The sequence below is a fragment of the Geothrix alkalitolerans genome, assembly GCF_022808885.1.
Lineage (GTDB): Bacteria > Acidobacteriota > Holophagae > Holophagales > Holophagaceae > Geothrix > Geothrix alkalitolerans.
Map to the genome: position 1 here is coordinate 112,688 of NZ_JAKZLE010000008.1, position 56,075 is coordinate 168,762.

The following is a 56,075-nucleotide window of genomic DNA, read 5'->3' on the forward strand; positions in this document are numbered from 1 at the left end:
GATCGCCACGCTCGCCGGCGCCAAGGCTTCCGCCATCCAGGACGCCCACCGTGACATGGACCGCCTCTTCATCGAGCTCCAGGAGCATGTGATGCAGGCCCGGCTCGTGCCGGTCGGCACCCTCTTCCAGGGGTACACGCGGGCGGTCAGGGACCTGGCTCTGCACACGGGCAAGGAGATCGACCTCGCCATCGAGGGAAGCGATGTGGAAGTGGACAACGCCGTGGTCGAGCAGCTGCGGGAGCCCCTCATCCACCTCCTCAGGAACGCCATCGACCACGGCATCGAGAACGGGGTGGAACGGCGCGCCGCGGGCAAGTCCCCCTGCGGGCACGTGAACCTGAGGGCCCGGCACGAGTCGGCCTTCGTGATCATCGAAGTCGCCGACGACGGCGGCGGGATGGCACGGGAGAAGCTGCTGGCGCAGGCCCGGAAGTGGGGCGGCGTGGAAGACGTCGACCGGCTCAGCGACGCCGACCTCCAGGCCCTGATCTTCGAGCCTGGGTTCTCCACGGCCACCCGGGTGACGGACCTCTCCGGCCGGGGCATCGGCATGGACATCGTGCGGCGCGCCGTGGAGCGGCTGCGGGGCACCATCTCCGTGAAGAGCCTTCCGGGCCAGGGCACCACGTTCACGCTCCGGTTCCCGCTGACGCTCGCCATCATCGAGGGGTTCGGGGTCACCGCCGGGGATGAGTCCTACGTCATCCCGCTGGATGCGGTGGTCGAATGCGTCGACCTCCCCGCCGATCAGCGCAGCGAGGTGGAAGGTTCCGGCGTGCTCAGCCTGAGGGGGGAACCGCTGCCCTACCTGAGCCTTCAGGAGCTCTTCCGCTTCGGGACGGGCGGCGAGGGCCGCCGGAAGATCGTCGTGGTCCACCATGGCGAGGGCCGCGCGGGGATCGCCGTGGACGACCTCCAGGGCGAGTGCCAGGCGGTGATCAAGCCGCTGGGCAACCTGTTCAAGCAGACCATCGGCATCTCGGGCTCCACCATCCTGGGCAGCGGCCGGGTCGCCATGATCCTGGACGTTCCGGCCCTCCTGCGCGAGGCCGTGGCCCGCACCGCGGCCCGCGGGGAGGCTTCCTGGCCCTTTGGCCAGGCCTGATCCGGTGAAAGGTTTCCCAATTGCCTGTTCGTTCTATATGAAAGGAGTCCCACGATGTTTTCGGTCCAGAACCTAAAGATCAAGACCCAGATGTTCCTGGGAGGCGGTGTCGTTTCGGTCATGCTGCTGATGCTGGCCTGGGTGGGCAACAGCTCCGTCGACCAGATTAGTCGGGGCGCCAACACCACCTTCACCTACGACTACGCCCTCGCCGAATTGTTCATGGACATGGGTAGGAACGCGGTCCTGATGCGGCGCTGGGAGAAGGACGTTTTCCTCAATTTCGACGACAAGGCCAGGCGGGATGAATATGCCCGCAAGTGGAAGGAAACGCAGGCCGCGCTCGTCGAAACCGTCGACAGGGCGGAGAAGGTCTCGACGGCCAGCGAGGACCGGGATGCCATCCGCTCCATCCGGCTGGACATCACCAGCTACGGATCCGAGTTCGAGAAACTCATCCCCCAGATCGACATGGGCCTCTTCAAGACCTCCCAGGAATTGAACAAGGCCGCGGACCCCTACAGGGAGGCCAGCCGGCGCCTTGAGGCGGCTTCCGAGAAGGCGGTGATCCGGCACGAGAAGGAGATGCACGAGAACATCCGCCAGATGCAGGACACATCGCTGAGGATGACGCGGCTGATGCTCGGGATCACGCTGGTCTCCCTCATCGCCGCCATGGCGATCGTCTGGCGCATCTCCATGCGCCTCTCCAGGGGGGTGTCCATCGTGGCCGACGCCATTGGAAAGATGGCTGATGGCGACCTGCGCAACAGCGTGGAGGTGTCGGGTGCCGAGGAGCTGAAGGAGATGGGAGCGGCCTACAACCGCATGGTGGAGAACCTGTCCCAGACCATCGGGGAGGTGAGGACGGGCGCCAACGCGCTGGCCTCGGCGGCCCAGCAGGTGTCCTCCACCTCGCAGGGGCTCTCCCAGGGGACCAGCGAGCAGGCCTCTTCCGTGGAGGAGACCACCGCCAGCCTGGAGGAGCTGAGCAGCTCCATCGAGCAGAACGCCGACAACAGCCGCCAGACCGAGCAGATGGCCATGCAGAGCGCCCGGGACGCCGACGAGAGCGGCCAGAGCGTGGAAAAGACCGTCGAGGCCATGAAGATGATCGCCGAGCGCATCTCGATCATTGAGGAGATCGCCTACCAGACCAACCTGTTGGCTCTGAACGCGGCCATCGAGGCGGCGCGGGCCGGCGAGCATGGCCGGGGCTTCGCCGTGGTGGCCACCGAGGTCCGCAAGCTGGCCGAGCGGAGCCAGGGCGCGGCCAAGGAGATCAACGAAGTGGCCGGCGGCAGTGTGGGGGTGGCCATCAAGTCGGGCGAGCAGCTCAAGGAGCTCGTCCCCGCCATCCGCAAGACCGCCGAGCTGGTCCAGGAGGTCGCGGCCACATCGCGCGAGCAGGCCAGCGGCGTGAAGCAGATGAACAAGGCCATGACCCAGGTGGACCAGGTCACCCAGCGGAACGCCTCGGCGGCGGAGGAGCTCTCCTCCACGGCGGAGGAGCTCGCCTCCCAGGCGGAGGCCCTCCAGCAGCTGGTGGCCTTCTTCAAGGTGACGGGGGACGAGGCGGTTGCACGGCATGCCCCCGCCGCCCCCTTCATGCGTCCGGAACCCGCCCCGCTGGCGGGCAGGGCCATGAAGCCCGCGGTCGGCCTCGACCAAGACCAGCACTTCAAGCGGTTCTGAGGGGGGCGGCGATGGACACGAGCGTTCTGGCCGACCTGGCCAACCACGACCAAAGCCAGTACCTGTCGTTCTTCATCGCGGACGAGGAGTTCGCGGTGAGGATCCTGAAGGCCCGGGAGATTCTGGAGTACGGGACGGTCACCAAGGTGCCCGGGGCCCCTCCGACGGTGCGCGGGGTGATCAACCTGCGCGGCGCGGTGGTGCCCGTGGTGGACCTGGCGCTGAAGTTCGGGCTTCCTGAGCGGGAAGTCACGAAGCGGACCTGTGTCGTGATCGTCGAGGTGGGCGCGGGCGAGGACAAGACGACCATGGGGGTGATCGTGGATTCGATCAGCCAGGTGGTCGACCTTCCGGAGGAGCAGATCGAGCCTGCGCCGGACTTCGGGACCAAGGTCAAGCTGGAGTACCTGCTCGGGATGGGGCGCTCCGGCAAGAAGTTCGTGATGGTCCTGGACATCGACAAGGCCCTCTCCCCGTCCGAGCTCTCCTCGGTCGCCGCCATCGCCGGGCAGGCCGCGGAGGCGCCGCAGGGCGCGGAACCCGGGTCGGGCGACTGAAAGGCCACCCTCAACTATGGACCGACCGCGGCGTCCCGCCTCCCCCGCGTCTGAGGCCGTGGGGGACTACGCGATCCGGAAGGAGGAGTTCCGGGCCTTCCAGGACCTGATCCACCGGGAATCCGGGATCTTCCTCGCGGACCACAAGCTGGCCCTCCTGGGGGGCCGCCTCCACGCGCGGCTTCGCGCCCTGGGCCTGACGAGCTACGGGGAGTACTTCCAGGCCGTCCAGAAGGACGAGGCCGAGCGCATCGAGATGCTCGACCGGATCTCGACCAACGAGACCCACTTCTTCCGGGAGCCCCACCAGTTCGAGTTCCTGAAGACCCAGGTGCTGCCCAGGTGGGTGGAGGATGCGCGGGCCGGAAGGCGGTCCAAGTCCATCCGGGTCTGGAGCGCCGCCTGCTCGACGGGAGAGGAGCCCTACTCCATCGCGATGCTCCTGCTGGACCAGCTTCCGTCGGCGGAGGGCTGGTCCATCGAGATCCTGGGCACCGACATCTCCACCCGGGTGCTGCAGAAGGCCAAGGATGCGCTGTGGCGCATCGAGAAGGCCGAGGAGATCCCCACGCCCTACCTCAAGGCCTTCATGCTCGAAGGGACGGGCCCCGAAAAAGGCAAGATGAAGGCCGGGCCCGAGATCCGGTCGCTGGTGTCCTTCTCCCGGATGAACCTGAACAGCCGGCCCTACCCCGTGCCTGGCGGGTTCGACATCATCTTCTGCCGGAATGTCCTGATCTACTTCAATACGGCCACCAAGGCGGGGGTGGTGGAGGAGCTGCTGGCGCATCTGGCGCCGAGCGGCCTGCTGCTCCTGGGTCACGCTGAAAGCCTCCACGGCCTCACCGAACAGGCGCGCAGCGTGGGACCCACCATCTACGCGCCGCTCCAGTCCACCTACTTCAGCGGGCAGAAGCTGCCACGGCTGCGCTGACCGTGATTTCAAGGGCCGGGTCCGGCCGCCGATAAGATCCCTGACGTACGTTTTCTCTTGTCTCGCGGCATCGGGCCACGTACTTCTTTAGCCAGGCCAGGACCACGCAGGCAGGTGGAGCGCGATGCCAGAACTCCAGCGGAATCCCGGACAGCCCCCGATCCAGGTCCTGGTCGTGGACGATTCGGCCGTGGTCCGGCAGGCGCTTACGGCCGTCCTGGGCCAGGAGCGGGACATGCGGGTGGTGACCGCGCAGGATCCCATCTTCGCCCTCCAGAAGATGCAGACGCTGAGACCGGACGTCATCGTCCTGGACCTCGAGATGCCCCGCATGGACGGCATCACCTTCCTGCGCCGGCTGATGAAGGACGACCCCCTGCCCGTGGTGATCTGCTCGAGCCTCGCCGCGCGGGGAGCGGAAGCGGCCATGCTGGCCCTCGAGGAAGGGGCCCTCTCGGTCATCACCAAGCCCCAGCTCGGGGTCCGGGATTTCCTGCACGAATCGGCCATGCAGATCATCGACACGGTGCGCGCCGCGGCCTACTCCCGCCTGCGCCGGAGGCGGGCCGCGCCCCTTCACCGGCCCCCCATCGAAACCGGCGCGCCGGTGCTGGGGACCACGACGGACCAAGTGGTGGTGGTGGGGGCGTCCACGGGGGGGACGGAGGCGCTCCGGGAGCTGCTGTCGGCCATGCCAGTGGATTGCGCGGGCATCGTGGTCGTCCAGCACATGCCAGAGCTGTTCACCGCGGCCTTCGCCAAGCGGCTCAACGAGGTCTGCCGGATCGAGGTGAAGGAGGCCGAGGACGGGGACGGGATCCTCGTGGGACGCGCCCTGATCGCGCCCGGGAACCGCCACACGGAGGTGGCGCGGTCCGGCGGCCGCTACGTGGTCCGCGTGAGCGACGGGCCCCTGGTCTCCCGCCACCGCCCAAGCGTGGACGTCCTGTTCCACTCCGCCGCCCGCGCCGCCGGGTCCAACGGGGTGGGCGTGATCATGACGGGGATGGGGGATGACGGCGCCAATGGCATGCTGGAGATGAGGCGGGCCGGCGCCTACAACCTGGCCCAGGACGAAGCCTCCTGCGTGGTGTACGGCATGCCCAAGGAGGCGGTGGAGCGGGGCGGAGTGGATGCCGTGGTGCCGCTCCAGGCGCTGCCGAAGGCCATCCTGGACGCCGTGCGGCGGGGGCGGCGGGCCTGATACGCCCGTTCGGTCGCTATTCAGCTTTGATGCGCACCGAGAAGGAATACATCTTCGAGTTGGAGTACCGCGTGACCACGCGGAAGTTCCGCAGCAGGTACCAGCACCGGGCCTTCACGTTGCCGTCCGGGGTGGAGGACCAGAGGTTGGATTCGTCGTCCGGATTCAGGAAGTCGCCGTACGGGTTCCGGTGGCCCACGAAGGGGATCTGGAGGATGGCCTGGCCGTTCGCCAGGCGGCTGTTGTCGCTCAGCCCCGGGATGGCTTCGAAGATCGTGCCCCACTCGTCGTCCGAGGGGATGCGGGATCCGAACAGCTTCATGGCGGCGTGCCAGGTGAACAGGATGTTCCCGTTGAACTCGTAGATGCCCTCCCGGTGGTCCGGAGCGGCGGCTTCGTTGTGGCGCCGGAGCCTGATGCCCCCCACCTCGACGGAATCCGGGTGGACGGTGATGGCATGGACCTTGGCCAGCTCTTCCGGGGTGCTGGCGTAGCGCTCCTCCAGCTCCTGGAGGAACTGGACCACGGGGTCGTCCGCCGGGGCGGTGTGGCGCGCGGGAGAGGGCGCCGAGGCGGGCCTGTCCGGCTGGAGGCGGACGGTCCCCAGCAGGAGGTCCGCCTCCTGCTGGAAAGTGGACAGGGGCACCTGGATGCCCGCCTCGATCAGCTTGGCGGCTCGGGCGATGCGTTCGGTCAGCACGCCGTGGATCAGGAGCGCCTCCTCGTGGAGGCGAAGGATCTCCGGGGTGTCCAGGGGGGGTGGAGGGCTGGGGGCCGGGTGGAACAGGAGTTGGGCGCCTGCGGGGGTCAGCTCCCTCCCCCCGGATGGCTCGACGCTGGGGTGCGTGTCTTCGTGGAGAAGCTCTGGCGGGAAGGCCCTGGGGGGTGGCTGGATGACGGGGGGGATCCGGCCGGAAGTCACCGGAGAGGCGGAGCCCTCGGCCGGCGAACGCAGGGCCTCATCCCGCAGCCTCAGGCCCTCCAGGAGCACCATGGCCGTGCTCTCCCGGATGGAGTGCATGGGCGCCTCGATGCCCTCCTGCATGTCGAAGTTGCCGCCCTTCCAGGCGATGAGGTCGTAGACCGCCTGGGCCCCGGTGACCTGGTCCCGGACCGCGTGGACCACCTGGCCGTCCTTGAGCCAGACGCGGCCCGTCTGCCGGCCCAGCCGCACGGTCAGGCAGCCTGTGTTCCGGGTGGCGGAGTACAGCTGGACGAGGTCCACGAACCCCAGGCTCAGGGAGCCGGTGAAGCCGCCCTGGTTGGACTGGATGGCGAGGTCGACCTCTTCGATGAGGGCCTTGGGGGCGAACGGCTTCTCGACGAAGCCGAAGGCGCCCCGCTGGTCGATCTCCTTGCGCATCTGGGGGCTGCCGAAGGCCGTGATGAAGATGATGGAGAGGTCCGGCTGGATCTTCTGGGCCTGGATCATCAGGTCGATGCCGTTCACCACGGGCATCTGGAAATCGGTGATCAGGACGTCGACCTTCTCCCGATGGAGGAGGGACAGGGCCTCCATCGGGTTGGAGCAGATCTTGAAATCCACGGTCGGGCGCTCGCGCGCGAAGTGCTGAGACACCGACCAGAGGAGATCCTCTTCGTCATCCACCATCAGGACACTGGCCATGGCCGAATGGGATGCAACGGGGACGCCAAGTGTTCGCATGTTGTTAATCGGATATATCATTTGGCTTGATGGTTGGTGGGGTCGGGTCTGGGACGGCGATCCGGATCATTTATTAACCAGGTGATCAGTCTTTGACCGGGTAGGCCCCGGCCTTCCGGAGCCAGGATCGGAGGGTCACCCGGGTCACGCCCAGGGTCCTCGCGGTCTGGCTGAGGTTGCGTCCGGAGGCCTCCCAGGCGTCCACCATCCGGCTCCGCATCGTGTCCTCCAGGCGCTCCTGGGGCGCGGGCGGGAGGGGGCCGGTGGAGGAACCGGCGATCTCGGGGGGCAGGTCCGCCAGCTGGATCTCAGCCCTGGGCGTGAGGATGGTGGCGCGCTCGAGAACGTTGCGCAGCTCGCGGATGTTCCCGGGCCACCGGTAGCGGGTCAGGGCCGCCATGGCCTCGGCGGAGCAGCCCGAAGGGGCGGTGCCCATGCTCTCCCGGAACTTCGCCAGGAAGCAGTCCGCCAGGAGCGGAATGTCCTCCAGCCGCTCCCGCAGCGGCGGCAGGTGCACGGCCAGGACCTTCAGGCGGAAGTAGAGGTCCTCCCGGAACCGGCCGGCCTCGACGAAGGCGGAGAGCTCCCGGTGGGTCGCGGCCACGATGCGGACGTCCACCTGGATCTCCCGCTCGCCGCCCACCCGGCGGAAGGGGTGCCCTTCCAGCACCCGCAGCAGCTTGGGCTGGAGGTCGAGGGGAAGCTCCCCGATCTCATCCAGGAAGAGCGTGCCCCGGGAGGCCAGCTCGAACAGGCCCCGGCGGGCCGACTTGGCGCCCGTGAAGGCGCCGGCCTCGTGCCCGAACAGCTCCGATTCCACCAGCTCCTTGGGGAGGCAGGCCGCGTTGACCACCACGAAGGGGCCGTCCTTCCGGGGACTGGCGCGGTGGACGAAGCGGGCGGCCAGCTCCTTGCCGGTGCCCGTTTCTCCCGTGATGAGCACGGGGGCATGCACGGCCCCGGCCGCCTGGGTGAGGGCCCGCATGGCCCGCTGGAAGGCCGGGGCCGTGCCCACGATCCCCTCGCCCGCCATGGACTGGCGCCGCATGGCCTCGAGGCTCCGGCGGAGGGTGCTCTGCTCGAGGGCGGCCGAGAGGCTCGAGAAGAGCGTCTCGGCTCCCACCGGCTTGGTGAGGTAGTCCGCGGCGCCGAGGCGGAGGGCACGGATGGCGGAAGCCGCCTCGTCGCGGGCGGTGAGGACGAGGACGGGCGTGGTGGGATCCTGGGCCAGGAGTCCCTTGAGCAGGTCGTGACCGTCCTCGTCGGGCAGGCCGAGGTCCATCACCACCAGGTCGTGGAGGGCCCGGGCGGCCAGGCTCCGCGCCTGGGCGGCCGTGGCGGCGCGCTCGACTTCGTACCCCTGGCGGCTCAGCAGCCCGCTGAGGGCGAAGGCCAGGTCATCGTCATCTTCCGTCAGCAGCACCCTGGGCACGAGGGGCCTCCCGTGGGAGCGAGAGCAGGAGGCAGGTCTCCTGCTGGGGGATGGAGGTGGCCACCAGGCTGCCCTGGTTCTCCAGGGCCAGGCGATGGGCGATGGCCAGCCCGATCCCGGTCCCCTTGGGCTTGGTGGAGAAGAAGGGCGAGAAGATCTTGGTCAGCAGCTGGGGCGGGATGCCGGGGCCGTCGTCGCAGATGCGGATGTGGGTCATGGTCTGGCCCCGGAGGGTTCCCGCGGAGGCCGCCTCGATCCGGATGCGGGTGGGATCCTTCACGGCATCCAGGGCGTTCTCCAGGAGCGCCACGAGGATGCTCACGGTCTGCACCTCGTCCGCGTAGACCGTGAGGCCGCCGGGCGGAACGGAGAGGGTGGGGCTGGTGCCGAAGGGGCGCAGGCGGCCCTCGAGGCTCTCCATGGAGCGGAGCACCATGGACTTCACGTCGAGGACCTTGGGGGTGGGCACGGATGGGCGGCTGAAGTCGAGGAAGACCTTCATGAGCGATTCGATGCGCAGGGCCAGCTTCTGGAGGCGCTCCACGCACTCCAGTTGGGGGCCGGGCTGGAGGTCCTGGTTCAGGAGCTCGCAGAGGGTCCGGATGGAGGCGAGGGGGTTCCGGACTTCGTGGGCGAAGGAGGCCGCCAGCTGCCCCAGGTCCGAGTAGCGTTGGCGCTGGCGCTCGTTCTCCTGGAGGTTCCAGAACTCCGCCTTCTGCCGGATGGCGGCTGAGAGCCCTTCAAAGAGGACATCGGGCGTGACGGGCTTGGTGAGGTAGTCCGTGGCGCCGTACCGGAGGCCCCGGATGGCGGAAGCCGCGTCGTCGCGGGTGGTCATGACGAGGATGGGCAGGCTGGGGTGCTGGTAGGACAGCCCGCGCAGCAGCTCGAACCCGTCCTCGTCCGGGAGGCCCAGGTCCATGATCAGCGCATCGTAGGCCGTCCTCGAGAGGCAGTCCCTGGTCTCCGAGGCGTTGGCGGCCCATTGGACCGAACAGCCGCGGGTCCTCAGGATCTCCTCGGCCATCATCGCCGTGACCGGATCGTCTTCGGTGAGCAGAATCGAGTACATGGGATCCAGGAGAGGGCGCGGCGGGCCGGAGGCGCGCGTGGCCTGGCGCGGGTTTCACCAGGGTACCGCAAAGGCAGGGCAGGACCCCGGGTTTCCGGGCCGGGGAAAACAGGGGATCATGACCTTCGGCCACCGCCATGCGACCGCCCCCCCTCCCTCCCGATGAAGCCTTCCGTCTGGAGGTGGTGCGGAGCCTCGGCCTTCTGGACACGCCGGCGGAAGCGCGCTTCGACCGCATCGCCCGGGCGGCGGCCCGGTTCTTCCGGATGCCCGTCGCCTTCGTGGGTCTGGTGGACGCCACCCGCCTGTGGCTCAAAGCCAGGCAGGGGTTCGACCAGACCGAGGCGCCGCGGGATCTGTCCTTCTGCGGCCACGCCATCCTGGCCTGGGAGCCCTTCGTCGTGGAGGATGCCCGCCTGGATGAACGGTTCGCCGACAACCCCCTGGTCGTCGGCCCTCCCTTCATCCGGTTCTACGCGGGCATGCCCCTGCGAGGCCCCGGGAACGCCCTGGTGGGAACCCTCTGCGTGATCGATCGGCTTCCCCGCACCTTCTCGCGCTCGGATCGGGAGTACCTGCTGGATCTGGCTGCCTGGGCGGAGCTGGAGCTGATCCATCCCCCCGAGGGGGCCGGGAATGCCGTGGCACCCGCGGGAACGGCCGTCCATGCCCCGCAGGCGCTGGACCGGGACGCCCACCTGAAGCTCATGCTCCAGGCCCTGCCGGACTTCCTGTTCCGCCAGGATCGCCAGGGGACGTACCTGGAGGTCGTGGCGCGCTCCACGGGCGACCTGGTCAAGCCTCCCGAGCAGCTCCTGGGGCACACCATTTCAGAGGTCCTGCCTCCGGAGGAGGCCATGGCCTTCCTTCAGGGCATCGGCGAGGTGCTCGACACCGGGGAGACGCGCACCATCGAGTACCACCTCACCATCGATGGGCGCGGGGAGGATTTCGAGGCGCGCATCGTGCCCTGCGAACCCGGCCAGGTCCTCAGCATCGTCCGCAACATCTCGGCCCGGCGCGATCACGAGCGCATGCAGGAACGGTTCCTGCGCACGGTCATCCACGAGCTGCGGACGCCCCTCTCCAGCATCAGGAGCAGCCTAGAGCTGATGCTCGAACAGGAACGCGTCGACGGCTTGTCCGGGAAGGCCCGGGATTTCGCAGCCATGGCCCACACCAACACCGTGCGCCTCGCCCGCATCGTGGACGAGATCCTCGGGCAGGCGAAGCGAGGCTACCTGTCCGTCTCGCTGCGGCGCTGCGACCTCCGGGACCTCGCCCGCCAGGCCGTGGAGATGGTCCAGGCCTACAGCGATTCCTTCGGCGTGCGCCTGCCCTTGCAGCTCTGCCCGCAGGAGGCCGACGTCCGCGCAGACCCCGACCGGGTGATCCAGATCCTGGTGAACCTGCTGTCAAACGCAGTGAAGTACAGCCCTCCGGGGGAATCCGTGGTCACGCGCGTCGTGTCTTCCGTGACCGGCTGGGCGGTGGAGGTGGAGGACCACGGCCCCGGCATCCCGGCGGCCTTCCAGCCCAGGGTCTTCCAGGAGTTCTCCCAGGCCGGCGGTCCCCACCAGCAGCCTGGAAGCGGGCTCGGCCTCTCCATCTCCCGATCCTTCGCCCAGTCCATGGGGGGCGCCATGGCCTTCGAGTCCGAGCCGGGGCGCACCATCTTCCGCCTGGAGCTTCCGGTGTCGCTCCGCCCCTCCGCCCTGGACGACGGTGGGCCGGACCGGCCCACTGCCATCCTGCATGTGGAGGACGACGATGTGGTGAGCGAGCTACTGGCCAGCGCCCTGGAAGGCGTGGCGAGCGTCGATCATGTCAGCACGCTGGAGGCGGCCCGGCGGCGGATCCCGGAGGGCCGCTGGGGCCTGGCGGTCCTGGACGGCATGCTGCCCGACGGGGCCGGCGTCGACCTGCTGCCCTTCTTGCGCGAAGCCTATGGCGCCGACTTTCCGGTGGTCCTCTACACCGGGGACAGCCAGTCCGTGGAATCGGACGGGGAGTTCGTCCATGTGCTCATGAAGGGGCGTTGCGGGCCCGACGAGATCCGTCGGGTCGTCCAGGGAGCCCTGGAAAGGCGCCAGCGGCGCTGAGGGAGCCGGCCCGCCCCGGATCCCCGGATCACTGCGGCGCGTGGGCCCTGAGGTGGTCGCGGAAGGCCTGGATGGAAGCGGCGCCGACCTCCTGGAATCCTGTCAGGGCTGACCGGCATGCCGTCGGATCGCCGCCTTTCGCGGCTGTTTCGATGGCCGCGGCGCGGGACCGGAGCGTCGCCAGTCCGATGCTCCCCGAGGAACCCTTCAGGCGGTGGGCGGAGGCGCGCACCCGCCCAAAATCAGCGGCCTCGAGGGCCTCCCGCAGGTGGCGGCCCTCCTCGGCGAAGCGGAGCTCGAACAGATCGACCATCTGGAGGAGGCGCGCCTCGGGGATCCCGTGCTGGAGGCAGGTGTCCAGGTAGGCGCAGTCCAGGAGGGGGGACCGGGGACGAGCCCCTTCCGCCTCCTGACCTGAAGGGCGCTGTCGATCGGACATGCCCGCCTCCCCAGGAAATAGTCTAGGCCGTTCAAGCCATTTCCCGGCGGCACGATCAGCTGACCCAGGAATCTTCTATATTCCATGAACCGGCTCGAGATCTGCGCGCCCGGTGCGGTGTCCGACCCCGGGGGTCGACGGATGTCGCAGCCGGCAAAAAATGTCGCGACTGCTTCCCCCACCCTGCGGGTTCCGCCCAGGCTAGACTGGCCGATCTCCTTCCACCGCCGACCCGCTCCTCCGCGCCTTCGCGCCGGGCCCCCGGCGACGGCGGGAGGCGCTGGAGGCATCCATGTCCATCACGCGATCCCTGGGCTCATCGGCCCTCACACCGGCCCTCACGCTGGCCCTCACGCTGGCTCCGGCCGCGGGGCTCATGGCCCAGGGCACGGGCCTGCCGAGCGAGATGCCGGCCGAATTCAAGGAGGCCTCGGGGAGCTGGGACCACACGCGCCGGGAGGTGATGATCCCCATGCGGGACGGGGTGAAGCTGAAGACCATCATCCTGATCCCCAAGGGCGCCAAGGACGCGCCCATCCTCCTGACCCGCACGCCCTACAGCGCCGCCGTGCAGACCAGCCACGCCGCCAGCGCCCACCTGGGGCCGGTGCTCCAGGGCTACGACAACGTGACGGACCTCATCGTGGAAGGCGGCTACATCCGCGTGATCCAGGACATCCGCGGCAAGTACGGCTCCGAGGGCGACTACGTGATGAACCGGCCCCTGCGCGGGCCCCTGAATCCCACGGCGGTGGACCACAGCACGGACACCTGGGACACCGTCGACTGGCTGGTGAAGCACCTGCCGGAGAGCAATGGCCGCGTGGGCATCCTGGGCATCTCCTACGACGGCTTCCTGCCTCTGATGGCGCTGGTGGATCCGCACCCGGCCCTGAAGGCGGTCGTGCCCATGAATCCCATGGTGGACGGCTGGCAGGGGGACGACTGGTTCCACCACGGCGCCTTCCGCGCCCAGAACCTCAGCTACATCTACGAGCAGCAGGCCACCCGCGGGAACGACCTGAAGTGGTGGACCGACGTCTTCGACGACTACGACCTGTTCCTGCGGGCGGGCTCCACGGGGGCCCTGGCCGCCAGCCGGGGCATGGAGCAGCTGGGCTTCTGGCGCAAGATCACCGAGCATCCGGCCTACGACGCCTTCTGGCAGCAGCAGGCCATGGACAAGGTGCTGGCGAGCCGGCCCCTCCGGGTGCCCACGCTCCTGGTGCACAGCCTCTACGACGCCGAGGACATCTACGGCGCGCTGGCGGTGTGGAAGGCGATGAAGCCCAAGGACACCACGGGCGACCGCCTCTTCCTCGCCATGGGCCCCTGGAGCCACGGCGGCGAGATCGGGGAGGGCAGCAGCCTGGGCCCCCTGAAGTTCGGCCAGGACACGGCCCTGCAATTCCGGCGCGAGGTCCTGAAGCCCTTCCTCGACGAGCACCTCAAGGGCGCCGCGAAGGCGGACCTGCCGCCCGTGAGCGCCTTCGAGACGGGCACCAACACGTGGCGGAAGCTCCCGGCCTGGCCCGTGGCCGGCGAGGGCAGCGCGGTGCGCGGAACGCCCTTCTACCTCGAGGCGGGGCTGAAGGTGTCCAGGTCTGCCCCGAAGGCCGGCGGCGCCTCGTACGAAGCCTATGTGTCCGACCCGGCCAAGCCCGTGCCCTTCCGGGCCCGCCCCATCCAGCCCGTGGGCTACGACGCGGCCCACACCTGGCCCCAGTGGCTCACGGACGACCAGCGCGAGGCCTCCGGGCGCCCCGATGTGCTGGCCTTCGTCTCTGAGCCGCTGAAGGAGCCCCTCCGCATCGCCGGCGAGCCCGTGGCGAACCTGGTGGCTTCCACCACCGGCACCGACGCGGACTGGGTGGTGAAGGTCATCGACGTCTACCCGGACGAGGTGGCGGCCCAGCCGCCGATGGGGGGCTACCAGCTCATGGTGTCGGCGGACATCTTCCGGGGGCGCTACCGCGAGGGCTGGGACAGCCCGAAGGCCCTGAAGCCCGACGAGCCGCTGACCTACCGCTTCGCCCTGCCGGCGGCGAACCACGTGTTCCTGCCGGGTCACCGCGTCATGGTGCAGGTGCAGTCCACCTGGTTCCCGCTCTACGAGCGGAACCCCCAGACCTTCGTGCCCAACATCTTCTTCGCCCGACCCGAAGACTATCGCCCCGCCACCCAGCGCATCTGGCACATGCCCGGGAAGGCCAGCTTCGTGGAGCTGCCGGTGGCGAAGTAGGAGGGATTTTTTGCCCTGCCCGGGAGTAGGATGGGCGCTGGATCCCCTCCTGAACCGGGCCCTTGGACGGAGACGCCCCGTGTCGTTTCGATCGCTGCTGAGTCGACTGCTGCCCCGGAAGCCCGCGCCCACTGCCGGCACCTGGGAGCGGCCGAGGGCCCTGGACCGGGGCCGGGTGGGTCGGCCGCAGATCGCCATGGACGACCAGGGCAACGCCCTGGCGGCCTGGCACCACCGGAGCGCGGACCACGAAGGCGTCTACATCTGCCGCTACCACGCGGACCAGCGGAGCTGGGACGTGGTGCCCCGGCGCCTCGACAGTGCCCGCACCCAGGCCCAGGCGCCGGAGATCGCCATGAACTGCCGCAGCGAACTGGCGGTGGTCTGGCACGAGCAGGAGGGGGACCAGGTCCGGGTCTGCGCCCGCCACATGCTGGGGAGCCAGGAGACCTGGGTGCCCTACCCCATGACCCTCCAGGCGGCCCCCGGCGAAGTGCATAGCCTGCACACAGCCATGGACCTCCAGGGGAACATCCACGTCGTCTGGTGCCATGGGACCCCCGGGGCCTACCGTGTCTACACCAGCGGGTACCGGGCCGATGACGGGGGATGGGACCCGCAGCCCATCCCGCTGGGAGATCCCTCCTCGGAGCCCCTCTTCCCCCAGCTGGCGGTCAATGACGCGGGCCAGGGCCTGGTGGCCTGGGATGCCGGCGGGAACCGCATCGTGGCCTGCCACTACGATCCCGGAGGCCGCTGCTGGAGCGACCGTCCGACGCGGGTGGCCGAGGGCCGCTCCATCTACCTCCGGATGGCCGTGGACGCGCGGGGAAACGCCATCGTGCTGTGGGTGGAGGAGGGGGATGCCGGCATCCGCACCCTGCAGGCCAGCCACCTGGACGCCCGCCGGATCGAGTGGACGCGGGCCCCGCGCCTCAGCTCGGGCCGCGCCATCCTCTGGCCCCAGGTGGGCATGGATGCCCGGGGCGGCGCCCACCTGGTGTGGCGGCAGGAGGCGGCGGGCCTGATGAAGCTCTACGCCAAGCGCTTTGCCGAGGGGCGCTGGGACGAGCAGCGCACCCTGCTGGTGGAGGATGCCGGCCACAGCCAGGCCCACGCCCTGGCCGTCAATCCCGAGGGTCACGCCGTGGTCCTCTGGCTCCAGCGCCAGGCCGCCCAGGCCATGGTCTGCGTCCGGCGTTTCGATGGCCGGGCCTGGAGCGCCCGGCCCCTCCTCCTGGGCACGCCCAGCCGCAAGGACATCCAGAACCCCGGCGCCGTGCTGGCTCCCGGCGGGCACGTGGCCGTCATCTGGCGCCAGGGCGACCCCCAGGACGGATTCATCCTGAGCGCCATGGGCCAGGCCTAGGTCCGCAGGAGCTCCTCCACGAAGGTCGGCACGAGGTCCGTGGCCCGGCCCACGCGATGCTCCCGGAAGGCGTCCACCACGCGGCTGGGCTCGAGGTTGAGCTCCACCGTGCGGGCCCCGGGACGCACGGCCGCCACGAAGCCCGCGGCGGGGTAGACGTGGCCGCTGGTGCCGATGGCCGCGAAGAGGTCGCAGCGCTCCAGGGCGTCGAAGATGCGGTCCATTTCCAGGGGCACCTCGCCGAACCAGACGATGTGGGGGCGCATCCCTCCGCGCCGGCAGACGGGGCAGCGGCTATCGGCATCCATGTCGCCGGGCCAGTCCAGGACCGCCCGGCAGGCCAGGCAGCGGCCCTTGAGCAGCTCGCCGTGCATGTGGAGCAGGTTCCTCGATCCAGCGCGATCGTGGAGGTCGTCCACGTTCTGCGTGACCAGCAGCACCTCGCCCGGCCATTCTCGTTCCAGGCGCGCCAGGGCCGCATGGGCCGCATTGGGCCGGACGCCCGGCAGGCTCCGTCGCCGCTCGTTGTAGAAGCGGTGCACCAGGGCGGGGTTGCGCTGGAAGGCCTCGGGGGTGGCCACGTCCTCCACCCGGTGGTTCTCCCAGAGGCCGTCGGCGTCCCGGAAGGTGCGCAGGCCGCTCTCCGCGGAGATCCCCGCGCCGGTGAGGATCACGAGGGAGGCATCGTGGGAGAGGGCCATGCCGGAATCCTAGCGCCTCGGCAGCAGGTCCAGCGCCCGGCCGTCCACGGGACCGGGCTTCAGGCCCAGTTCCCGGGCGAGGGTGGGGGCGAGGTCCACGGTGCGGACGGGCTCGGGTCGCTCGCCGGCCTTCCAGGGGCCCCAGAAGATCAGCGGGACCCGCCGGTCATAGGCATAGGGGGTCCCATGGCCCGTGGGCCATTCCGTGGGGGGTACGCCGAAGACCGTCCAGGGCTTGAAGGCCACGAGCACGTCGCCGCTGCGGCCGGCTTCGAAGCTGCGACGCAGGAGGACGCGGAGGCTGGAGTCCCGCGGGCTGCCCGTGGCAGCGGGATCCGTGACGGCCAGCTCCTCGGCGGTGAAGGCGTCGGCGACCTCGGGCCGGGCACGCAGCCAGGCCTGGACCTTCGCGATCACGGCCTTCCGGTCCAGCCCGGCGGCCTTGAGGGCAGCCTCCCGCAGGTAGAGATCGTTCGGCTCGGACGAGTCCTCCACGAGGTCGGCGTCCACCTTGAAGGCGGCCTTCAGGGCCTCCCGGAGGTCCTTCAGGAAGGCGGCCGTGTCGATGCGCCGGGCGGGGAACCCGTTGTCGGACAGGGCTTCGGGAATGTCCATGCCGCCGTGGTCGGCGCAGAGCACCACCCAGGCGCCCGGGTCCCGGCGCCGCACCGCCTCCAGCAGCCGGCCCAGGGTGCGGTCCAGGCGATGGATCTGGTCCCGCATCTCCGTGCCCAGGATCCCGTAGCTGTGGCCGATGTAGTCCGTGGCCGAGAAACTCACGGTGAGCAGGTCCGTGGCGGGGCCCCGGCCCAGGTGCTCCGCCTCCATCAGGGTTTCCGCGGCCTCCAGGGTGACCTCGTCGAGGAAGGGCGACCTGCGGAACCGGGTCTCGAAGTGCTTGTCGAGGGGCATGCCCGCGCCCTGGACGAGGCGGGGCAGGGCGCCATTGCGGATGACCTGGCCGGGGAAGGTCCAGGTGGCCACGCGGCCTTCGGGGGTCGACGGCTCCTTCCTCCAAAGCCAGCTGCGCGTGGCGAAGCGCTCCTTCAGGCCGGCGTCGAAGGTCATCATCCACGCGGGGAGCCGGTCGGCGTAGGCCGGAGACGTGATGAAGCCGGCGGTTCCGGAGAACCAGTAGACCGCCGTGGGCCGGCGCCCTGCCATGAGGATGGCCGCACGGTCCTTGCCCGATACGGAGAAGGCGCGGCTGCCGGGGGCCTGGGCCTGGAGCCAGTCACCCAGCGTCTCGCCCAGGAAGCGCGCGTTGGTGGAGGTGGCGGAGCCGCCGCCCTCCCCGTTCTCCACGCAGTAGACGAAGCGGCCGGACGCGCGCTCGAACCAGCGGTTCTCGACGATGCCCGTGTGCGCCGGGAACCGGCCCGACAGCAGCACGGAGTGGCCGGGGCCGGTCTCGGTGAAGCCGTGGTCGTGGTAGGCCTCGGTGAAATAGGCACCCTCGCGCATGAGGCGGGCCAGGCCGCCCGTCAGCTCGGGTCCGTAGGTCTGCATCAGCTCGGCGGAGAGCTGGTCCACCGAGACGGCCACCACCAGCCGGGGGCGCTCGGCGGCGGTGAGCGTAAGGGTGAGGGCCGCGGCCAGGATGCCGGCGAGATTGGGCAGTCGCCGCATCAGAAGGTCACCCCCACGCCGAAGGTCCACATCCGCTCGAACTCCTGGCCGCTGCCCTGGGCGGTGAAGTAGGCGCCCAGGTCCGAGGCGCTGCCGAGCTGCACGGGATGGTCCTTGCTGACCGGCTGCTGGTAGCTGGCGGCCAGATAGGGATGGACCAGCACGCTGGGAATGCGCCAGCGGGCCCCCACCCGCAGCCAGGTGCGGCTCAGGTCCTTGGCGCTGGAGGCACCGGCCGTGTCCACGGTGTAGCGCTGGAATCGCTGGATGAGGCCAATCTCGCCGGCCAGGCCCACGAAGGGCACCCACACCTGAGCGTTGAGACCCACCCCCACGCCCTGCTGCTTCAGGGCGGTGCCCTGGGCGGTGGTGCCGGTGGCCAGGCTGCCGTCCGCTTTGAACTGCGAGTATTCCAGGCCGCCCTCCAGCTTCAGCAGGGGGCCCACCTGGAAGATCTGGTGGTTCACGGTGGCGATGAAGCCCTTGCCCGTGTCGAAGTCCCCGGCCACTAGCTGGCCCGTGCCCGAAATCAGGGTCTGGGGCAGGTTCTGGCCCGAGGGCCGCGGCAGCTCCAGGCGCAGGTCCCACTGGGCCGAGAGGGGCAGGGCGGTGGCAAGCAGGGCGGGCAGGACGGCAAGGCGCATCGGGGCTCCGGCAAAACCTCGATCATACCGTCCGCAGATTCCAGGCCCGCAGGGGCGTGTAACTTCCCTGCGGGCCGCTCTCGAAAAGCACCAGCCGATCCGCGGTGAAGCTGGCGGGGGGTGGCGCGTCGAACCCCCCCAGGGGCCGGGGCCGCCGGAGCCGCGCCAGCGTGAGGTGCGCCCGGAAGGGCTTGGCGTCGAAGGCCTCGCCCGCCGCCGCCAGGGCTCCACGCAGGTCTGCGGCCAGGGCCTCGAGGGCGGGGCTGGGAGCCAGCGCCAGCCAGAGCACCCGCGCCCGGGGGCCTGTAGGGAAGCTGCCCAGCCCGGCCGTGGCCAGGGGGAAGGCCCGATGACGGCTGGCGACCCCGGCTGCCGGGGCTTCGAGGCCGGACAGGCCTTCCATCGGACGCTCGCCGAGGAAGGCCAGGGTCAGGTGCAGGCCCTCGGGCCGGGCCCAGCGGTCGATCCCCGGATGTCCTGCCTGCCAGCGCCCCAGGGATGCCTGCAGCACTGGCGGGAGCGGCAAGGCGAAGAAGAGCCTCAGCGATGGTTCCGCCATTTGATGCTGCACCCCATGCTCGGATGCTGGACCTCCAGGGGTTCCTGGCCGGCCAGCACGCGGTCAATGGCGGCCTTCAGCTCCCGCCGGGTCACGTGGGCGGCATCCTTCCAGTTGTCGTCCAGGCGGCCGCGGTAGACCAGGTGGCGGTGCTGGTCGTAGAGGAAGAAGTCCGGCGTGCACACGGCGCCGAAGCTGCGCGCCACCGCCTGCTCCTCGTCCCAAAGGTAGGGGAAGACGTAGCCCTTGGCCGCGGCCCGGGCCCGCATGGCCTCGAAGCTGTCCTCCGGGTAGGTCTCCGCGTCGTTGGCATTGATCCCCACCACCGCGCAGCGCCCCTGGTAGGCCTTCGCCAGCGCGTTGAGGCGGTCGTCCACGGCCTGCACGTAGGGGCAGTGGTTGCACATGACCACCACCAGCAGGGCCGGGCAGTGGAAGTCGTGCAGGGACCAGAGCCGCCCATCCACCCCCGGCAGCGTGAAGTCCGGACAGGTTGTGCCGAGCGGGACCATGGTGGATTCCGTCAGGGCCATGGGGACCTCCGGGGTGCTCCTCCAATGTACGCCCAGGGGCAAGCAGACCATGCCGAGGTCATTTTTTTGACTTGACCCGGTGTTCCCTGCCTCTAGGCTGAATCCAACCCAGGAGCCCATGACCCAGCTGCCGCGCCTTCACTGGTCCACCCTCGGCGAAGACACGGGGGGGCTGGAGCATCGGTGGGCGGGCCTTTGGGATGTGACGGTGGACCACAGCTCCTCGCCGGCCCTGCCGCCCAGGGACACGGACCTGTGGGTGATCAGCGCCAAGGGCGCCTGGCCACCGCCGGAGATGACGCGCCTCATGGCCGAGGTGATGGCCCTGCCCATCCTCCTCGGCTTGAAGCCGGATGCTCCGCCCATGGATTCCAAGGCCCTCGCTGAGTGGGGCGCCCTGGGCAGCGTGCGCTGGGGCGTGCTGGGCCCCGAGCCGCCCATGCCGGGCCTGCGGCCGCGCTCGGGCAACACCACGCAGCTCAGCGCCTCCCAGGCCCTGGCCTTTGGCCTCATCGGCACCAGCCCCGCCATGCAGGAGGTGCTGGCCCGGGCCCGAAACGCCGCCGCCACGCGGGCCACGGTCCTCCTGCTGGGGGAGAGCGGCACGGGCAAGGAGGTCATCGCCCGGGCCATCCACCGCATGAGCGCCGATGCCGCGGAGCCCTTCGTGGCCGTCCACTGCGGCGCCATCCCCGAGAACCTCCTGGAGTCGGAGCTCTTCGGCTACAACAAGGGCGCCTTCACGGACGCCCGCAAGGACACGCCGGGCAAGTTCCGCGAGGCCCAGGGCGGGACCATCTTCCTCGATGAAGTCGGGACCATGCCCCTGGCGGCCCAGGTGCGCCTCCTGCGGGTGCTCCAGGAACGCGAGGTGCAGCCCCTGGGCGGCGGCGCACCCGTGAAGGTGGACCTGCGGGTGGTGACGGCCTCCAACGTGGACCTGTGGAAGAAAGTGCAGGACGGCAGCTTCCGCGAGGACCTGTTCTATCGCCTGGAAGTGGTGCCCATCCTCATGCCGCCCCTGCGGACGAGGGTGGAGGAGATCCCCTTCCTGGCCCAGCACTTCCTCAACCGCAAGGCCCGCGAGCACCGCCTCTATCCCAAGGCTTTGCACCCCAGCGTGGATCCCCTGCTGATGTCCCTGCCCTGGCCCGGCAACGTGCGCCAGCTGGAGAACGCCATCGAGCGGGCCATCGTGCTCTCGGGCACCCGGCCGGTGCTCACGCGGGAGGACTTCACCTTCCTCGCGGACCGGATGGGGCTGCCTTCGAATGGCGCCGAACCGCCGGCCCCGAACGTGGTGCCGGCCACCTTCGTACCTCCGGCCTTCGTGCCCCCAGCCTTCGTGCCCCCAGCCTTCGTGCCTCCGGCCGCCGCCTCGTTCCCGCCCCCGGCGACGGCCTTCGGGATGGACCTGCCGCCCGAGGGCATGGACCTGAACCAGGTGGTGTCGGACATGGAGAAGACCCTCATGCTCCAGAGCCTTGCCATCACCCGGGGCAACAAGAAGCGCGCGGCCGACCTGCTGGGCCTCAAGCGCACCACCTTCCTGGAAAAGATGAAGCGGCTGGATCTGGAGGATGCGGACGGCGCCGAGGCGGAGGCCTGAGGCGCCCCTGTTAACCTGAGGGCATGACGGACGCGACGCATCTGAGGTGGAAGCTGGAGGTGCCCGACCCCCAGGAAGAGGCGCTCTGCGCCTGGCTGGAGGCGCGGGGATCCTCTGCCTTTTACCGCGAGGCCGATCCGCCGCGGGCCTGCTTCGCCTATTTCCCCCCGGACCAGGCGCCGCCGGATGCGGCGGGCCTGGCGGCCTTCCCCGGCGTGCGCCTGCTGGAGGCCGAGGCCTTCGGCGACGAGGACTGGCTGGCCAAGAGCCGGGAGGGCTTCGGCGCCTTCGAGGTGGGCACGCGCTTCCACGTGCGGCCCCTCTGGGACGCGACGCCCGGCCCGGCCGACCGCCTGGACCTGGTGGTGAACCCGGGCCTCGCCTTCGGCACCGGCGGCCACGAGACCACGCGCCTCTGCATGGAGCTGCTGGAGGAGCTGGCCGCCTCGGACCGCCTGAAGGGGCCGGTGCTCGACATCGGCGCGGGCACGGGCATCCTCTCCCTGGCGGCCTTCCTGCTGGGCGGGCGGGACCTCACGGCCTTCGACATCGATCCCGACTGCGGTCCCGCCATGACCGAGCTCATGGAACTGAACGCCCACCTGCTGAAGGGGATGGCAGCCGGAATCCGGCCCTACGACAGCTTCGTGGGCACCCTGGACCACCCGAAGGTGCAGGGCCCCTACGCGGGCCTGCTGGCCAACATCCTGCTGGAGACCATCCAGGAGCTGCTGCCCCGCATGGCGGAGGTGGCCGCCCCCGGCGGCTGGCTCGTGGCCAGCGGCATCCTGGCCGAGCGCACGGACGAGGCCCTGGTGAGCCTCGTCTCGCACGGGTTCAGGCCGGAGAAGGTGCTGAAGGAAGGCGAGTGGATCGCGGTGCTGGCGACGCGGGAACCCTCATGAACCGCGCGGACCGCCCGATTGGCGTCTTCGACTCGGGCATCGGGGGCCTGACGGTCATCCACGCCCTCCGCCAGATGGTGCCCCAGGAGGAGTTGATCTACCTGGGCGACACGGCGCGGTTGCCCTACGGCAGCAAGAGCCACCACACCATCGAGCGCTACACCCTCCAGATGGGCGAACTGCTCCAGCGTCACGACCCCAAGCTCATCGTCATCGCCTGCAACACGGCCAGCGCCCATGGCCTGCCCGCCCTCCAGGCCGTGAGCCCCTGCCCGGTCATCGGGGTCATCGAGCCCGGCGCGGAGGCCGCGGCGGAGGCACCCGGCGCCGTGGGCGTCATCGGCACCCTGGCCACCGTGGGCAGCGGGGCCTACGAGGCGGCCATCCGCCGCCGGGATCCCGCCAAGGTCATCCACAGCGTGGCCTGCCCCTTGCTGGTGCCCCTGGCGGAGGAGGGCTGGTTCGACGACCCCGTCACCGACAGCGTCTGCCGCCGCTACCTGGACCTGTTGCCCGTCGACGTGAAGACCGTGGTGCTGGGCTGCACCCACTATCCCACCCTGCTGCCCAGCCTGGCGCGCTGCCGCCCCGGCACGCACTGGATCGACAGCGGCCGGGTCACCGCCAAGGTGGTGGACCGCCTGCTCCAGGGCAGCCTGGGCTACCGCACGCAAAGCGCCCGCGGCTCCCTCCGCGTCCTGCTCACGGACGCCAGCAGCCGCCTGAAGGAGGTGGGGAGCCGCTTCCTGGAGGAGGCACTGGGCGACGTGGACGTGGTGGACATCTGACGGCGGGGAGGGCGGCGATGAACCAGGACCTGTGCATCCGTGAGCTCCGGGACGACGAATCCGAACGGCTCGGCCAGCTGATGGTCGAGGTCTATTCGGGCCTGGCGGGCTTCCCCACGCCGGAAGAGCAGCCCGGCTACTACGCGATGCTGGCCCGGATCGGAGACTTCGCGGACAGGAAGGACGCCAAGGTGCTCGTGGCCGTCTCGTCCTCGGGCCAGCTGATGGGAGGCGTCGTCTATTTCGGGGACATGGCCGAGTACGGTTCCGGCGGAACCGCCACGGCGGTCACGAATGCCTCTGGCATCCGCCTGCTCGGCGTGGGCCCGGGGTTCCGGGGCATGGGGATCGGCCGGGCCCTCACCCAGGCCTGCATCGGGTTGGCGCGGGAGCGGGGGCACGCCCAGGTGGTCCTGCACACGACCGAGGCCATGGGGATCGCGTGGGGGCTCTACGAGCGGATGGGATTCGAGCGCTCGCAGGACCTCGACTTCATGCAGGGCGCACTGCCGGTCTTCGGGTTCAGGCTCCACCTGAACGCCTAGGGTCTGTTTTCAAAGTGGATGCGAGCCGCGACGCCGTCCAGCCGCGCGCATGGCAAGGCGGGGGCCGAAGGGCGATGCGGGACATCGTTCGAGGCCCCCAACGCAGCCAGGGGTGCGGCTGGGCGGCGTCCCGGAGGGCAAGGGGCGGCGCCCGGCGCGATGCTGCGTCAAGCTCCTCGTCGATAGTGCCGCTATCGCCTTCGTCGCTTTCCTTGCCTCGCTTGGGCGGCGCCCCTTGCGCGGCCACACCCCACTTTGAAAACAGACCCTAGGCGGCGCCCGGAAGGGTGAACACCACGCAGGTGCCCTTCCCCTCTACGCTGTCGATGCGGATGTCGCCGCCGTGGCCGCGGACGATCTCGCGGCAGATGCTGAGTCCCAGGCCCGTGCCCTTGCCTTCGGGCTTGGTGGTGAACATGGGGCGGAAAACCTGGCTCAGGAGCTCGGCGGGGATCCCCTGGCCCGTGTCCTGGAAGCGGATCTCCCACCACAGGCCGTTGGGTGTGCTCTCTTCGGCGGGCCTGGCGGACACCCTGATCGTGCCGCCCCCGGGCATCGCGTCCACGGCGTTCTTCATGAGGTTCAGGAAGAGCTGCTCCATCTGCTTGCGGTCCACATTCAGGCGGCAGCCGGCGGGCAGGTCGACGTCCAAGGTGATGCCATGCGAGGTGAGGGTAGGCGCCCAAAGCTGATGGAGGTCCTCCAGCAGCTCCCCGAACGCCTGGGCCACCTGGTGCAGCTGGGGCCGGCGGGTGAGGTCGAGCATGCGGCGGACGATGCCGCTCACGCGCTGGATCTGGGCCTGGATGACGCCGAGGCGCTCGCGCACTTTGTCGGGCAGGTCCTTCTGGCCCTCCATGAGCTGGAGGTGGCCGTTCACCAGGTTGAGCGGGGTGCCCACCTCGTGCGCGAAGGTGGCCGCCAGCTGGCCCGCCACCGCCAGGCGCTCCTGGCCGCCCAGCTCCTCCCGCAGGAGGGCGTTGCGTTCGGCCATGGCGGCCAGCTCGGCGTTCTTGGCCTGGAGCTCCGACAGGGCGGCGTCGATGCGGTCCTGGAGGTTGGCGTTGAGGCCGCGGATCTCGCGGATGAGGGATTCGCGTTCCTCGCCGGCCCGCTGGAGCTGGACCGCCATGCCGTTGAACTGGGCCGCGATCAGGCCCAGCTCGTCGCTGCGCCGGATCGGGATGCGGGCCCCGGACTCGCCGCGCTCCAGCTGCTCCATGGCCAGGACGGTGGCCTCGATGGGATCGCTGATGAGCACCCGCAGGATGAGCCAGAGGAGGATGAACTCGCCGAGCAGAACCCCCGGCAGGGTGCGGTAGGTCCGCTTGAGGTTGGCGTCCCAGACCACCTCCCAGCGCTCCAGGTCGCAGTAGACCCGGATGAGGCCCAGGGTGGGCTGGCCGGGCCGGTGAAGGCGGATGGGCTGGTAGACCTTCCACGCCCGCCCGCCGGTGTTCAGGTCCACCAGCTCCGCCTGGGGTTTGGTGAGCGTCAGATAGGAGCCGATTTCCGGCCCCCATTCCACCGTCGCCTCGTCGCCGGAGGAGCGCACCAGCTCCACCTCATTGCTCCTGCCCACCCGCCTGAAGACATCAATCTGGAAGATGCTGCGGTCGGGGCCCGCGATGCTCTCCAGCAGCTGGTCGAGCTTGTCCGCATCCCGGAAGGAGGGATCCCGCTCCACGATGTCCGTCTCCACCGTGCCCGCGGTGTCGATGGTGAGTTGGCGGGAATAGCTCTCCAGCTCGCGGCGACTGTTGCGGGTGATGGAGTAGGCCACCGCCACCGTGAGCACGCTGGTGACGAGGCCCAGCAGCAGGAACAGCTTGGCGTGAACACTGCGCAGCCAGGCCAGGGGGCGGATCCGCACGCGCCAGAAGCTCATGGGTGTGTTCCCTCCGGCCCAGGCAGGCCCAGGGCTGGGCGCACGGCCCCGGCGAAGGCGGCAGGGCCCTGGCTTCCGGCGAAGGCCTTGAAGCGGTCGAAGGTGGCCTCCCGCAGGCGGCCGGTCTCCTCCAGCAGGGCCCCCACGCCACTCGCCAGGAGGTGGCGGCCTCGGGTCTGAAGCTCTGCCTCCACGGCCCTCAGCAGGGCCTCCAGGGCCGCGAGGTCGTGGTACTCCCCCAGGATGGTCTGGAGCGCCCGCAGATCCTTGAGCACGGACTCGGGCAGGGCCGAGAAGGCCCCCTCCAGGGCTTCCACGGTGTAGCGCAGCTTCTTGATGCGGATGCGGGCCTTGTGGAGGGCGGGGGCGTCCTCGCGGGCGGCCAGGGCTGTCAGGTCTCCGAGGGCGGTTTCGGCGCGGGGCGCGAGGCAGGCCCAGGCGGCCTCCTGCAGGGAGGCCCGCTGGAAGGGGGCCGGAAGGCTGGGCACCTCCAGGAGCCGGTCCAGATCCGGCAGGCGCAGGTCCTCCAGCTCCTGGTGCATGGTCCGCCGGGCCCGGGTCCGGGCCCGGTCCACCCGCTCCTGCAGGTGCTCGATCACGGCACCCTGGACGGGGTCCGAGGCGGTGTGCCGGCGCGTCTCCAGCCAGGCGGCATGGACATCCAGCTCCCGGGGGAGGCCCAGGGTGTCCACGAGCCGCTTCAGGGCTCGCCGCTGCCGCTTGTGGCCGGGGTAGGCCTCGGGGTCCAGCAGGTCGAGCACGGCCCCCAGGCGCCGGGTCGCCACGCGCACCTGGTGCAGGGGTTCTTCCTCCGAGGCCCACCCCTCGACGGCCAGGAGCGCCTGGAGCGCCGCCAGCCGCACCTCCAGGGCGCGGTGGAGCAGGATCGCCAGCTCGGCCGGATGCATCAGACGATTCTAGACGCACTCTGCGAAAGCGAAAAAATGGCGTAAACTGGGAGGCCTATGGAACACATTCACATCAAGGGCGCCAGGGAGCATAACCTCAAGAACCTCGATTTGTCCCTGCCGCGCAACCGGCTGGTGGTGATCACGGGCCTGTCGGGCTCAGGCAAGTCCAGCCTGGCCTTCGACACCCTCTACGCCGAAGGCCAGCGCCGCTACGTGGAGAGCCTCTCGGCCTACGCGCGGCAGTTCCTGGATCAGATGGAAAAGCCCGATGTGGACAGCATCGACGGCCTCTCCCCGGCCATCTCCATCGAGCAGAAGACCACCAGCAAGAACCCCCGCTCCACCGTGGCCACGGTCACGGAGATCTACGACTACCTGCGCCTGCTCTTCGCCCGCACGGGCAAGCCCACCTGCGTGGCCTGCGGCGAGGCCATCGCCAGCCAGACCATCCAGGAGATGGCGGACCAGATCCTGGCGAAGCCCGAGGGGACGAAGCTGCAGATCCTGGCCCCCGTCGTGCGGGGCCGCAAGGGCGAGTACAAGAAGCTGCTCCAGGACCTCATGAAGCGCGGTTACATCCGGGCCCGCGTCAACGGCCAGATGCTCGACCTGACCGAGGGCATCCCCGACCTGGACAAGCAGAAGAAGCACACGCTGGAGGTGGTCATCGACCGCCTGAAGGTGAGCCCCGCCATCCAATCGCGGCTGGCGGACAGCCTGGAGATCGCCTGCAACCTCGCCGAGGGATCGGCCCTGGTGGACCTGGACGGCACCGAGCGGCTCTTCTCCAGCAAGCTGGCCTGCAACAACGCGAAGTGCGCGAAGTTCGGGCTGGGGCTGCCGGAGCTGGAGCCGCGCTCCTTCTCCTTCAACACGCCCTACGGTGCCTGCCCCACCTGCGATGGCCTGGGCTTCAAGCGCCAGTTCGCCGAGGAGCTGATCGTCCCCAACCCGGCCCTCTCCATCAACGCAGGCGCCATCCAGGCCAGCGGCTGGAAGAGCGTGAGCGACGACGGCTGGCGCTCCCAGATGCTGGACCAGCTGGCCCGGAAGCTGAAGTTCAGCCTCGACACCCCCTGGAAGAAGCTGCCCGCGGACATCCGCCGCCTGCTCCTCCACGGCACCGAGAAGGAGATGCGGTTCACCTACGAAGGCAAGAAGAGCCGCTACGACTTCGTCCACCACTTCGAGGGCATCATCGGCAACCTGGAGCGCCGCTACCGCGAGACCACCAGCGAGGAGATCCAGGCAGAGCTCGAGGAATCCATGCAGGTCATCCCCTGCGAGGCCTGCGAGGGGCAGCGCCTCCGCCCGGAAGTGCTGGCCGTCTACGTGAGCGGCCTGAACATCGCCCAGGTGGTGACGCAGAGCGTGCGCGAGGCCCGGAGCTGGTTCGCCGGCCTGGCCCTGGAGGGCAAGGACGCCGTCATCGCCGAGAAGGTGCTGAAGGAGATCCGCGAGCGCCTGGGCTTCCTGGACGACGTGGGCCTGGGCTACCTCACGCTCGACCGCAGCGCGGCCACGCTCTCCGGCGGCGAGGGCCAGCGCATCCGCCTGGCCACGCAGATCGGCAGCAAGCTCCAGGGCGTGCTCTACGTGCTGGACGAGCCCAGCATCGGCCTCCACCAGCGGGACAACCTGCAGCTCATCCGCACCCTCAAGGAGATGCGGGACCTGGGCAACACGGTGCTCGTGGTGGAGCACGACCTGGAGACCATCCTCGCCGCCGATCACGTGGTGGACATGGGCCCCGGCGCTGGCGAGCACGGGGGCCTCGTGGTGGCCCAGGGCACCCCGGAGGACATCAGCCGCACGCCGGGCTCCATCACCGGCGACTTCCTGTCGGGCCGCGACACCATCCCCGTGCCCCGCACCCGCCGCAAGGCCAAGCGCGGCCAGCTCTCTGTGGTGGGCGCCGAGGAGAACAACCTCAAGCAGGTGGACGCGGACTTCCCCATCGGCCTCTTCACCTGCGTCACGGGTGTCTCGGGCTCGGGCAAGAGCACGCTGGTGAACGAGATCCTCTACAAGGCCCTGGCCAACCAGCTCCACCAGGGCGTCCACATCGTGGGCAAGCACAAGGCCATCAAGGGACTCGAAGCGGTGGACAAAGTCATCGACATCGACCAGGCGCCCATCGGCCGCACGCCTAGAAGCAACCCCGCCACCTATACGGGCCTCTTCACGCCGCTCCGCGAGCTGTACGCCCAGCTGCCGGAGAGCAAGGCCCGCGGCTACGCGCCGGGCCGCTACAGCTTCAACGTGAAGGGCGGGCGCTGCGAGAAGTGCGAGGGCGCCGGGGTCCTCAAGATCGAGATGCACTTCCTCCCCGATGTCTACGTCACCTGCGAGCAGTGCAAGGGCAAGCGCTACAACCGCGAGACGCTGGAGATCCACTACAAGGGCAAGAGCATCTCCGAGGTGCTGGACATGACCGTGGAGGAGGCGCTAGAGCTGTTTGCGCCCATCCCCGTGCTGGCCAACAAGCTGCAGACCCTCGTGGACGTGGGCCTGGGCTACGTGCGACTGGGCCAGAGCGCCACCACGCTCTCGGGCGGCGAGGCCCAGCGCGTGAAGCTGGCCAAGGAGCTGAGCAAGCGCCCCACGGGCCGCACGGTCTACATCCTGGACGAGCCCACCACGGGCCTGCACCTCAAGGACATCCAGAAGCTGCTGGAGGTGGTCAACCGCCTCGTGGAGACGGGCAACACGGTCATCGTCATCGAGCACAACCTCGACGTCATCAAGACCGCCGACTGGGTCCTGGACCTGGGCCCCGAGGGCGGCGGCGAGGGCGGCCGCGTCATCGCCGTGGGCACCCCCGAGGACATCGCCAAGCGCAAGGTCAGCGTGACGGGGAAGTACCTGGCGCCGTATTTGAAGTAGACGCCGGCCTCAGCGCCGCCCGCTCGCCCAGATGATCTCGTCGGCGGCGTCGCCGTTTTCCACCGCCTGGTGGGCGCCCTCCTCGAACACGGCCCAGAGGGCGTCCAGCCGCTTGCGGCGGAAGCGCGGGTTGGGGATGGTGCGCTCCAGGGCCTCCTTGGTGGCGGGCGGGTGCTCCAGGCGGGCCATGAGCCAGCGGTTGCCCAGCTCCATGACGGCGGCCACGTCCCCTTCGTTGCCCCAGGCCCAGCGCAGGGCCGTGAGCTTCCGGGCGCGCTCCACGGCCAGCTCGCCCAGGTGCTTCACCTTCTCCACCACCGGATCGTGCTTGGGGGGGGCATAGGCTCGCACCCGCTTCAGCAGGTGGCGCATCTCCTTGGGCAGGGCCGCCAGGCGCGGTCCGATCTCCGGGTGATCCCGCTTGGCGTCGGCCTCGTCGGCCAGGATGCGCAGCAGGGGCAGCAGCAGGGCCGCGTCCCGGCTGGCGTAGCTGATCTGCGTATCCCGCAGGGGGCGCAGCATCCAGTTGGAGTCCTGCTCCTCCTTGGGGATGTCCAGGCCGAGCTTGAGCTTGGCCATGGTCTTGAGGCCGGGCTGGGGGTAGCCCAGGGCGCGGGAGAGCAGCATGGTGTCGAAGATGCTGGCGGGCACCACGTCGTAGAGGCGCTTGAACACGATGCCGTCCCCGGAGAAGTCGTGGACGATCCAGGGCACCTGGGCCATGGCCTGCAGGGCCGGCCGCATGAGGCCACCGAGGGGGATCGGATCCACCAGCCAGGCCTGGTCGTGGGTGGCAACCTGCAGCAGCGCGAGCAGGCAGTGGTGCATGCCCGTGAGGCTGCACTCGATGTCCACCGACAGCACGCCCGCCGCGTGCCACAGGGGCAGCGCCTCCTGGAGCTTCTCGGGCGTATCCACGTAGGTCGTGGGAAGGTCGAAGTGGTCAAGCACCATCGGATCAGTATGGCAGTCCGGTACCATGATCCTTCGTCACGATCTGCGAGGACTCATGAACCGCTCACTCTTCTGGACCACCTTCGCCACCGTCTTCCTCGCCGAGGTGGGCGACAAGACGCAGCTCGCGGCCATGACGGCGACGGTGCGCAGTGGGCAGATCTGGACCGTGTTCCTGGCCGCCAGCGCCGCCCTCGTCTGCGCCACGGCCATCGGCGTGGCCCTGGGCGGCGTGCTGTTCAAGTACATTCCCGAGGCCGCCATCAGGTGGGTGGCGGGGGCGGCCTTCATCGGGGTGGGCCTGTGGGTGCTGATCAAGGGCTGAGTCCGAGCCAGAGCCCGGGCCAGGACCCGGGGCCGACCCGTGTCTTCTACGACGGTGGCTGCGGCCTCTGCCAGGGGGCGGTGCGATTCGCGGCCCGGCGCGACATCCTCGGGCACCTCCGCTTCGCCCCCCTGGACGGCCCGACCTTCCGACGGACCGTGCCGGCCGAGGCGCGCCGGGATCTGCCGGACAGCCTGGTGGTTTTCACGGCCGAGGGCGCGGTGCTGTCCCGCTCGGAGGCCATCCTCCACCTGCTGGGGCGGCTGGGATCGCCTTGGCCCGCGGTGGCCGGCGCCCTGGCTTGGGTGCCCGATCCGCTGCGGGACGGGATCTACCGCCTGGTGGCCCGCCTCCGGCGCCGCCGGGAGGCCTGTGCCCTCGTCACACCTGGAGACGACCGGTTTGAGCCATAGAAATTTTAAAGTGTCACAAAGCCCCCCGGACAGGCACTCCAAAGGCTGACGACAGCACCACAGTCCCAATCCCCCAACACCGGGGGAGGGACTTCGTCCCACCAGCGGGGCCGCTCGGCCCCAGGCGCGGCCCTGGCCGCAAGGAGGATTCATGATCACCAAACTCATCGGGGCGGCCACCCTGTTCGCAGCGGGCTCCCTGGTCGCCGGCGCGCCGGCCACCTTGGGCGCCGCGTCCGTCGAACCTTTCGGCGCGGACGCCGCCCTCAGCACCGCCGCCGGTTGCGGTGCCAAGGACGCCAAGGACGCCAAGGACGCGGGCAAGGCCCCCGCCAAGGATGCGAAGGCCAAGGAGGGCTCCTGCGGCAAGGGCTCCTGCGGCAGCAAGGACGCCAAGGCGAAGAAGGGGTCGAAGGAGGGCTCCTGCGGCAAGGGCTCCTGCGGCAGCAAGGACCCCAAGAAGGACGCCCCTGCGGACAAGAAGTAGCGGGGCGACGCATGGCTCAGGGCAGATCTCCCGGATCCTTCCAGGGCGTGGGCCTGGGCCTCCGGCGCGCCCACCTCGAGGAGGTGGCGGGCCAGGAGGACCACGGCGTCCCCTTCTGGGAGACCTGCCCGGAGAACCTGATCGGGGATGGCGGCCGCCACCACCGGCTGGCCTCCGCCATCCTCGACCGGGATCCGGTCCTCACCCACGGCCTGGCCATCTCCCTGGGCGGCTTTGATCCCTGGGATGGGGACTACCTGCGGGAACTGGACCGCTTCCTGGTCCGCACGGGGACGCCCTGGCACTCCGAGCACCTCTGCTTCACCGGCGTGGACGGCAGCTGCCTCCACGAGCTGCTGCCCCTGCCCTTCACCCGCGAGGCGGCCCGGCATGCCATCGCCCGGGCCAGGGACCTCCAGGGCCGGCTGTCCGTTCCGCTCCTGCTGGAGAACATCACCTACTACGCCCACCTTGGCGTGCCCGAGATGGATGAGGCGGCGTTCATCGCCGAGGTGCTGGAGGGCGCGGACGTGGGCTGGCTGCTGGACGTGAACAACGTCTACGTGAACGCCCTCAACTTCGGCTTCGATCCCAAGGCCTGGCTGGCCCGCATGCCCCTGGACCGCGTGTCCCAGATCCACATCGCCGGCCACAGGAAATTCGGATCCATCACCGTGGACACCCACGGCGCGGACGTGATCGACCCCGTCATCGAGCTCATGCAGTGGACCCTCGCCCGCCTGGGGCGGCCCGTCCCCGTGCTGCTGGAGCGGGACAACCACATCCCGGACTTCGGGGACCTCCTGGCGGAGCGGGCCCGGATCCAGGTCGCCTACGATGCGGCGCTGGCTCCAACGGAGACCGCGCCGACGGAGGCGGTCCGTGCCTGAGTCCCCTACCTTCCGTCTCCAGCGGGCCATGGCTTCCCTGATTCTGGACGAGGAGCCGAAAGACTTCGGCGCGCCGGCGGAACGCCTGGGGCTCCCGGCGGCGGACCAGCAGGCCTTCCGCGAGCAGCCCGAGGCCATGGACCTGTACCGGGAGCTGGCCCGCCTGAGCCTCACGGAACCCCTGGACACCACCTTCCCCGTGCTGAAGGCCCTGCTCGAGGGGGCGGAGGTCTGGGTGTCGTGCGTGCAGGCCTTCCTGTCGGCCCGGGTGGTGCGGAGCACCCACTACCGCGACATCGCCCCCAGCTTCCTGGGCTGGCTCGTGGATACGGGCTGGGGCCAGGACCGCTGGCCCTTCCTGGCGGAGCTGGCCCACGCGGAGCTCCTGGAGGTGCTGGTGGCCCGCTTCCCGGAGGCCGACCCGCGCCAGGATCTCCATGATGACCCGGGGCCCGGGGATACTGTGTGGCTTGACCCCGGAACCCAGGTGGTGGCCTACGCCCACGCCGTGCATCGGGCCACCGAGGCGGCCCCTGTGCCCGAGGCGCGGCCCACCCACCTCCTGGCGTTCCGGGACGCGGAGGGGGAGGCCCACGTCCTGGAGCTCACCGCGGCCACCGCCGCCCTGCTTGTCCAGGCCCGCACGCGCCCCCTGGCCGAATCCGCGGCAGCCCTGGGCTTCGCAGATCCGGCCCCGGCGCTCGACCTTCTCCGGGACCTGCGCCGGCAGGGCGCCGTTCTGGGCTTCCGCGCGCCCCGCTGATTCTTGTCCTCCCCCTGTCATCCCCAGCCATCGAGGTCCCCATGCGACTCCGCGCCTTCGCGCCCCTGCTCCTGCTGACCCTTTCCCTCACGGCCCAGGGCCGGACTTTCCGGGTGGACACCACGCACACGGTGCTGGGCTTCAAGGCGTCCACCCTGCTCTTCGACGTGCCGGGCCGCTTCACGCGCTACAAGGCCGACATCCAGGGCGATCCGGCCACGCTGGAGGGGGCGAAGGTCCGCCTGGACATCGACGCCCGCTCCGTGGACACCGCCAACGGCACCCGCGACGAGCACCTGCGCTCACCGGATTTCTTCGATGTGGCGAAGCACCCCGCCATCACCTTCGTGTCGCGGGAGGTGAAGCGGGACGGGGACAAGGTGGTGGTGCGCGGCACGCTCACGATGCATGGGGTGAGCCGGGAGCTGAGCCTGCCCTTCACGCCGGCGGAGGGCACGAACGGGGCCGGGGCCCACACCTGGGCGTACCGGGCCACGGTGCCGCTGGATCGCCTCGACTACGGCGTGGGAGCCGACAGCGTGGCCGCCAAGATCAGCCTGAAGCGGCAGGTGGAGCTGGACCTGATGCTGGTGGGTTTCTTCGACGAGCCGGGGAAGAAGTAGGTCAGGCCCGCCTCAGCGTGAAGATCGCGATCTCCGGCGGGGCGGCAATGCGCAGCGGGAGGCCCACCACGCCCAGGCCGCGGCTCACGTAGAGCACATCCTCGCCCTGGCGGTAGAAGCCCTGGGTGCGCGGGCCGATGAGGTGGGCGCTGCTGACGCCGGGAATGGGATTGATCTGGCCGCCATGGGTGTGCCCGGACAAGGTCAAGCGGGCGCCCGCCGTCAGGGCCTCCTCCCATTCGCTGGGCCGGTGGTTCAGGCAGAGGCGGAAGGCGTCGACGGGCACGTCGCGGGTGGCCTCCGCGGGCCGGGGGCCGGGCCCGAAGACCATGCGCCGGAACCGGCCGTTCCGGGCCATCGGGTCCTGGAGGCCCATCACCGCCAGGGTGCTGCCATTCCGGCGGACCAGGGCTGAGGCATTCTCCACGCAGCGGATGCCGGCGGCCTCCAGGTCCCGCCAGATGGGCCGGGGATCATCGAAGTAGTCGTGGTTGCCGAGCACGGCGAAGGTTCCGAAGGTCGCCGGGAAGCCCGCGAAGGCGTCGACCACCGGCTCCAGCTCGTCGGGCCGGCTGTCCACCAGATCGCCGGTGATGAGGAGCAGGTCCGGCCGCTCCCGGGCTGTGAGGTCCCGCCAGCGGCGCACCAGCTCCGGGCCCACCAGGGGGCCGGAATGCAGGTCGCTGAGCTGGGCGAGGCGGAGGCCCTCCAGCCCCGGCGGAAGGTTCGTGAAGGCCAGCTCGTGGCGGGTGATGACCGGATCGCCATAGGCTTCTCGCGCGCCCCGGGCGCCGAAGGCCACCGCGGCTCCCGTGCTTGCCAGGGCAGCGGTCCGAAGGAAGGCGCGCCGTCCGGGGTCCAGGGCTTCGCCCGGGGGCTCGGGCTTGTGGCGGCTCCACAGGTGCCAGAGGCCTTCGGCCGCCATGCCCGCCAGCAGGTGGAGGACCGTGAAGGCCTGGAAGTAGAACCCCCCCCGGGCCATGCCCCGCAGGAGGGGCAGGGCGCCATGGCCGCCCAGGCCGATGATGCGGAGCCCGGCGAAGAGGATCAGGGGGATGTGGATGAGCCCCAGGATCCAGGGCAGCGCCCGATGGTACCGGCTTGGCAGTTCCAGTCGCAGCAGGCGCAGGTGCAGCCACTGGACGAGGAAGATGAGGACGAGGCCGGTGAGGAAGAGCATCAGGATTCCCAGGATGACATCACGGCCGCACGATCACGCTGAGGGTTCCCACGGTACGACCCTTCATGGCGCCGTCCAAGGGGCGATGCAGGCCCAGGGCGAAGGACAGGTTCCCCGCGAGGCGGCGCACCACGTCCATGGGCAGTCCCAGGTTCCGGCTGTCCAGCTCCAGGCCCGCCACCCGCCGGGCCGAAGGCCGGGGATCGGGATCCTGCCACACGGCCGCGTGCTCCACGTAGACCGTGAAAGGGCCGAGTCCCAGGTCGCCGCGCAGGCGACGCAGCCGGTCGCCCATGGCGGTGTAAGCGGGCAGGGCCGCCTGGACCACGTGGTTGGCGTCCAGGGAGGTGGGCAGCAGTGACGTCCCCACGCCGCCCAGGTGGAAGCGGTCCAGGGCCGAAGGGTCGCCGCCGAGGCGGCCCTCCTCCAGGCGCACCGTCAGCGGTGACCATGGGTTGATCCAGCGCAGCGTGAGGGTGGCACGCGCCAGGGTCCAGGCCTGGCCGTCCGTGCGGCCGTGCTGCTCCCGGGCCGCCAGGGCGGCACGGAGGCCCTGGCCGTCCCGGCTCCAGGAGCTGCCCAGGCTGGCCTCCACGCCCCAGAGGGTCCGGCTGATCGAGACCCCGCCCTGGAGCGCGACCCGCTCGTAGGCCAGGATGGGCCGGAGGTGGAAGCGGGGCCGGCCCAGGTCCTCCCGGTCGAAGGCCAGCTCCACGCCCCGGCGCTCGCGGTCGAAGCCCGCCACGGGCTCGAAGCGCTGGCTGGAGGGGCGCTCCAGGAGAGAGAAGACCTGGAGCGAAGGCGCCCAGCGCCAGCCACGCCAGGCCGCGCCGGCCATGCCGCCGCGGGGGCCGGCGCCGTCCCCCAGCCCCGCCAGCGCCTGCCAGTTCAGTCGGCCCAGGATGTCGTTGCCCCCGGCGCCGAGCTGGATGCTTTCACCGGAGGGGGTGACGCTGTAGCCCGCCAGGGAGAAGGCCTCGTGGCTCTCCCCGACGCGGTAGGGATGGGGCGCCACGGGGACCGGCGGCGGCAGGGGGCTGGGCTCGTCGGCCCTGGGGAGGATCTGGTCCTTGATCAGGGCCGCCGGATCCTTGGGCAGGTCGCGGGGTTCCAGGGGCGGCAGGGTGGCGTCGAGGCGGCGGATCTGGACGCCCGTGGCGCTGAGCTGGGTGTAGTAGATCCACTTGCCGTCCGGCGTGGCCACCGGGTTCCAGGCGGCGGCCAGGGTGCGCGTGAGGGGCCGTCCGGCGGCATCCACCACGTTCCAGACACCGCCCACCTCCTTCCACGAGGGGCCGGCCGCGACCGTGGGCTTCGTCGCGATGGCGGAGGCGCGACGCACGCCCTGGCCCAGGGTCCAGATCCGGGCCTGGGGCCTCAGCACCCCCTCATCGTCCGGCAGGCGAAGCTGGAAGGCGATGGTGTCCGGGGCCGTCCAGACGGGCTTCCATGGGAGGGCGCCATCGATGGATCCCAGCCGCCGCATCGGAGGCAACACCGGCGCGAGGGGGGCGCGGTCAGGGGGCTCGCCGGGCTGGGGCTTGGCGGCCTTGGGCGCGGCCTTCAGGTCCCAGACGTAGAGGCCGGGCTTCTTGGCGGCCTGCACCCGGGCCAGGAGCTTGGTGCCGTCGGGACTCACGGCCAGGTCCGTGGTCCAGCCGGGAAGCTGGGTGACCAGGTCTCCCTCGCGCAGGCCCTGGGCCTTGGCGAAGCGTTCCAGCTCCAGGGCGGTGTGGGTCAGCTCGGCGCAAAAGCGCTGGTAGCCGTCCTTGGGCGCGAAGCCGAAGGTGGCGGTGAAGGCCGCGTCGAAGTCGCGCTTCCCCGCCAGGTGGATCCAGAGGGTCTGGAGCACCTTCGGGTCGCCGGAGGTGGTCTCCAGCCACGCCAGGTAGGCGCTGCCGCCCAGGTAGGCCAGGCTCCCGCCCAGGAAGCCCTGGGTGCCGCTCAGGTTCTCGTAGGTGGGGAGCTTGCCTTCGAGGGCCCACTGCCGCAGCACCGCCGCGCGGAAGGCGCTGTGGGGGCGGCCGCTGCCCGTGAGCTTGCCCTCGATGAGGGTGGCGTAGCCCTCGGTGACCCAGCGGGGGGACTTCTCCGCCAGGGGCCCCAGCACCTCGGTCCAGCGCCGCCAGAGGCTGGGCTTCAGGGCCGGACGCAGCAGGTGGTGCATGTGGCCCAACTCGTGGGCCAGCAGCAGCTCGGCCCAGCCCCGGTGGTGACCGATGGGCGAGTCGGGCTCCGGTTCCGTCTTCCACAGCACCACGTGGGGACGAGGGAGGATGGGGAAGGCCAGGCCGTTGGCCTCCATCACGGGATCCAGGATCAGGATGTCGATGGGTTTCCCCGGCTTCTCGTAGGCGAAGCCGACCAGCCCCAGGTATTGGGAATGAATCCCTTCCACGCGGGAGGCCACGTCCCGGCCGAAAGCCTCGAAGGCCGCCGGGCAGTGGATCCGGTAGTGCGCCGTGGCAAAGGTGAGCCAGCGCGCGTCGGGCGCCTGGACCTGGGCCGGGGCCGCCTGGATCAGGGCGGGAAAGAGGGCCAGGGCGGGTGTCAGGGTCCGGAGGCGCATGGCCCCAGTGTGAACCCAGGGTGTGATGGGGATCATAATTTGAGAATTCATCTCAAATTTGGGTTGAAATGTGGAATCAGTTGTTGTGAGACTCATTCTCATGTTTGTGATGCCCCCCTTCTCCCTTCCGGCGCCCGCTTTGGTCGCTCTGGAGCGGCCGGCCCTGGATCGCCGCGTACTCGCCATGGGGACGGAGCTGCGCCTGCACCTGGAGGGCCCCGGGGACCTCGGCCGGGCCTCGGAGGCGGCGCTGGCGGAGGCTGCCCGCCTTGAGGCCGCGTGTTCCACCTGGGACCCGGCCTCTCCCTGGAGCCGCCTGAACGCGGCCCAGGGCCGCCCGGTGGCGCTGGACCGCGAGTGGCTCGACCTGCTGGCGCGGATGAAGGCCTGGCAGGCGCGCACGGACGGGGCCTTCGACCCCGTCCTGATGGCCCTGGTGCGGGCCTGGGGCATCCGGGAGGGGGGCCGGACGCCGACACCGGTGGTCCTGGCGGCCGCACGTCGCGCCTCGGGCGCCTCCCTCCTGATCCTCGATCGGGCTGCAGGTACCGCCCGATTGGCCCTTCCCGAGGCGGGGGTGGAGGAAGGCGGCTTCCTCAAGGGCTACGCCCTGGACCGCCTGCGCCAGGCGGCGGGCACGCCCGCGGGCCTGCTGGATTTCGGCGGCCAGCTGCTGGCCTGGGGTGCGCCGGTGGAGGCCTCCGTGGCCGATCCCCGGGATCGTCGTCAGGCCCGCCTCACCCTCTCCCTGAGCGAGGCGTCGCTCTCCAGCAGCGGCACCTCCGAGCGGGGTCGCCACATCCTCGATCCCCGTACGGGCGAGCCCTGTCCCGCCTGGGGCAGCACCGCGGTGGTGGCCGCGGATGCCCTCACGGCCGACGTGCTGTCCACGGCCCTCGACGTGATGGGCCCCGATGCGGGCCTTGCCTGGGCCGAGCGCCAGGGCGTGGCCGCCGCCTTCCTCCTCCACGACGGCTCGGTGCGGATGACACCGGCCTTCCGATCCCTCCACCCCACCCTGATTCCCCAGGAGACCCGATGAAGTCCCTCCTCACCCCCCTCATGTGCGCGCTGCTGGCCGCGCCCGCCTTCGCCCAGGAAAAGCCGGACACGGAGAAGCGCCCCAGCGCCGACCAGCGGATCGCCGACCTGGAGCGCCGCCTGGACGCCATGTCGCGGGAGCTCGAGAGCCAGAAGACCGGCAGCGCGATGCCGGTCGTGGCGGAAGAGGGCCGCTTCGGCCTGGGCGCAGGCGCCAGCAAGGTTTACGCGGTTCCGTCGGGCCTCAGCATCGGCGGCTACGGGGAGTTCCTCTACGAGAACAAGGCCGCGACCCTCCAGGACGGCAGCCACGTCGGCTCGGAGAAGAAGCTCGACGCCCTTCGCCTCGTGCTCTACACCGGCTACAAGTTCACGGACCGCATCGTGTTCAACTCCGAGATCGAGTTCGAGCACGGCGGCTACAGCGACGACAAGCCCGAGGGGGAAGTGGTCGTCGAGTTCGCCTACCTGGACTTCCTGATCCACAAGGCCTTCAATGTGCGCGCCGGCCAGATGCTGGTGCCCATGGGCTTCATCAACGAGCTGCACGAGCCTCCGGCCTTCCTGGGCGCCCGGCGGCCCATGGTCGAGCGCACCCTCATCCCCGCCACCTGGCACGAGAATGGGGTGGGCGTCCACGGCGACCTGCCCGGCAACCTCACCTACCGCGTCTACCTCATGAACGGCTTGGACGCCTCTGGCTTCAGCGCCTCGGGCATCCGTGGCGGCCGCCAGGCCGGCAAGGAGGCCAATGCCCAGAGCCTGGCCTGGACCGGGCGCCTGGACTGGACGCCCCTCCCCGGCGTGCTGGTGGGCGGAAGCTTCTACACCGGCAACAGCAATCAGACCGGCACGGGCGCGGCGCTCACCACCACCGTATGGGACGCCCACGCCGAGTACCGGGCCCGGGGGTTCCAGGTCCGCGGCCTCTACACCCGCACCTCGAACTCCGCCGGCGCCGTGGCGGCCCTGGATGTCGCGGACCCGGCCCGCGAGGTGGGCACGAGGCAGTGGGGCGGGTACCTGGAGGCGGGCTATGACCTCCTCCGCGGCTCGCGGCAGGCCCTCATCCCCTATGTCCGCTACGAGCGTCTCGACGCCCAGCAGCAGGTGGCGGCGGGCGTCTTCGCGGACGGCAGCCGGGACCGCACCCTCCTCACCACCGGCGTGGCCTACAAGCCCATCCCCCAGGTGGCCGTGAAGGCCGACTGGACCCGCGACGAGAACCGCGCCAACACGGGCCGCGACCAGTTCAGCCTGGCCCTGGGCTACACCTTCTGAGGTCACCCATGATCCGCGTCCTGGCCCCCCTCGCCTTCTCCCTGCCGCTCTTCGCCGCCCTGCCCACCACGCAGGAAGCCCTGGCCCTGGCCTTCCCAGGCGCCCAGTTCGCCCGGAAGGAGTTCGCGCTGAGCGAAACCCAGGCGGGCCGCGCGAAGGCACTGGCGAAGGTCGAGGTGCCGGGGCGCTGGCTCGTGGCCTACGAGGCGCGGCGGAACGGAACCCTGGTGGGTGTCGGCTTCTTCGACACCCACCGGGTCCGCACCCTGAACGAGACGCTGCTGGTGGCGATCTCCCCCGAAGGCCGCATCCTCCGCGTGGAGGCCGTGGCCTTCCACGAGCCCGCCGAATACATGGCCAAGGAGGCCTGGGCGAAGCAGTTCGAGGGGAAGGGCCTCGACCCGCAGCTCACCCTCAAGGGCGCCATCCACCCGCTGTCGGGCGCCACGCTCACCGCGAACGCCATGACGGACGCGGCCCGCCGCTGCCTGGCCCTGCACCAGGTGCTCTACAAGGAGGCGAAATGAGCGCCTGGGAGCGCTGGAGCCTGCATCTGGCCGCCCTGGCCACGGCAGGCACGGGTCTCATGGACGGCCTGCTGCGCTGGTTCGGGCAGCGGGTCGGGGAGTTCGGCCCTGAGCCCCACCCCTGGCTGCCCCTGGCGCAGCACCTGCATGTGGTCACGGCGCCCTTCCTCCTCTTCGCCCTGGGCATGACCGTGCGCGGCCACCTCCAGGCCCGGCTGAAGAAGGGGCCCGAGGGCCGCCGGACGGGGCTGGGCTCGGCCTTCCTCATCGCGCCCATGGTGTTGTCCGGCTACGGCATCCAGGTGGTGACCGATCCTGCCTGGCGCACGGCCCTGGCCTGGGTCCACGGGATCAGCGCCGGCCTCTTCCTGCTGGCCTACCTGGGCCACCTCCTCCTCCGGACGAAGCGGGCGCCCGAGGCGTCGCCAGCTCGGGTCGTCGCCCTGACCTGACAGGGGAGGTGCTAGCGTCTAGGCCATGGCCAAAATCCGCGTGCTCCCCGACCAGGTCGCGAACCAGATCGCGGCGGGGGAAGTGGTCGAGCGGCCGAGCTCGGTGCTGAAGGAGCTGGTGGAGAACGCCCTGGACGCCGGGGCCCGGCGCCTCGAGATCGCCTGGGAGGAGGGCGGCAAGCGCCTGCTGGAAGTGGCCGACGACGGCTCGGGCATGGCCCGGGACGATCTGTACCTGGCTCTGGAGCGCCATGCCACCAGCAAGGTGCGCACGGCCGAGGATCTGGGGCACCTGGGCACCTTCGGCTTCCGGGGCGAGGCCCTTCCCAGCATCGCCAGCGTGAGCCGCTTCGACCTCGCCAGCGCGGAATCGGACGGCGTGGGCCACCGCCTGCGCTGCGAGTTCGGCGTCATCAAGGAGGTCTCGCCCGTCTCCCGCAGCCGGGGCACGACGGTCACCGTGCGCGACCTCTTCGCCCAGCTGCCGGCGCGGCGGCGCTTCCTGAAGTCCACGGACACGGAGCACGCCCAGCTCTGGGGGGCCGTGGCGCGCCTGGCGCTGAGTTCCCCCGGCGTCCACTGGACCGTGCGCCCGGACCGCGGCGCGCCCCTGGTGCTGCCGCCCGTGGAGGACGCGGGCCAGCGCCTGGCGCCCCTGCTGGGCGAGAAGCTGGGCCGCCTGGTGCCCTTCGTGAACGGCGAGCCCCCCTGGCGCCTCCGGGGCTTCGTCTCGCCGCCGGACCTCAGCTTCCGCGATCGCAACCACCTCTACCTCTTCGTGAACGGTCGTGCGGTTCGGGACCGCCTGCTGCTGGCGGCCCTCAGCGAGGCCTGGTCCGGCACCTTCGCCAAGGGCTCGTACCCGGCGGCCGTGCTCTTCCTGGAACTGCCTCCGGAGGCGGTGGATGTGAATGTGCATCCGACCAAGGCCGAGGTCCGCTTCCGCGAGCCCCAGCGCATCTTCGGCTGGGTGCGGGGCGGAGCCGAGGAGGCCTGGGCGCAGCTCCGGGGCGGCCTGGCTTCCGTGCTGGAGCTCCCGCCGAAACCGCTCGAGGCTGAGTTCGAGCTGGATCCTTCGCGCCGGGCCGCAGCCCAGCATCCCCGCCTCTGGTCCGATCATTCCGCGGGGGCCCCGGGGGGCTACCAGGCCCTCGATGCCGCGTTCAGCACACGGCCCCTGGAGACGATCTACGCCTACGAGCCGATGTCTCCAGGAGTTGCCGAGAACCTGGATCCCAGCGGTGCCATCCGCTACCTGGGTTCGTTCCAGCAGACGTATCTTCTGGCGGAAATCGAAGGGGACCGGGGGCCCGAGCTGTGGATCGTGGACCAGCACGTGGCCCACGAGCGGGTGCTCTTCGAGCGGCTCTTCCTGCGCCGACACGCCCCCGCCATCCAGGCCCTGATGCCGCCCCAGGTGGTGCAGATCGGGCCGGAGGCCCTGGCGCGGCTCGTACCCTTCCTCGCGGAGCTGGCGGCGGCGGGCGTGGAGGCGGAGCCCTTCGGAGATGGCGCCTTGGTGGTGCGCGGCCTGCCGGACTTCCTGGCGGACCGCGATCCCCAGGCCCTGCTGGAGGACTTGCTGGCCCGGCTCGAGCGCGAGGGCCGCGTGGATCTGGACGTGTTCCGTCGGGACCTCAACGCTGAGCTGGCCTGCCGCGCGGCCATCAAGAAGCACCACGCCCTGCCCCCGGAGGTGGCCCTGGGCCTCATCCGGGACCTGCTGGCCTGCGAGGTGCCCAACACGTGTCCCCACGGAAGGCCCATCCTCAAGAAGCTCACCCTCGAGGATCTGGAGCGGAGCTTCGGGCGGCGGCTCTAGCCGGTCCGGTCCCTGGGCCAGGGCCGGGAGTGGCGGCGCGGCTCCGCTCGGCCACCAGGTCCACGCCGAGGCGCTTCGCGGTGGCGTAGAGGGCCGGACGGGCCAGACCCAGGGTCTCGGCGGCTTCGGCCACCCGGAACCCGCAGGCCTGGAGGGTGTCCAGCAGGAGTCGCCGCTGGAAGGCCTGGGTGGCCTCCTCCCAGCTTCGCGCCTGGACGGCCGGTGCGCTCAACTCTGGCAGGTGCGCCGGTCGCAGTGTGCCGCCCTCGCAGCGGAGGAGGCCGCGCTCCAGGGCGTGCAGCAGCTCCCGCACGTTCCCCGCCCAGGGCAGGCGGGCCAGGGCTTGGGACAAGCCGGGCGCCAGGGCGGGCACCGGCAGCCGGGCCGAGGCCGCCGCCTTCACCACCAGGCGGGGCAGCAGGAACGGGAACTCGTGGCGGCGGGCTGAGAGGGACGGCAGACGCAAGGTCGCGCCCTGGAGGCGATAGAGCAGGTCACGCCGGAAGGACTCCGCCGTGGCCAGGGCCTCGATGTCCCGATGGGTGGCGGCGACGAAGCGCACGTCCACGCGGATGACCTGGTCCGAGCCCACCCGCCGGATCTCTCGTTCCTGGAGCACCCGCAGCAGCAGGGACTGGAGGCGCGGGGAGAGGTCCGCCACCTCGTCCAGGAACAGGGTCCCGCCCCGGGCGGCCTCGATGGCGCCGCGCCGGTCGCGATCGGCCCCGGTGAAGGCGCCCTTCACGTGGCCGAAGAGCTCGGATTCCAGCAGGCCCTCGGCGAAGGCGGAGCAGTTCACCGCCACCAGGGGGCCCGAGCGGCCCGAGCGCCGGTGCAGCTCGCGGGCCGCCAGCTCCTTGCCCGTGCCCGTGGCCCCGAGGATCAGCACCGGCAGGTCCGAGGCGGCCACGCGGTCCAGCTCCCGCAGCACCGAAGCCATGGGTTCGCTGCCATCCGTGAGCAGCAGGCCGCCATCCTCCAGAGATTCCGGGGGCCGGATCTCCTGAAGTCGGGCCAGCCAAGGGGCCAGGAGCAGGGGCTCCACCGGGGCCGCGGGGGCGGTTTCCGGCGCCTGGGCGAGCAGGATGCCGCCCACGGGACAGCCGTCCCACAGCAAGGCGTGGCCTCGCCAGACCCAGCCGTCCTGCCGGAAGGGGGCAAGGCCGCCCTCCCGAGCCAGCCGGCCCAGGGCCCCTTCGGGAGGCGAGTCGCCGGCGCCCAGCGTACGGACCTCGGCCCCGGCTCCCCAGATCAGCCAGGTGGGGGTGGATCGCTGCGCCAGCCATCGATCCAGCACAGCTGCGGCGTCCTGGGCCGGAACGGCCTCCACTGGGGGCCAGAGGACCGCCAGGCGCTCCTGGTGGCGGGGCGCATGGGCGCGATCCGCGATGGCCTGGAGGGCCAGCAGATGCTCGGCCCGGCGGAGGTCCGGCCGCCGCTCCAGCACCTGCAGGCCCAGCTCCAGGCGCATGATCTGGGTGGGGCAGCCTCGCCATGCCGCCCAGAAGGCGGGAGGATCACCGGCACCCCGAAAGAGCCGATGGGCCTCCCAGCTAAGACGCGTCTCGGGATCCGCGTCCGCCGGGGGCGGATCCGTCAGCGGACCCAGGGCGGCTTCCAGGAATCGGGCGTAGGGGTGGGTCCGGACCTGGGGCAGGGCCTCCCGGACCAGATCCCAGCGCTCCCGATCGGCTCCGTGCAGGGCCAGGAGGCCCCAGGCCGCGGGAACCTCCGGATGCGCCGCCACCAGGCGGCGGATCCTCGCCAGGGCCGCGTCCGGGTCGAGGTTCACGTCCGCGAGCTGGGCCTCCTCCAGGTCCTGCCAGGGCTGGGGGAGCGGGCCGCGCAGGGCGGCCCAGCGAGCGTGGGCCGGGAGGTCCGCCCACTTGAGGGCCAGGTGCGCGGCGTTGGAGGCGGCCCGCTCCGCCCAGTCTGGCGCCCCCAGCCGCAGGAAGTGGGCGTGGGCCAGGGTGAAGGCCCGCAGGGAGCCCTCCGGATCGCAGGCCGAGTCCGCCCGCAGGCCCTCGGCCATCCAGTGGAAGGGGTCGGCGCAGGGATGGGCCGAGGTGCCCCAGTCCGGGTAGCCCGGTGCCGGCGGGGCCGCACCGCCGCCCCAGCGCATGCGGATCCGGTCCCAGGCCGGGTCGCCTGAGGGCGCGGGCGGCGCGGGCCGGTGGAGGGCTTCCTGGATGTCAGCCTCCAGGGCGCTGCGCCAGCCCTTCGGCTGATCCTCGGTCAGCTCCAGGCGCAGGAAGGCCGCCAGGGACGCGTCCGGAAGCCCGCCCTCCGCGAGGCCGCCGGAAGCCAAGGGGGCGAGACCCGACGGGGAGGCGCCCGCGCCCCGGGCCCAGGCCCGCAGGCGGGGATCCACCACAAGCCGTCCCGAGGCGAGCTCCGCCAGCCAGGGCGCGCCACGATGCGGGCCCAGTTCTTCGCAGGACCCCTCGAGGGCCAGGGGAGTGGCCAGGGCCTGCAGGAGCGGCCAGGGCAGCGCCGGATCCAGGGCGCCTTCGGGCAGCAGGCGTCCCTCGGCGTCCTGGCTCCGGAGCAGGAAGGCCCACCACTCCGGCGGCAGGGGGTGCAGGTCGGGCGGCACCAGGATCTCCAGGAAGGGCGGGAGCACCAGGCGGCCGCCCTCCTCCACGGCCCCCAGGACCGCGATCCAGCGCAGGCGCTGGGACCGGTCGAGGAGGACGGATCCCGCCGCCATCCACGGGCCGCCATCCCCCTCCAGCAGGGCTTCCCAGGCCCAGGCGGAGAGTTCGCTCTCCCGGGCGCCCCGCCGGTCCGCCGGCACGGCGGGGCTGCCGTGGCGCAGGAGGGCCACCCAGGCAGGGTCGGGGCGGGGGCCAAAGGCCGTGGGCGGCGTCGTCACCTGGGGACCGAAGGGGCGCCGGGCCTCCTGGGCGAGCTGGGGCCAGCGGCCCTCGCGTCCCCCCAGCATCCAGGCCTGGGCGATGGCGGCCAGGGCCCAGGCCGGGTCTCCCCAGCGCCGTCCGCGGTCCAGGCCCCAGGGGGCCTTCCAGTGGCCCAGCCAGGAGGCCTTCAGCACCCCAGCATCCCGCGCCAGACCTCCCAGAAGTCCGGGAAGGTCTTCGCCACACAGTGGGGATCCCGGACCTCGCCGCCGCAGTGCAGGCCGCCCACGGCGGCGGCGAAGGCCATGCGGTGGTCGTTCCGGGGATCGAAGGGCGGCCGGGCTCCAGGTCGGGGACCGGGCCGGGGCCCAGGCTGGACGCGCAGGGTGTGATCGCCAAGCACCTGGACGCGGCCCCCCAGCCAGCGCACCAGCTCCGCCGAGGCGTCCAGGCGGTCGCACTCCTTGAGGGGCAGCGTGTGCAGTCCGCGCAGCTCCGAGGGGCCCGGTGCCAGGGCCGCCAGGGCCGCCAGCACGGGGCCCAGGTCCGGGCAGTCCCTGAGATCCGCATCCAACCCGCGCTGGAGCGGCCCTTCCAGTTCCAGATCCTGGGGCCCGGTCCAGCGGGCGCGGCATCCCGCGGCCTGGAGGATGGCCACCATGGCGCGGTCGCCCTGGGCGTCGTCGGGGTCCAGGGGCGCCAGGCGCAGGGTCCGGCCCGTGGCGGCGGCGGCGGCCAGGAAGGCGGCAGCGCCGCTCCAGTCGCCGGGCAGATCGAGGTCCTGCGGGACCAGGGCGCCGCCGGGGATGAGCCACTGCCCCGGTTCCAGCCGCGCCTCGCAGCCGAAGCGGTGGAGCCACTGGGTGGTGAGGGCCAGGTAGCTGGGGCTGGCCACCTCCATCCAGCGCAGGATCCCGCCGCCGGGCAGGGACGCCGAGGCCAGGGCCAGCCCCGTGAGGAACTGGCTGCTGAGGCGGGCATCCACCTCCAGGTCCAGGCGATCCGGGGCGCTCGCCACGGGGCGCAGCCAGGCGCCCTCCGCATCGGGTTCCCAGGCGGCGCCCAGGGCTTCCAGGGGGGCCAGCAGGGGCCCCAGAGGGCGCTCGAAGAGGCGGGGATCTCCCTCGAGCCGCACGGGGCCTTCGGCCTTCAAGGCCAGCCAGGGCAGGAGGAAGCGCAGGGTGGTGCCGGAGGCGCCGAGCCAGAGGGGCGCGTCGGCGTGGGGGCGACGGCCGCCCTCGACGCGCCAAAGGTCGCCGTCCTCCTGGATCTCCAGCCCGAGTCCCGCCAGGGCCCGCCGCATCCAGCGGGTGTCCTCGGCCTCCAATCCCCCGCGGAACCGGCTGGTGCCCGGCGCCAGCGCCGCGAGCAGGAGGGCCCGGTTGGTGACGGACTTCGATCCGGGCACCCGGACCGGATGCAGCGCCGCTCCCCGGGGCAGGGAGGTGTCTTCAGGAAGTGACAGGAGCATATGGCAGGGTGCCGCGCCCGGCCCCCCGCCGCAAGCTGTTAGCCGATGTTCTCGAAGATCGGCTTGGAGATGCGCTTGTCAGTCTCTTTGGTCCACTGGTAGGCGCCGTAGAAGTCGATGGTGCGCTTGTAGCGGAGGGTGATGGTGCAGGTGCCGGCCTCGCCGCTGCCGCTCTTGACGACTCGGACGGTGCTCCTGTCCGCCAACACTTCCGGAATGGCCAATTCCCGAGCCTTGTCTCTTACCTCGCGTTCGACGGTCTCGACGGGCTTTCTGGCGGAACTGCTGGCGATGAATCCGCACGCGTCCACCAACTCGCTGTCGCTGTAGTAGACGGGAAAGGCCTTATAGCCGGCGGCGGCCAGGGTGCCGAACACGAGCAGGGAGACGATGCAGCCGATCTTGCCTTCGCCGCGCTGACGCTTCATGGGTTCCTCCAAACTACTTCAGGTCTTCAAGGGCCTGCCGGGCCAGGGGGGCGACCAGGGGGCCATCGGGGCCGAGCAGGGTTGCCTGAGGATACTTCAGTGCCTGCCGGAATGCCTGCGTTGCTTCGGCCTGGTAGGCGCTGCCCAGGCGGAGGAAGCACCGGCCTGTGTGGTAGTCGAGGGTGCCCTGGCTCACGCCGCTCGTGGTGCCGAGCCGGGCGTCCCGCAGGAGCTCGATGGCCTTGTCATACCGCCGGAAGTGCATGAGGCCCAGGCCGAGGTTCATCCGGATGAGGTTCGCCTCGTCCCCCGCTTTCGCCCCCTCGTAGTCCAGCCGGAGGCGGGCCAGGACGGCCGGGTAGCAGAGGGCCGGGGAGCCCAGGGGAAGCTCCAGGGCCTCGTCCTGGATCGGAAGGCTCACGGGGGAACCCCCCTGGCTGAGGGTCACGGGCCCCTTCGCGGAAGCCAGCACCTGGCGCAGGGCCTGGACCGATGCCACGGGTTTGCCGTTGGCCAGGGTGAGGGCCCGGCCGACCTGGATGCCCGCTTTCTGATCGGCCTCGGAGGCGGACAGGACCCAGGGGCCCGGCTCTCCGGGGAGATCGAGGAGGGACAGGCCCAGCCCGGGCTCATGAAGCGGGGGCATGGCGTTGAGACGGGCCACCAGGGGCCCCAGGGGATCCTCCTCCAGGGGCTTCACGAGCAGCCGCTCCTCCTCGCCCTCGAGGGTCGAGATCCGAAGCTCCACCTGGTGCACCACCTTCCCCGGCATCGGAATGGCGGAGAGGATGAGTTCGGCCTCCCGCGAGGCCCTCACCCGCGCCAGGGCCTCCTGGGGTGTCTCGCCAGGATGGGCGGGCAGGTAGGCCACCTGCTGAAGGCGGTCGCCAAGGCCCTCCAGCTGCGACAAGAGCCGGGCCCGGCCGGTGAATTCCAGGTCCCCCTCCAGGCCCAGGAAGGCGAGGCGCGGCTTCGGCCGGGCCTCCACCGCGAGGGCCTTGCCCTCCTCCACGGTGATGCGCCGGGAGAAGCCACCGGCCGGGAAGCGGACGAGCAGATCATACGGACCCGAACAGACCGGCAGGTTCGCCACGGGCAGAGGGCCCTGGCTCTGGCCGGAGAGGAAGAGCTCGCCGCCGGGCCAGGCGGATTGGACGGATAGGATGCCTTTGGAAGGGTCCAGGCGGATGGGCTCCAGGATGTGGTCCGCGAAGGGGGTGGCCAGATCCGCCTGCATCTCGAGCACCTTGGTCCGGTGGCAGGGGGCGCGAAGCTCCAGTTGGTGCTTGCCCGGGGTCAGCTCACCGATGATGAAGGGCTCGGAGACCTCCTCCGGGCGCAGGCCCAGGGGCGCCACCAGGGGGGCGGCATCCGGGCCCGCCTGGCCTTTGGCATGGCCCAGGCTGCGGCCGTCCAGAAGCACCTCCGCACCGCTTGGCCGCACGTACAGGGCCACAGTGGAGGAGATGCGCGTGAGCTTGAAGTCCGCGGACTTGGCGTCCCCGGAGACGAGGTCGAGGATCAGGTCGACAGGCGCGTAGCCCGGGCGACTGTAGGTCAGCTTGTGCGAGCCGAAGGGGAGGAAGCGACGGGCCTGGGGAGACCCCGGACGGCCATCCACGGTCAAAGTCCCCCCTTCGGGTGCGTAGCTGAGCCGCACGGGGGCGTAGTTCTCCGCCCTCAGACGGTCGAAGAGGGCCATCAGGCGCTGGGAAGTGAGGGTCCGATCCACCTCGAAGTCCGGGTTCAGGTCGATGAGCGCCTGGAGGCGCGCCTGGGCCCGGGGCTTGGTCTGGGGGCTGCGGTCATCCAGCACCGCCAGCCAGTTGTAGGTTTCGCAGAGCACCTGGGCCCAGGTGGGATCAAGGGCGGCGGCCTTGGGCGACAGGGATGCGACCACCTGCTCGAAGCGGGTCGTGGCGCCCTCGCGATCTCCCTGGGTGGCCCAGAGGGCCTTGGCCTGGAGGAAGGTGTCCTTGAGGGCCGCATCCTGGGCGCCGAGGCCCAGGTTCAGCAGGAAGACGAAGGGGAGGAGTCGGCGCAGGCGCATGTCAGTTCAACCGGTACAGGAGGTCGTTGCGGCGGTCGCAGAGGATGAGGCCGCCGGAGCGGTCCAGGGCGAGCGACGTGATGCGGCCGCTGATGCCCAGGCTCTTGAAGGTGGCCTGGCGAAGCACCGCGCCATGGGGATCGAGGACCAGGACACCCTCCCCGAAGTCGCCGCCATCCACCAAGACCGCCACCTGCCCTGCCCCATCCGAGGCCAGCGCGATCACGTTCCGGAAGGGGGCCGGGAGATCCTTGCCGTAGGGGACCACCAGGCGCGGCTGGCCATCGGCATCCAGGAAGAGCAGCTTGCGATCCGCGTCCGAGGCGATGGCCATGCCGCCTGTGGGCAAGGTGGTCAGGGCGTTGGCGGTGGGGGAGGCCACGGTGCGGGAGGTGCCATCCAGGTTGAAGACGGTCAGGGCCGGGGTTTTCGCATCCGCCACCCAGAGCGACCCCCAGCGGTCCAGGGCGGCCCCGCTGGGAGCGCCGAGGTTGTTCAGCGGCATGGGGGCCGCCTGCTCCCGCGCGAGGCTGCCCTTGGAAAGAAGCCAGACCTCGCCGGAGGGCGAGACGACCATGGCCTTGGCTCCGGCTGCGGCAGGACCGGTGGGGGCCAACTCACCCCCGTGGAGCCGGAAGGCATGGTCCAGGTCGTTCTGGTAGATCAGGAGGTCCCCGTCCGGCGCCGTGGCCAGGAGGATCGGCGTCCGCAGCCACTTCACCCGCCCCGCGGGCCAGGAGCCTTCGTTGGTCAGGGGCGGCTTCTGGAGCCGGTGCCTCACCCTCGCGGTCGTGCGCCAGGCGGCTTCCTCCGCTTCGGGCGCGTGGGGGGCCAGGGTTCGCAGCCGCTGGAGCATCCGGAGGCAGCCCGGCAGATCGTCCAGGAGGTCCATGGTCTCCGCGGCCTCCAGCATGGCCCGGGGGGCCACGGCGGCGTCCGGATGAAGGCGGAAGGCCTCCACGAAGCATTGGAGGGCCCGGCCCCACTGCCCCTGGTCCCGCCAAGCGCGGCCCAGCCGGAACCGGGCCTCGGGCACGGCCGAGGACTCCGGGAAGAGGTCGATGACGCGGTTGAACTCGGCCATGGCGTCCTTCAGCTCCGCCGGGCGCCGGGCCTGCCGGGCGAGCAGGGTCCCCCTCAGCAGCAGGCCTTCCGCGGCTTCGGGGGTCCGGATGTGGTCGGCCTTGAGCCGGTCCAGGAAGGGCATGGCGGCCTCGGGCTTGTGGTTCACCTCCACCTGGAGCCGGGCCAGCCCCAGGAGGGCTCGCGGGGCGAACACGCTTCCAGGGGCGGACTGGAGCAGCTGGCCCCAGGTGTCCGCGGCCTCCTGGTAGGCCTTGGCCGCGTAGGCGCGTTCGCCGCTCTGGTACAGGCGTTCGGCCAAGTCGGCTCCCTGGGCTCGCCCGGCCACCTGGACCAGGACCAGGAGGGCACAGAGCAGGGCGACCGGGACGCGGGACCAGACGCGGGACCTGGAGGGGACGGGCAGCATGGAAGCCTCGGGACAGAGGAAAAGCATAGCCGCGACCCGGGATCCGGTCCGGGGCCAACCGGTGGCGCCGTTGGAGCCCCGGCGGCCCCGGGGAGGTGCTAGCGTCTTGGGTATGCGTGCCGCGATCTTCGCCCTCCTGGCCGTCTGCCTCCAGGCCCAGCCGCCGGCCTTCCTGGCCCAGCTCCCCCCGGCGGCCCAGGCCGAGGCCGTGGACATCATCGATCGGGCCGATTTCATCTTCGAGACCCAGACCCAACCCAAGCAGGTGCGGCTGGCGAGCATGGAGAAGCTCTTCGACCACCCCCGGCTGGCCTCGGCCATGTGGCGGCACTGCCAGTTCGTGCCCGGCTTCTACGCCTTCATCCATCCAGACGGGTCCTGGAGCATCGATGACGCGCATGGGCTGAAGGGCACGCTCCGCCTGGTGTACCGGCGACCTGGGCATCGGGTCTACCTGGTGGAGGGCGTGGCCGAGAAAGGCCGCCTGAAGACTCCCTTCGCCGTGAAGGCGAAGATGCTCACCTCGTACCGCTACTGGGAGGGGAAGAACGGCTTCGAGACCCACCTCCAGACCTGGACGGCTTTGGACTCCGCCCTGCTGGGGGCCATCGCCCGACCCTTCAGGGGCTACATCAAGCACCGGCAGGATGAGTTCATCGCCTACATCAACGGGAACGTCGCCACCTTCGGCGAGTTCGCCGACCTGAGCCCCCAGGACTTCCACGGCCCCCTCAAGCGGGACGGCGATGCCATCGCCCTCCGCGAGTTCGAGACCCTGTTCCTGAGGAAGTGATGGGGGTTCCCTTCACGGAGGCGATCGGGGGTCCTTTTCGGACTCTCTTCCGGGCTTTGGTCCGACCCTCCGAGGCGTTCACCGATCCGCCGCCCACCCTTGGCCGGGCCCTGGCCCGGATGCTGGCGGTGTGGGTGCCGCTGTCCCTGGCCAACACCGGCCTGACGGTCTGGCGAGCGCTCGAGTCCTACGATCAGCTTCGGCGCAGCGCCCCGCCAACCTGGCTGGAGCAGGCCCTGGGCGCCGATCCGGACGTGCTGCGGGAACTGCTCCGGTCCCTCCCGCCCTCACCGGCATTCGGCCACGTCTGGCCCTGGCTGCTGCTGGTCGTGCCCCTGGGCGTGCTGGGGACCTGGATCCATGACGCCGTCTGGGACCACGCCGGGCTGTGGCTGGTGGGGGGACTGAAGGCGAAGCGCGGTTTCCGGGCCACCCTGGTGGCCGAGGCCGAGGCCCTGCGCATCACGGCCCTGGGCACGCTGATCGGCCTGCTGGGCTTCCTGCCCGTCTTCGGCCCACTGCTGTTCCTCCCGCTGCTGGCCCTGGATGGCTACCTGTGGCTCTTCCGCGGCTTCGCCCTGGGGGCCAGGCACGGCTGTGGCGTCTGGCGGGGAATGGCCGCCACCGTGGTCCATGCCGCCCTGCTGGGAACCTGTGGGCTCGGCTTGGCGGTGGTCCTGCTGGCGATGCTGCGGGTGGGCCCGTGAGGCGGGTGCCCTGGATCGCGCTGGTGGCCCTGGCCCTGGGGCTGACCGTCCGGCTGGCGGGCTTCCTGGCCCCCTGGGCCGGTCTGCTTCCCGGCTGCGCCTTCAAGCGCGTCACGGGGGTCGCCTGCGCCACCTGCGGGCTGACACGCGGCACCCTGGCCCTGGGTCAGGGCCAGTGGGGAGCGGCCCTTCATTGGTACCCGGCCCTGGCGATACTCGCCGCCGCGGCGCCCGTCGCGATCCTCTGGGACCTCCGCCGGGCCTGGCGGGGCGATCCCTACCCGCCGCTTCCGGATTCCCGGGGCCTCCGGGTCGGGGCCTGGCTCCTGCTGGCCGGGATCTGGGCGCTCCAGGCGGCCCGGGGGATCTAGAGGCCCGGGTTTTGCCATGGCCCGCCAGTGCGGTCATGCTGTCAGCACGCATTGCCGGAGTCCCATCATGTTCCAGAAACTCCTGGATCGGCTCATCGAACAGGTGCCCGAGGCCTTGGCCGCGACCTTCAACGATCGCGACGGGGATCCCATCTGCTCCCGCACCATCCAGGTCTCCAACGAGGGGCTGCAGCTTCTCGGGGCCTACCAGCATGTGGTGAAGCGGCACCTCCAGCAGGCGGTGGAGGAGTTCGACCGCGGCGAGGTCAAGCAGGTGGCCTTCGCCACGGAGCAGCACTGGATCCTCATGATGGGCGCCAAGGAGCAGTGCACGCTGGTGCTGGTGATGCAGCGGGACGGCCTGCTTGGCCGGGCCCGCTTCTACATGGAGAAGGCCGTCGAGGCCCTGAACGCCGAACTGTAGGGAGCCCCGATGGAACGCCTCATGGGTCTGGCCGGAATCGTGGCCTTCATGGCCATTGCGTACGCGCTGTCGCACAAGCGCAGCGCCATCCACTGGCGGACCATCGCCTGGGGGCTCGCCCTCCAGTGGGTCTTCGCCCTGATCGTCCTCAAGGGTTCGGCCATCGCGGGGCTGCTGTCCTTCCTGCCCTTCCCGAAAGGGGCCGGGTGGGTGGTGCTGCTGCTGATGTTCACGCCCATGCTGCTCCGGAGGTTCGCGTCCTACGAGAACAGGCCCCTCAACTGGGGCCTCTTCGGCGTCATCGTCCTGGGCCTGCTCCGGGGAAACCTGGTGGGCTCCACCTTCGACAAGATGCGCGTGGTGGTCGAGCACCTCATGGCCTACGCCCACGAGGGCGCCAGCTTCGTCTTCGGCTCGCTCTCCGACGGGCCAGGCGGCAAGGTGGGCATGGTGTTCGCCTTCGCCGTGCTGCCCACCATCATCTTCGTGGCCTCCATCTTCGCGGTGCTCTACTACATGGGCGTCATGCAGTGGGTGGTGGGCGCGGCGGCCCGGGCCATGGGGCGCTTCCTCAAGGTTTCGGGGGCCGAGAGCGTGAGCGTGGCCGCCAGCATCCTCATGGGACAGACCGAGGCACCCCTCACCATCCGACCCTTCCTGGCGCGCATGACCCGCAGCGAGCTCATGGTGATCATGACGGCGGGCATGGCCCACGTGTCCGGCAGCATCATGGTGGCTTACGTGCAGGTGGCCCACGTGGACATCGTCCACCTGCTCACGGCCGTGATCATGACGGCCCCCGGCGCGGTGATGATGGCCAAGCTCCTGGAGCCCGAGACCGAGGCCCCCGAGACCGCCGGCGAGGTGAAGGTCGACATCCCCACCCATGACGCCAACGTGCTGGACGCGGCCGCCCGCGGCGCCTTCGAGGGTGGCCAGCTGGCCTTCAATGTGGCGGTCATGCTCATCGCCTTCATCGCCCTGATCTACCTGATCAACGGACTGATGAAGGCCATCCATCCGGGCTTCAGCCTGGAGGTGGTGCTGGGCACGGTGTTCAAGCCCTTCGCCTACCTCATGGGCGTGCCCTGGATCGAGGCCGGCCAGGTAGGGTCCCTCCTGGGCAAGCGCATGGTGGTGAACGAGTTCGTGGCCTTCCTGGACCTGGGAGCCATGACCAACCTCTCCGCCAAGGCCCGGCTGATTTCGACCTTCGCCCTGTGCGGCTTCGCGAACTTCAGCAGCATCGCCATCCAGGTGGGGGGCATCGGGGCCCTGGTGCCCGAGCGCCGGGGCGACCTGGCCCGCCTGGGCCTGCGGGCCATGCTGGCTGGCACCCTGGCCAACTTCCTGAGCGCCTGCATCGCGGGGATCTTGACCTAGAAAAAAACAATACGAAAAAATCGATATTCCAACAACTGTTATCCAGGGATAGAGTGGAAGGGCTGGAGGTGGTTTGGATGGCCCGTTTCAGGACCCTGGTGTGCTCGTGCGCCCTCGTTTCTCTGCCGCTCGCGGCTGGAGACTATGACGCTCTCGTCGGGACCATGGGGAAGGCCTGGCCCCAGGTGAAGACCCTCGCGGTGGTCTGCGACGCGGCAGGCAGCAAGAAGGCCGTCGCGGCCCTGACCGCGGCCGGGGACGGCTTCAAAGTCCTGGTCGTGGACGTCAAGGGGCCCCAGGACGTGGGCCGGGCGGTCGCCGCCCTGTCGGGCAGGAAGCCGGACGCGGTCGTGCTCCTGGCAGGCGATCATGTGGCCGGGGACGGCACCTCCGTGGCCAGCTTCATCATCCAGCGCATGGCGATCCAGAAGATCCCCACCGTGGCCACCACCGAGGCGGCCGTGAAGCAGGGGGCCGTCCTGGCCATCGGACCGGGGACCGGGGGCCGGCTTCTGGCCAACGTCAAGGTCGCGAACGTGGTGGGCGTGTCGGTGCCCCCGGGCGCGACCACCTTCTGACGTCCTGGCTGAGTACCGACGAAAAGGGGCTGCCTGGCAGCCCCTTTTCGTCGATCCGGATCAGTGGACATGCGCCAGGTCTTCGGCTCCATCCCTCGGTGGCTCGACCCCGCGCCAGCCGGCCTTCCAGGCCAGGTTCAGCAGAAGGCCCAGGGTGATGTAGGCGGCGAAGAAGCCCACGAAAAACCGCTGCTGCAGAACGATCATCAACGCGAAGATCAACACGATGGTGAAGCTGGTCAGCATGGCGGCGCGGGGGCTGCCAGCGCGCTTCTTGAAGCTTGGGAATCGGATCGTGGAGACCATCAGGAGGCCGACCAGGAACAGCTCCGCGGCGAACGCGTAGGCATGAAGGGCCATTGCCGGGGGCGTGGGCCTCCAGATGATCACGGAGGCCACGCAGGCCGCTCCGGCCGGGATGGGAAGGCCCACGAAGTAGCGGGGATCCACGGCGCCCACTTGCACGTTGAAGCGCGCCAGGCGCAGCGCGCCGCAGGCCGTGAAGACGAAGCAGGCTGCCCAGCCCACGGCCCGCAGGTGGGAATCCTGGATGCCCAGGTGGAAGAATCCGTACCGGTAGGCGAGGATGGCCGGGGCCATGCCGAAACTGACCACGTCCGCCAGGCTGTCCAGCTGCACGCCGAATTCCGTGGCCGTGTTGGTGGCCCGGGCCACCCGGCCGTCCAGGCCGTCGAAAACCCCTGCCAGCACCAGCAGGCCCGCGGCCCAGAGGAAATAGCGCTCGGGGGTGGCGCCGGCGGCGTTGATGGACATG

At 70.6% G+C, this 56,075-nt stretch carries 50 protein-coding genes (2 of these 50 running past the window's edge); 30 read left to right on the top strand and 20 right to left on the bottom strand.

Annotation, left to right across the window (positions count from 1 at the left end; genetic code table 11):
- From MLJ35_RS14860 to MLJ35_RS14880, 5 genes are all read left to right on the top strand, one after another.
- Positions 1-1,108, top strand: partial view of a chemotaxis protein CheA gene (locus tag MLJ35_RS14860; protein WP_243384976.1) — the 3' portion only. Its footprint begins 536 nt before the window's first position; only the last 1,108 of its 1,644 coding nucleotides appear in the window; its start codon lies off the left edge, out of view; its stop codon occupies positions 1,106-1,108.
- A 54-nt stretch (positions 1,109-1,162) separates the two neighbouring features.
- Positions 1,163-2,803, top strand: coding sequence for a methyl-accepting chemotaxis protein (locus MLJ35_RS14865; protein ID WP_243384977.1), 1,641 nt, complete (start codon positions 1,163-1,165; stop codon positions 2,801-2,803).
- A gap of 11 nt (positions 2,804-2,814) precedes the next feature.
- Positions 2,815-3,360: a chemotaxis protein CheW gene (locus MLJ35_RS14870; RefSeq protein ID WP_243325203.1), complete on the top strand. Its 546-nt coding sequence runs from the start codon at positions 2,815-2,817 to the stop codon at positions 3,358-3,360.
- A gap of 16 nt (positions 3,361-3,376) precedes the next feature.
- Positions 3,377-4,294 (top strand): CheR family methyltransferase, encoded by a 918-nt coding sequence (locus MLJ35_RS14875; RefSeq protein ID WP_243325204.1) that lies wholly within the window; start codon positions 3,377-3,379, stop codon positions 4,292-4,294.
- Positions 4,295-4,418: 124 nt separating this feature from the next.
- A complete protein-coding gene (locus MLJ35_RS14880; protein WP_243384978.1) occupies positions 4,419-5,498 on the top strand; it encodes a protein-glutamate methylesterase/protein-glutamine glutaminase in 1,080 nt (359 codons plus the stop codon).
- A 16-nt stretch (positions 5,499-5,514) separates the two neighbouring features.
- On the opposite strand, the gene MLJ35_RS14885 is transcribed toward MLJ35_RS14880, so the two are convergent.
- From MLJ35_RS14885 to MLJ35_RS14895, 3 genes are all read right to left on the bottom strand, one after another.
- The gene (locus tag MLJ35_RS14885) at positions 5,515-7,125 is read right to left on the bottom strand and encodes a response regulator (RefSeq protein ID WP_243384979.1); all 1,611 of its coding nucleotides are present in this window, start codon (positions 7,123-7,125) and stop codon (positions 5,515-5,517) included.
- A 124-nt stretch (positions 7,126-7,249) separates the two neighbouring features.
- Positions 7,250-8,596, bottom strand: a complete 1,347-nt coding sequence (locus MLJ35_RS14890; RefSeq protein ID WP_243384980.1) for a sigma-54-dependent transcriptional regulator — start codon at positions 8,594-8,596, stop codon at positions 7,250-7,252.
- Positions 8,568-9,668: a sensor histidine kinase gene (locus tag MLJ35_RS14895; RefSeq protein ID WP_243325212.1), complete on the bottom strand. Its 1,101-nt coding sequence runs from the start codon at positions 9,666-9,668 to the stop codon at positions 8,568-8,570. Before MLJ35_RS14895 ends, MLJ35_RS14890 begins: the two co-directional genes overlap by 29 nt.
- Positions 9,669-9,805: 137 nt before the next feature.
- Between MLJ35_RS14895 and MLJ35_RS14900 the strand changes: the two genes are divergently transcribed.
- Entirely contained in the window at positions 9,806-11,770 is a 1,965-nt protein-coding gene (locus MLJ35_RS14900; RefSeq protein ID WP_243384981.1) for a hybrid sensor histidine kinase/response regulator, read from the top strand.
- A 28-nt stretch (positions 11,771-11,798) separates the two neighbouring features.
- Here the strand turns inward: MLJ35_RS14900 and MLJ35_RS14905 are convergent, their stop codons facing one another.
- Positions 11,799-12,209 carry an Hpt domain-containing protein gene (locus MLJ35_RS14905; protein WP_243384982.1) on the bottom strand — a complete coding sequence of 137 codons (411 nt, stop codon included), beginning with the start codon at positions 12,207-12,209 and terminating at the stop codon, positions 11,799-11,801.
- A gap of 292 nt (positions 12,210-12,501) precedes the next feature.
- Between MLJ35_RS14905 and MLJ35_RS14910 the strand changes: the two genes are divergently transcribed.
- Entirely contained in the window at positions 12,502-14,451 is a 1,950-nt protein-coding gene (locus MLJ35_RS14910; RefSeq protein ID WP_243384983.1) for a CocE/NonD family hydrolase, read from the top strand.
- Between the two features lie 79 nt (positions 14,452-14,530).
- Entirely contained in the window at positions 14,531-15,820 is a 1,290-nt protein-coding gene (locus tag MLJ35_RS14915; RefSeq protein WP_243384984.1) for a hypothetical protein, read from the top strand.
- Here MLJ35_RS14915 and cobB read toward each other — a convergent pair.
- Genes cobB through MLJ35_RS14940 form a run of 5 tightly spaced genes read right to left on the bottom strand, consistent with a single transcriptional unit; the run spans position 15,817 to position 19,886 of the window.
- A complete protein-coding gene (cobB, locus tag MLJ35_RS14920; RefSeq protein WP_243384985.1) occupies positions 15,817-16,521 on the bottom strand; it encodes a Sir2 family NAD+-dependent deacetylase in 705 nt (234 codons plus the stop codon). The two genes, MLJ35_RS14915 and cobB, sit on opposite strands and share 4 nt — an antisense overlap.
- A gap of 9 nt (positions 16,522-16,530) precedes the next feature.
- Positions 16,531-18,150 (bottom strand): alkaline phosphatase family protein, encoded by a 1,620-nt coding sequence (locus tag MLJ35_RS14925; RefSeq protein ID WP_243384986.1) that lies wholly within the window; start codon positions 18,148-18,150, stop codon positions 16,531-16,533.
- Positions 18,150-18,794 carry a hypothetical protein gene (locus tag MLJ35_RS14930; RefSeq protein ID WP_243295412.1) on the bottom strand — a complete coding sequence of 215 codons (645 nt, stop codon included), beginning with the start codon at positions 18,792-18,794 and terminating at the stop codon, positions 18,150-18,152. Before MLJ35_RS14930 ends, MLJ35_RS14925 begins: the two co-directional genes overlap by 1 nt.
- Before the next feature lie 22 nt (positions 18,795-18,816).
- Positions 18,817-19,353: an RNA 2',3'-cyclic phosphodiesterase gene (gene thpR / locus MLJ35_RS14935; protein WP_243384987.1), complete on the bottom strand. Its 537-nt coding sequence runs from the start codon at positions 19,351-19,353 to the stop codon at positions 18,817-18,819.
- On the bottom strand, positions 19,335-19,886 hold the full coding sequence (locus MLJ35_RS14940) for a thioredoxin family protein (protein WP_243318835.1): 552 nt from the start codon (positions 19,884-19,886) through the stop codon (positions 19,335-19,337). Before MLJ35_RS14940 ends, thpR begins: the two co-directional genes overlap by 19 nt.
- Positions 19,887-20,004: 118 nt before the next feature.
- On the opposite strand from MLJ35_RS14940, the gene MLJ35_RS14945 reads away from it, so the two are divergent.
- Genes MLJ35_RS14945 through MLJ35_RS14960 form a run of 4 tightly spaced genes read left to right on the top strand, consistent with a single transcriptional unit; the run spans position 20,005 to position 23,733 of the window.
- Positions 20,005-21,495: a sigma-54 interaction domain-containing protein gene (locus MLJ35_RS14945; RefSeq protein WP_243384988.1), complete on the top strand. Its 1,491-nt coding sequence runs from the start codon at positions 20,005-20,007 to the stop codon at positions 21,493-21,495.
- 23 nt (positions 21,496-21,518) lie between these two features.
- Positions 21,519-22,400, top strand: coding sequence for a 50S ribosomal protein L11 methyltransferase (locus MLJ35_RS14950; RefSeq protein WP_243384989.1), 882 nt, complete (start codon positions 21,519-21,521; stop codon positions 22,398-22,400).
- Complete coding sequence (murI, locus tag MLJ35_RS14955) at positions 22,397-23,188, top strand: glutamate racemase (RefSeq protein ID WP_243384990.1); 792 nt, start codon at positions 22,397-22,399, stop codon at positions 23,186-23,188. The genes MLJ35_RS14950 and murI overlap by 4 nt, the downstream gene beginning before the upstream one ends.
- A 17-nt stretch (positions 23,189-23,205) precedes the next feature.
- A complete protein-coding gene (locus MLJ35_RS14960) occupies positions 23,206-23,733 on the top strand; it encodes a GNAT family N-acetyltransferase (RefSeq protein ID WP_243384991.1) in 528 nt (175 codons plus the stop codon).
- 268 nt (positions 23,734-24,001) lie between these two features.
- Here MLJ35_RS14960 and MLJ35_RS14965 read toward each other — a convergent pair whose 3' ends face one another.
- On the bottom strand, positions 24,002-25,621 hold the full coding sequence (locus MLJ35_RS14965; protein WP_243384992.1) for a sensor histidine kinase: 1,620 nt from the start codon (positions 25,619-25,621) through the stop codon (positions 24,002-24,004).
- A complete protein-coding gene (locus MLJ35_RS14970) occupies positions 25,618-26,529 on the bottom strand; it encodes a CHAD domain-containing protein (RefSeq protein WP_275976576.1) in 912 nt (303 codons plus the stop codon). Before MLJ35_RS14970 ends, MLJ35_RS14965 begins: the two co-directional genes overlap by 4 nt.
- 57 nt (positions 26,530-26,586) lie before the next feature.
- Between MLJ35_RS14970 and uvrA the strand changes: the two genes are divergently transcribed.
- Positions 26,587-29,418: an excinuclease ABC subunit UvrA gene (gene uvrA / locus MLJ35_RS14980; RefSeq protein ID WP_243384993.1), complete on the top strand. Its 2,832-nt coding sequence runs from the start codon at positions 26,587-26,589 to the stop codon at positions 29,416-29,418.
- A gap of 9 nt (positions 29,419-29,427) precedes the next feature.
- On the opposite strand, the gene MLJ35_RS14985 is transcribed toward uvrA, so the two are convergent.
- Positions 29,428-30,369, bottom strand: coding sequence for a ribonuclease D (locus tag MLJ35_RS14985; RefSeq protein WP_243384994.1), 942 nt, complete (start codon positions 30,367-30,369; stop codon positions 29,428-29,430).
- A 58-nt stretch (positions 30,370-30,427) separates the two neighbouring features.
- On the opposite strand from MLJ35_RS14985, the gene MLJ35_RS14990 reads away from it, so the two are divergent.
- From MLJ35_RS14990 to MLJ35_RS15015, 6 genes are all read left to right on the top strand, one after another.
- Positions 30,428-30,697 carry a TMEM165/GDT1 family protein gene (locus tag MLJ35_RS14990; protein ID WP_243325245.1) on the top strand — a complete coding sequence of 90 codons (270 nt, stop codon included), beginning with the start codon at positions 30,428-30,430 and terminating at the stop codon, positions 30,695-30,697.
- Entirely contained in the window at positions 30,676-31,110 is a 435-nt protein-coding gene (locus tag MLJ35_RS14995) for a thiol-disulfide oxidoreductase DCC family protein (RefSeq protein WP_243384995.1), read from the top strand. The genes MLJ35_RS14990 and MLJ35_RS14995 overlap by 22 nt, the downstream gene beginning before the upstream one ends.
- A gap of 151 nt (positions 31,111-31,261) precedes the next feature.
- Positions 31,262-31,597, top strand: coding sequence for a hypothetical protein (locus MLJ35_RS15000; RefSeq protein WP_243384996.1), 336 nt, complete (start codon positions 31,262-31,264; stop codon positions 31,595-31,597).
- An 11-nt stretch (positions 31,598-31,608) separates the two neighbouring features.
- Positions 31,609-32,487 carry an MbnB/TglH/ChrH family RiPP precursor modification enzyme gene (locus MLJ35_RS15005; protein ID WP_243384997.1) on the top strand — a complete coding sequence of 293 codons (879 nt, stop codon included), beginning with the start codon at positions 31,609-31,611 and terminating at the stop codon, positions 32,485-32,487.
- Positions 32,480-33,250, top strand: coding sequence for an HvfC/BufC family peptide modification chaperone (locus MLJ35_RS15010; RefSeq protein ID WP_243384998.1), 771 nt, complete (start codon positions 32,480-32,482; stop codon positions 33,248-33,250). The genes MLJ35_RS15005 and MLJ35_RS15010 overlap by 8 nt, the downstream gene beginning before the upstream one ends.
- 41 nt (positions 33,251-33,291) lie before the next feature.
- Positions 33,292-33,873: a YceI family protein gene (locus MLJ35_RS15015; protein ID WP_243384999.1), complete on the top strand. Its 582-nt coding sequence runs from the start codon at positions 33,292-33,294 to the stop codon at positions 33,871-33,873.
- A gap of 1 nt (position 33,874) precedes the next feature.
- Here MLJ35_RS15015 and MLJ35_RS15020 read toward each other — a convergent pair whose 3' ends face one another.
- On the bottom strand, positions 33,875-35,053 hold the full coding sequence (locus MLJ35_RS15020; protein WP_243385000.1) for a metallophosphoesterase: 1,179 nt from the start codon (positions 35,051-35,053) through the stop codon (positions 33,875-33,877).
- A gap of 19 nt (positions 35,054-35,072) precedes the next feature.
- The gene (locus tag MLJ35_RS15025; protein ID WP_243385001.1) at positions 35,073-37,622 is read right to left on the bottom strand and encodes a hypothetical protein; all 2,550 of its coding nucleotides are present in this window, start codon (positions 37,620-37,622) and stop codon (positions 35,073-35,075) included.
- 109 nt (positions 37,623-37,731) lie between these two features.
- On the opposite strand from MLJ35_RS15025, the gene MLJ35_RS15030 reads away from it, so the two are divergent.
- Genes MLJ35_RS15030 through mutL form a run of 5 tightly spaced genes read left to right on the top strand, consistent with a single transcriptional unit; the run spans position 37,732 to position 42,745 of the window.
- Positions 37,732-38,664 carry an FAD:protein FMN transferase gene (locus MLJ35_RS15030; RefSeq protein ID WP_243385002.1) on the top strand — a complete coding sequence of 311 codons (933 nt, stop codon included), beginning with the start codon at positions 37,732-37,734 and terminating at the stop codon, positions 38,662-38,664.
- Positions 38,661-39,944, top strand: a complete 1,284-nt coding sequence (locus tag MLJ35_RS15035) for a porin family protein (protein WP_243385003.1) — start codon at positions 38,661-38,663, stop codon at positions 39,942-39,944. The genes MLJ35_RS15030 and MLJ35_RS15035 overlap by 4 nt, the downstream gene beginning before the upstream one ends.
- Before the next feature lie 8 nt (positions 39,945-39,952).
- The gene (locus tag MLJ35_RS15040) at positions 39,953-40,471 is read left to right on the top strand and encodes an FMN-binding protein (protein ID WP_243385004.1); all 519 of its coding nucleotides are present in this window, start codon (positions 39,953-39,955) and stop codon (positions 40,469-40,471) included.
- On the top strand, positions 40,468-40,923 hold the full coding sequence (locus MLJ35_RS15045) for a hypothetical protein (RefSeq protein WP_243385005.1): 456 nt from the start codon (positions 40,468-40,470) through the stop codon (positions 40,921-40,923). The genes MLJ35_RS15040 and MLJ35_RS15045 overlap by 4 nt, the downstream gene beginning before the upstream one ends.
- 25 nt (positions 40,924-40,948) lie before the next feature.
- Positions 40,949-42,745 (top strand): DNA mismatch repair endonuclease MutL, encoded by a 1,797-nt coding sequence (gene mutL / locus MLJ35_RS15050; RefSeq protein WP_243385006.1) that lies wholly within the window; start codon positions 40,949-40,951, stop codon positions 42,743-42,745.
- Here the strand turns inward: mutL and MLJ35_RS16055 are convergent.
- The 5 genes from MLJ35_RS16055 to MLJ35_RS15075 are packed head-to-tail and all read right to left on the bottom strand — an operon-like array spanning position 42,702 to position 51,044.
- Positions 42,702-45,797, bottom strand: a complete 3,096-nt coding sequence (locus tag MLJ35_RS16055; RefSeq protein ID WP_338028464.1) for a sigma 54-interacting transcriptional regulator — start codon at positions 45,795-45,797, stop codon at positions 42,702-42,704. The genes mutL and MLJ35_RS16055 overlap by 44 nt on opposite strands.
- Complete coding sequence (gene aroA / locus MLJ35_RS15060) at positions 45,791-47,074, bottom strand: 3-phosphoshikimate 1-carboxyvinyltransferase (protein WP_243385007.1); 1,284 nt, start codon at positions 47,072-47,074, stop codon at positions 45,791-45,793. Before aroA ends, MLJ35_RS16055 begins: the two co-directional genes overlap by 7 nt.
- 38 nt (positions 47,075-47,112) lie before the next feature.
- Complete coding sequence (locus MLJ35_RS15065; protein ID WP_243288622.1) at positions 47,113-47,502, bottom strand: hypothetical protein; 390 nt, start codon at positions 47,500-47,502, stop codon at positions 47,113-47,115.
- Between the two features lie 13 nt (positions 47,503-47,515).
- On the bottom strand, positions 47,516-49,552 hold the full coding sequence (locus MLJ35_RS15070) for a hypothetical protein (protein WP_243385008.1): 2,037 nt from the start codon (positions 49,550-49,552) through the stop codon (positions 47,516-47,518).
- Between the two features lies 1 nt (position 49,553).
- Positions 49,554-51,044: a tetratricopeptide repeat protein gene (locus tag MLJ35_RS15075; protein WP_243385009.1), complete on the bottom strand. Its 1,491-nt coding sequence runs from the start codon at positions 51,042-51,044 to the stop codon at positions 49,554-49,556.
- Between the two features lie 112 nt (positions 51,045-51,156).
- On the opposite strand from MLJ35_RS15075, the gene MLJ35_RS15080 reads away from it, so the two are divergent.
- The 6 genes from MLJ35_RS15080 to MLJ35_RS15105 all read left to right on the top strand — a co-directional run bounded on the left by MLJ35_RS15080 (position 51,157) and on the right by MLJ35_RS15105 (position 55,300).
- Entirely contained in the window at positions 51,157-51,837 is a 681-nt protein-coding gene (locus tag MLJ35_RS15080; protein WP_243385010.1) for a hypothetical protein, read from the top strand.
- A gap of 56 nt (positions 51,838-51,893) precedes the next feature.
- Positions 51,894-52,544 carry a hypothetical protein gene (locus tag MLJ35_RS15085; RefSeq protein ID WP_243385011.1) on the top strand — a complete coding sequence of 217 codons (651 nt, stop codon included), beginning with the start codon at positions 51,894-51,896 and terminating at the stop codon, positions 52,542-52,544.
- A gap of 5 nt (positions 52,545-52,549) precedes the next feature.
- A complete protein-coding gene (locus tag MLJ35_RS15090) occupies positions 52,550-52,915 on the top strand; it encodes a DUF2752 domain-containing protein (protein WP_243385012.1) in 366 nt (121 codons plus the stop codon).
- A 67-nt stretch (positions 52,916-52,982) separates the two neighbouring features.
- Complete coding sequence (locus MLJ35_RS15095; RefSeq protein WP_243295441.1) at positions 52,983-53,339, top strand: roadblock/LC7 domain-containing protein; 357 nt, start codon at positions 52,983-52,985, stop codon at positions 53,337-53,339.
- A 9-nt stretch (positions 53,340-53,348) separates the two neighbouring features.
- The gene (locus tag MLJ35_RS15100) at positions 53,349-54,722 is read left to right on the top strand and encodes a NupC/NupG family nucleoside CNT transporter (protein ID WP_243385013.1); all 1,374 of its coding nucleotides are present in this window, start codon (positions 53,349-53,351) and stop codon (positions 54,720-54,722) included.
- A 77-nt stretch (positions 54,723-54,799) separates the two neighbouring features.
- A complete protein-coding gene (locus tag MLJ35_RS15105; protein WP_243385014.1) occupies positions 54,800-55,300 on the top strand; it encodes a type 1 periplasmic-binding domain-containing protein in 501 nt (166 codons plus the stop codon).
- Between the two features lie 60 nt (positions 55,301-55,360).
- Here MLJ35_RS15105 and pssA read toward each other — a convergent pair whose 3' ends face one another.
- Positions 55,361-56,075, bottom strand: partial view of a CDP-diacylglycerol--serine O-phosphatidyltransferase gene (pssA, locus tag MLJ35_RS15110; RefSeq protein ID WP_243385015.1) — the 3' portion only. 74 nt of this gene lie beyond the right edge of the window; only the last 715 of its 789 coding nucleotides appear in the window; its start codon lies off the right edge, out of view; the stop codon is at positions 55,361-55,363.

Bases quoted from the DNA above. Each gene is read 5' to 3' on its own strand.
- cobB (WP_243384985.1), bottom strand. From the start codon at position 16,521: ATGGCCCTCTCCCACGATGCCTCCCTCGTGATCCTCACCGGCGCGGGG.
- MLJ35_RS14990 (WP_243325245.1), top strand. From the start codon at position 30,428: ATGAACCGCTCACTCTTCTGGACCACCTTCGCCACCGTCTTCCTCGCC.
- MLJ35_RS14950 (WP_243384989.1), top strand. From the start codon at position 21,519: ATGACGGACGCGACGCATCTGAGGTGGAAGCTGGAGGTGCCCGACCCC.
- MLJ35_RS15040 (WP_243385004.1), top strand. From the start codon at position 39,953: ATGATCCGCGTCCTGGCCCCCCTCGCCTTCTCCCTGCCGCTCTTCGCC.
- uvrA (WP_243384993.1), top strand. From the start codon at position 26,587: ATGGAACACATTCACATCAAGGGCGCCAGGGAGCATAACCTCAAGAAC.
- MLJ35_RS14930 (WP_243295412.1), bottom strand. From the start codon at position 18,794: ATGCGCCTTGCCGTCCTGCCCGCCCTGCTTGCCACCGCCCTGCCCCTC.
- MLJ35_RS14945 (WP_243384988.1), top strand. From the start codon at position 20,005: ATGACCCAGCTGCCGCGCCTTCACTGGTCCACCCTCGGCGAAGACACG.
- MLJ35_RS14970 (WP_275976576.1), bottom strand. From the start codon at position 26,529: ATGCATCCGGCCGAGCTGGCGATCCTGCTCCACCGCGCCCTGGAGGTG.
- MLJ35_RS14865 (WP_243384977.1), top strand. From the start codon at position 1,163: ATGTTTTCGGTCCAGAACCTAAAGATCAAGACCCAGATGTTCCTGGGA.
- MLJ35_RS15080 (WP_243385010.1), top strand. From the start codon at position 51,157: ATGCGTGCCGCGATCTTCGCCCTCCTGGCCGTCTGCCTCCAGGCCCAG.
- MLJ35_RS15095 (WP_243295441.1), top strand. From the start codon at position 52,983: ATGTTCCAGAAACTCCTGGATCGGCTCATCGAACAGGTGCCCGAGGCC.
- MLJ35_RS15035 (WP_243385003.1), top strand. From the start codon at position 38,661: ATGAAGTCCCTCCTCACCCCCCTCATGTGCGCGCTGCTGGCCGCGCCC.
- MLJ35_RS14885 (WP_243384979.1), bottom strand. From the start codon at position 7,125: ATGGCCAGTGTCCTGATGGTGGATGACGAAGAGGATCTCCTCTGGTCG.
- MLJ35_RS15070 (WP_243385008.1), bottom strand. From the start codon at position 49,552: ATGCGCCTGCGCCGACTCCTCCCCTTCGTCTTCCTGCTGAACCTGGGC.
- MLJ35_RS15100 (WP_243385013.1), top strand. From the start codon at position 53,349: ATGGAACGCCTCATGGGTCTGGCCGGAATCGTGGCCTTCATGGCCATT.
- aroA (WP_243385007.1), bottom strand. From the start codon at position 47,074: ATGCTCCTGTCACTTCCTGAAGACACCTCCCTGCCCCGGGGAGCGGCG.
- MLJ35_RS14895 (WP_243325212.1), bottom strand. From the start codon at position 9,668: ATGTACTCGATTCTGCTCACCGAAGACGATCCGGTCACGGCGATGATG.
- MLJ35_RS14870 (WP_243325203.1), top strand. From the start codon at position 2,815: ATGGACACGAGCGTTCTGGCCGACCTGGCCAACCACGACCAAAGCCAG.
- MLJ35_RS15020 (WP_243385000.1), bottom strand. From the start codon at position 35,053: ATGCTCTTCCTCACCGGCCTCGTCCTCATCTTCCTCGTCCAGTGGCTG.
- MLJ35_RS14940 (WP_243318835.1), bottom strand. From the start codon at position 19,886: ATGGCCCTGACGGAATCCACCATGGTCCCGCTCGGCACAACCTGTCCG.
- MLJ35_RS15065 (WP_243288622.1), bottom strand. From the start codon at position 47,502: ATGAAGCGTCAGCGCGGCGAAGGCAAGATCGGCTGCATCGTCTCCCTG.
- MLJ35_RS15105 (WP_243385014.1), top strand. From the start codon at position 54,800: ATGGCCCGTTTCAGGACCCTGGTGTGCTCGTGCGCCCTCGTTTCTCTG.
- MLJ35_RS14905 (WP_243384982.1), bottom strand. From the start codon at position 12,209: ATGTCCGATCGACAGCGCCCTTCAGGTCAGGAGGCGGAAGGGGCTCGT.
- MLJ35_RS15030 (WP_243385002.1), top strand. From the start codon at position 37,732: ATGCCCCCCTTCTCCCTTCCGGCGCCCGCTTTGGTCGCTCTGGAGCGG.
- MLJ35_RS14910 (WP_243384983.1), top strand. From the start codon at position 12,502: ATGTCCATCACGCGATCCCTGGGCTCATCGGCCCTCACACCGGCCCTC.
- thpR (WP_243384987.1), bottom strand. From the start codon at position 19,353: ATGGCGGAACCATCGCTGAGGCTCTTCTTCGCCTTGCCGCTCCCGCCA.
- MLJ35_RS15005 (WP_243384997.1), top strand. From the start codon at position 31,609: ATGGCTCAGGGCAGATCTCCCGGATCCTTCCAGGGCGTGGGCCTGGGC.
- MLJ35_RS15000 (WP_243384996.1), top strand. From the start codon at position 31,262: ATGATCACCAAACTCATCGGGGCGGCCACCCTGTTCGCAGCGGGCTCC.
- MLJ35_RS15075 (WP_243385009.1), bottom strand. From the start codon at position 51,044: ATGCTGCCCGTCCCCTCCAGGTCCCGCGTCTGGTCCCGCGTCCCGGTC.
- MLJ35_RS15045 (WP_243385005.1), top strand. From the start codon at position 40,468: ATGAGCGCCTGGGAGCGCTGGAGCCTGCATCTGGCCGCCCTGGCCACG.
- MLJ35_RS14875 (WP_243325204.1), top strand. From the start codon at position 3,377: ATGGACCGACCGCGGCGTCCCGCCTCCCCCGCGTCTGAGGCCGTGGGG.
- MLJ35_RS14880 (WP_243384978.1), top strand. From the start codon at position 4,419: ATGCCAGAACTCCAGCGGAATCCCGGACAGCCCCCGATCCAGGTCCTG.
- mutL (WP_243385006.1), top strand. From the start codon at position 40,949: ATGGCCAAAATCCGCGTGCTCCCCGACCAGGTCGCGAACCAGATCGCG.
- MLJ35_RS14900 (WP_243384981.1), top strand. From the start codon at position 9,806: ATGCGACCGCCCCCCCTCCCTCCCGATGAAGCCTTCCGTCTGGAGGTG.
- MLJ35_RS15025 (WP_243385001.1), bottom strand. From the start codon at position 37,622: ATGCGCCTCCGGACCCTGACACCCGCCCTGGCCCTCTTTCCCGCCCTG.
- MLJ35_RS14965 (WP_243384992.1), bottom strand. From the start codon at position 25,621: ATGAGCTTCTGGCGCGTGCGGATCCGCCCCCTGGCCTGGCTGCGCAGT.
- MLJ35_RS15015 (WP_243384999.1), top strand. From the start codon at position 33,292: ATGCGACTCCGCGCCTTCGCGCCCCTGCTCCTGCTGACCCTTTCCCTC.
- MLJ35_RS14925 (WP_243384986.1), bottom strand. From the start codon at position 18,150: ATGCGGCGACTGCCCAATCTCGCCGGCATCCTGGCCGCGGCCCTCACC.
- murI (WP_243384990.1), top strand. From the start codon at position 22,397: ATGAACCGCGCGGACCGCCCGATTGGCGTCTTCGACTCGGGCATCGGG.
- MLJ35_RS14960 (WP_243384991.1), top strand. From the start codon at position 23,206: ATGAACCAGGACCTGTGCATCCGTGAGCTCCGGGACGACGAATCCGAA.